At 42.2% G+C, this 43,603-nt stretch carries 35 protein-coding genes; 14 read left to right on the top strand and 21 right to left on the bottom strand.

The genetic code is table 11. The features are described 5' to 3' along the window. The 3 genes from V7K85_RS20440 to V7K85_RS20430 all read left to right on the top strand — a co-directional run. Positions 1 to 514: DedA family protein (locus V7K85_RS20440; RefSeq protein ID WP_334815980.1), on the top strand; the 514-nt coding region annotated here is incomplete at its 5' end. Positions 515 to 753: 239 nt separating this feature from the next. Further along, positions 754 to 1,905: a ParM/StbA family protein gene (locus V7K85_RS20435; RefSeq protein WP_334815978.1), complete on the top strand. Its 1,152-nt coding sequence runs from the start codon at positions 754 to 756 to the stop codon at positions 1,903 to 1,905. Positions 1,906 to 1,910: 5 nt separating this feature from the next. Then, on the top strand, positions 1,911 to 2,387 hold the full coding sequence (locus V7K85_RS20430) for a plasmid segregation centromere-binding protein ParR (RefSeq protein ID WP_334815976.1): 477 nt from the start codon (positions 1,911 to 1,913) through the stop codon (positions 2,385 to 2,387). Between the two features lie 200 nt (positions 2,388 to 2,587). Here the strand turns inward: V7K85_RS20430 and V7K85_RS20425 are convergent, their stop codons facing one another. Next, positions 2,588 to 3,970, bottom strand: a complete 1,383-nt coding sequence (locus V7K85_RS20425; RefSeq protein WP_334815974.1) for a caspase family protein — start codon at positions 3,968 to 3,970, stop codon at positions 2,588 to 2,590. A gap of 239 nt (positions 3,971 to 4,209) precedes the next feature. Further along, positions 4,210 to 4,515, bottom strand: a complete 306-nt coding sequence (locus V7K85_RS20420; protein WP_334815972.1) for a hypothetical protein — start codon at positions 4,513 to 4,515, stop codon at positions 4,210 to 4,212. Positions 4,516 to 4,876: 361 nt separating this feature from the next. On the opposite strand from V7K85_RS20420, the gene V7K85_RS20415 reads away from it, so the two are divergent. After that, the gene (locus V7K85_RS20415) at positions 4,877 to 6,313 is read left to right on the top strand and encodes a phosphoglucomutase/phosphomannomutase family protein (protein ID WP_334815970.1); all 1,437 of its coding nucleotides are present in this window, start codon (positions 4,877 to 4,879) and stop codon (positions 6,311 to 6,313) included. Between the two features lie 79 nt (positions 6,314 to 6,392). Next, positions 6,393 to 6,977 (top strand): RdgB/HAM1 family non-canonical purine NTP pyrophosphatase, encoded by a 585-nt coding sequence (rdgB, locus tag V7K85_RS20410; protein WP_334815968.1) that lies wholly within the window; start codon positions 6,393 to 6,395, stop codon positions 6,975 to 6,977. Between the two features lie 508 nt (positions 6,978 to 7,485). On the opposite strand, the gene V7K85_RS20405 is transcribed toward rdgB, so the two are convergent. The 4 genes from V7K85_RS20405 to V7K85_RS20390 form a co-directional block, all read right to left on the bottom strand. After that, positions 7,486 to 7,824, bottom strand: a complete 339-nt coding sequence (locus V7K85_RS20405; RefSeq protein ID WP_012410794.1) for a P-II family nitrogen regulator — start codon at positions 7,822 to 7,824, stop codon at positions 7,486 to 7,488. A gap of 342 nt (positions 7,825 to 8,166) precedes the next feature. After that, on the bottom strand, positions 8,167 to 8,775 hold the full coding sequence (locus tag V7K85_RS20400) for a hypothetical protein (RefSeq protein WP_334815966.1): 609 nt from the start codon (positions 8,773 to 8,775) through the stop codon (positions 8,167 to 8,169). A gap of 169 nt (positions 8,776 to 8,944) precedes the next feature. Further along, complete coding sequence (thiD, locus tag V7K85_RS20395) at positions 8,945 to 9,766, bottom strand: bifunctional hydroxymethylpyrimidine kinase/phosphomethylpyrimidine kinase (RefSeq protein ID WP_334815964.1); 822 nt, start codon at positions 9,764 to 9,766, stop codon at positions 8,945 to 8,947. A 58-nt stretch (positions 9,767 to 9,824) separates the two neighbouring features. Continuing rightward, positions 9,825 to 10,043 carry a hypothetical protein gene (locus V7K85_RS20390; protein WP_334815962.1) on the bottom strand — a complete coding sequence of 73 codons (219 nt, stop codon included), beginning with the start codon at positions 10,041 to 10,043 and terminating at the stop codon, positions 9,825 to 9,827. 551 nt (positions 10,044 to 10,594) lie between these two features. Between V7K85_RS20390 and V7K85_RS20385 the strand changes: the two genes are divergently transcribed. Beyond that, positions 10,595 to 13,018, top strand: a complete 2,424-nt coding sequence (locus V7K85_RS20385) for a choice-of-anchor D domain-containing protein (protein ID WP_334815960.1) — start codon at positions 10,595 to 10,597, stop codon at positions 13,016 to 13,018. Between the two features lie 789 nt (positions 13,019 to 13,807). Here V7K85_RS20385 and V7K85_RS20380 read toward each other — a convergent pair. Beyond that, positions 13,808 to 14,242: a hypothetical protein gene (locus tag V7K85_RS20380; RefSeq protein ID WP_334815958.1), complete on the bottom strand. Its 435-nt coding sequence runs from the start codon at positions 14,240 to 14,242 to the stop codon at positions 13,808 to 13,810. 120 nt (positions 14,243 to 14,362) lie between these two features. Here V7K85_RS20380 and V7K85_RS20375 point away from each other — a divergent pair, with 120 nt between their 5' ends. After that, positions 14,363 to 16,213: a S8 family peptidase gene (locus tag V7K85_RS20375; RefSeq protein WP_334815956.1), complete on the top strand. Its 1,851-nt coding sequence runs from the start codon at positions 14,363 to 14,365 to the stop codon at positions 16,211 to 16,213. A gap of 120 nt (positions 16,214 to 16,333) precedes the next feature. Next, positions 16,334 to 16,567 carry a hypothetical protein gene (locus tag V7K85_RS20370; RefSeq protein ID WP_334689528.1) on the top strand — a complete coding sequence of 78 codons (234 nt, stop codon included), beginning with the start codon at positions 16,334 to 16,336 and terminating at the stop codon, positions 16,565 to 16,567. Here the strand turns inward: V7K85_RS20370 and V7K85_RS20365 are convergent. Further along, positions 16,554 to 16,877 carry a thioredoxin family protein gene (locus V7K85_RS20365; RefSeq protein ID WP_190727634.1) on the bottom strand — a complete coding sequence of 108 codons (324 nt, stop codon included), beginning with the start codon at positions 16,875 to 16,877 and terminating at the stop codon, positions 16,554 to 16,556. The two genes, V7K85_RS20370 and V7K85_RS20365, sit on opposite strands and share 14 nt — an antisense overlap. Before the next feature lie 1,893 nt (positions 16,878 to 18,770). Here V7K85_RS20365 and hetF point away from each other — a divergent pair. Then, complete coding sequence (hetF, locus tag V7K85_RS20360; RefSeq protein ID WP_334815954.1) at positions 18,771 to 21,281, top strand: cell division protein HetF; 2,511 nt, start codon at positions 18,771 to 18,773, stop codon at positions 21,279 to 21,281. Positions 21,282 to 21,431: 150 nt separating this feature from the next. Here hetF and V7K85_RS20355 read toward each other — a convergent pair whose 3' ends face one another. The 6 genes from V7K85_RS20355 to V7K85_RS20330 form a co-directional block, all read right to left on the bottom strand. Next, positions 21,432 to 23,978, bottom strand: a complete 2,547-nt coding sequence (locus tag V7K85_RS20355) for a COR domain-containing protein (protein WP_334815952.1) — start codon at positions 23,976 to 23,978, stop codon at positions 21,432 to 21,434. Positions 23,979 to 24,320: 342 nt separating this feature from the next. Next, complete coding sequence (locus tag V7K85_RS20350) at positions 24,321 to 24,695, bottom strand: hypothetical protein (protein ID WP_334815950.1); 375 nt, start codon at positions 24,693 to 24,695, stop codon at positions 24,321 to 24,323. A 115-nt stretch (positions 24,696 to 24,810) separates the two neighbouring features. After that, on the bottom strand, positions 24,811 to 25,353 hold the full coding sequence (locus V7K85_RS20345; RefSeq protein WP_334815948.1) for a hypothetical protein: 543 nt from the start codon (positions 25,351 to 25,353) through the stop codon (positions 24,811 to 24,813). Between the two features lie 224 nt (positions 25,354 to 25,577). After that, positions 25,578 to 26,156, bottom strand: coding sequence for a Uma2 family endonuclease (locus V7K85_RS20340; protein WP_334815946.1), 579 nt, complete (start codon positions 26,154 to 26,156; stop codon positions 25,578 to 25,580). Positions 26,157 to 26,572: 416 nt separating this feature from the next. Then, positions 26,573 to 27,388, bottom strand: a complete 816-nt coding sequence (locus V7K85_RS20335; RefSeq protein ID WP_334815944.1) for a type 1 glutamine amidotransferase — start codon at positions 27,386 to 27,388, stop codon at positions 26,573 to 26,575. A 60-nt stretch (positions 27,389 to 27,448) separates the two neighbouring features. After that, on the bottom strand, positions 27,449 to 28,786 hold the full coding sequence (locus V7K85_RS20330) for a Mur ligase family protein (protein WP_334815942.1): 1,338 nt from the start codon (positions 28,784 to 28,786) through the stop codon (positions 27,449 to 27,451). Between the two features lie 549 nt (positions 28,787 to 29,335). On the opposite strand from V7K85_RS20330, the gene V7K85_RS20325 reads away from it, so the two are divergent. Continuing rightward, positions 29,336 to 29,923 carry a thylakoid membrane photosystem I accumulation factor gene (locus tag V7K85_RS20325; protein ID WP_334815940.1) on the top strand — a complete coding sequence of 196 codons (588 nt, stop codon included), beginning with the start codon at positions 29,336 to 29,338 and terminating at the stop codon, positions 29,921 to 29,923. Between the two features lie 192 nt (positions 29,924 to 30,115). After that, positions 30,116 to 30,724: a hypothetical protein gene (locus V7K85_RS20320; RefSeq protein WP_334815938.1), complete on the top strand. Its 609-nt coding sequence runs from the start codon at positions 30,116 to 30,118 to the stop codon at positions 30,722 to 30,724. A 297-nt stretch (positions 30,725 to 31,021) separates the two neighbouring features. Here the strand turns inward: V7K85_RS20320 and V7K85_RS20315 are convergent, their stop codons facing one another. The 4 genes from V7K85_RS20315 to V7K85_RS20300 all read right to left on the bottom strand — a co-directional run bounded on the left by V7K85_RS20315 (position 31,022) and on the right by V7K85_RS20300 (position 38,345). After that, complete coding sequence (locus V7K85_RS20315; protein WP_334815936.1) at positions 31,022 to 35,281, bottom strand: PAS domain S-box protein; 4,260 nt, start codon at positions 35,279 to 35,281, stop codon at positions 31,022 to 31,024. Positions 35,282 to 35,678: 397 nt separating this feature from the next. Then, entirely contained in the window at positions 35,679 to 36,845 is a 1,167-nt protein-coding gene (gene bioF / locus V7K85_RS20310; RefSeq protein ID WP_334815934.1) for an 8-amino-7-oxononanoate synthase, read from the bottom strand. Positions 36,846 to 36,954: 109 nt separating this feature from the next. Further along, positions 36,955 to 37,587 carry a Holliday junction branch migration protein RuvA gene (gene ruvA, locus V7K85_RS20305; protein WP_100899594.1) on the bottom strand — a complete coding sequence of 211 codons (633 nt, stop codon included), beginning with the start codon at positions 37,585 to 37,587 and terminating at the stop codon, positions 36,955 to 36,957. After that, positions 37,587 to 38,345, bottom strand: coding sequence for a sucrose-phosphate phosphatase (locus V7K85_RS20300; RefSeq protein WP_334815931.1), 759 nt, complete (start codon positions 38,343 to 38,345; stop codon positions 37,587 to 37,589). The genes ruvA and V7K85_RS20300 overlap by 1 nt, the downstream gene beginning before the upstream one ends. A gap of 840 nt (positions 38,346 to 39,185) precedes the next feature. On the opposite strand from V7K85_RS20300, the gene V7K85_RS20295 reads away from it, so the two are divergent. Next, positions 39,186 to 40,190, top strand: a complete 1,005-nt coding sequence (locus V7K85_RS20295) for a chemotaxis protein CheB (RefSeq protein WP_334815929.1) — start codon at positions 39,186 to 39,188, stop codon at positions 40,188 to 40,190. A gap of 194 nt (positions 40,191 to 40,384) precedes the next feature. Here V7K85_RS20295 and xseB read toward each other — a convergent pair whose 3' ends face one another. Both xseB and xseA read right to left on the bottom strand, forming a co-directional pair. Next, positions 40,385 to 40,618 (bottom strand): exodeoxyribonuclease VII small subunit, encoded by a 234-nt coding sequence (xseB, locus tag V7K85_RS20290; RefSeq protein ID WP_334815927.1) that lies wholly within the window; start codon positions 40,616 to 40,618, stop codon positions 40,385 to 40,387. After that, positions 40,619 to 41,878, bottom strand: coding sequence for an exodeoxyribonuclease VII large subunit (gene xseA, locus V7K85_RS20285; protein WP_334815925.1), 1,260 nt, complete (start codon positions 41,876 to 41,878; stop codon positions 40,619 to 40,621). Positions 41,879 to 42,178: 300 nt separating this feature from the next. On the opposite strand from xseA, the gene V7K85_RS20280 reads away from it, so the two are divergent. Further along, a complete protein-coding gene (locus V7K85_RS20280; protein WP_334689265.1) occupies positions 42,179 to 42,412 on the top strand; it encodes a hypothetical protein in 234 nt (77 codons plus the stop codon). Continuing rightward, complete coding sequence (locus tag V7K85_RS20275; RefSeq protein ID WP_334815922.1) at positions 42,405 to 42,833, top strand: type II toxin-antitoxin system VapC family toxin; 429 nt, start codon at positions 42,405 to 42,407, stop codon at positions 42,831 to 42,833. Before V7K85_RS20280 ends, V7K85_RS20275 begins: the two co-directional genes overlap by 8 nt. Before the next feature lie 26 nt (positions 42,834 to 42,859). Here the strand turns inward: V7K85_RS20275 and V7K85_RS20270 are convergent, their stop codons facing one another. After that, complete coding sequence (locus V7K85_RS20270) at positions 42,860 to 43,153, bottom strand: type II toxin-antitoxin system Phd/YefM family antitoxin (protein WP_334815920.1); 294 nt, start codon at positions 43,151 to 43,153, stop codon at positions 42,860 to 42,862. Positions 43,154 to 43,603: the final 450 nt, after the last annotated feature.

Raw genomic sequence — 43,603 nt, 5'->3', positions numbered from 1 at the left:
TTCAGCCTTTAGTGACAGTAATCTGCTGTCGGGCTGGATTAGCTATTTACGGACTGGTTACCGTGATTTACTAATCAACGAATCGCACGTATTGGGCGCACTTATTTGGTATTATCCGGGTAAGCTTTTGGGCGAAACCCGTTTGAAAGCTTGGGCTGATAAGTATGGTAAATGGTTGGCTATATCCAGTAAAGATATCACCAAGGCCAAAGAGTGGTTTGACGGACAAGGTAGAAAAGCAGTATTAATTGGCCGCCTTGTACCGGGAATCCGCACCTTGATTTCTGTTCCCGCAGGGATCAGCAATATGCCCTTACTACCATTTCTGTTTTACACAACCTTAGGTAGCGCTGCTTGGGTGGGTTTGCTAACATACTCAGGATACGCCTTGGGTAGTCAGTATGAACTTGTGGACAAGTACCTTGCTCCTGTATCCAAAATCGTACTTGGGGGTCTGGTTTTAGGATTTGTTTTCTGGATATTCAAGCGCCAGTTAAGACGTACTAGAAGATGAAACACGGACGCTTTTGGTTTGAAAGTAGTAAAAGCAGGGGTTACATCTGGCCAAAATTCGCCTACACTATGCCAAATAATACTAGATGTGCGTTGGCAAAGCCCATCGGAGGTATCGCCGGAATTAATTTTTGGCGTATTTCTAGCTACACTTGACGCAACCTAGAATTTCTGGTTGCTCGCATTTTTGTAAGATGAGCATGACAACTTTTTACAGTTAAGTTTGAACTAGGAGCTTTCATGACAGACCAACCTTCCGCTGCTAACCCCATCAATGCTGCTGCTATACCCATGAATAGAGCGGCAGTTCCCATCAATGCTGTTAATAATAATAATCCTCCCAAGCCAGGCGGTGTTCCAGGGAAAACCATTCTCAGTGTTGATTTAGGCAGAACTTCCACAAAAACTTGTGTGAGTCGTGAACCCGGTAATGTGGTGTTCGTACCTGCCAATGTGAAGCAGATGTCAATAGAACAAGTACGCGGCGGTGTTTTTGAAGCCAGAGCTACTGACCCCTTAATGGATTTGTGGCTGGAGTATCAAGGAAATGGATATGCTGTTGGTCAATTGGCAGCAGATTTTGGGGCGAATTTAGGAGTCGGACAATCTAAGGTAGAAGCTGCACTGGTAAAAGTGTTAGCAAGTGCTGGCTACTTCAAACTCAAAGAGGATATCTCAGTCGTACTAGGTCTGCCTTTTCTTTCCTTAGAGCAATTTGAAAAGGAAAAAGCCCAGTTGATTAGCCAAGTAGGTGGTCCTCATGTGTTGAACTTCCGAGGCGAATCTGTGTCGCTGAATGTCAGTAAGGTATGGGTAATGCCAGAGGGTTACGGTAGCCTGCTGTGGTCTGAAGCTCAACCGAAGAAAAGTCCTGGCAGTCCCGATTTTACAAAAATATCGGTGGCGATCGTTGATATTGGACATCAAACCGTCGATCTTTTGATGGTAGATAACTTCCGTTTTGCCAGAGGTGCTTCTAAGAGCGAAGACTTCGGCATGAATAAGTTTTATGAATTGGTGTCCGCCGAAATCGAGGGAGCAGATAGTCAATCTCTAGCGCTGATTTCCACTGTGAATAAACCCAGAGGTGAACGCTATTACCGTCCTAAAGGCGCTAGCAAGCCCACCAATCTAGACGATTTTCTTCCCAACCTCACAGAGATGTTTTCGCGCGAAATCTGTAGCCGTGTGCTAGCCTGGTTGCCAGAACGCGTCACCGATGTGATTCTCACTGGAGGAGGTGGTGAGTTCTTCTGGGACGACGTTCAACGTCTGCTCAAGGAAGCAAAGATTAATGCTCATTTAGCAGCACCTTCCCGACAGGCAAATGCTTTGGGGCAGTATATTTATGGAGAGGCACAATTATCCTCCAATCGCGCTGCTAGGGCATAAAGCTGATGTTCCAATGGTCAAAAAAGGTAGTTAAATCCGTCACGTTCAACCCAGAGCTTGCTGATGAAAGCTTGTTAGCGCAAGTAGAAAGTTATTTGGAAAAACAACCAGACAAGACTTTCAGCGACCTCTGTAAAGAAGCCTTGTGGCAATCTTTATGTGTACCGGCTGTACAACCTGCTCCACAAACAGCAGCAACAACACCGATTGAACAACAAATCGGTGAACTGCAACGTCAAGTGGCTGGACTTGAGGAACGTTTTTTTGCCAAGGGATCTAATCGTTTGGAGGCGATGGAACATCATCTCCTGCAACTTTCTCAACAAGTTGCACAATTGGCGCTCATAGCCAATGATCGCTCGTTCATTCCGTCTCCAAGTCAATTAGAAGTAGTAAATAATACTTCTTATACTGTTGCTACCCCTCCTCAAGAGGTTGACCCCGTAATCAGTCGCCTTAGTCAGTTTCTTGATGATTTTTAAGGAAAAATCAGGTTTGTGAGCAGTTTTTGCTCATGTTAACAATCCTTAATAGTTAATACTATTAAGGATTATTAATATTTATATATGTGATTATTGAGATTTGTGTAGATGGGGCGATCGCTGACAATGGCAAATCATTAGGAGAATATTCCTGTTATCCGATAGCAAAATTTAATTTGCAAACAGATTTTATGTAATTTTTAATTAGGTGATTGCTTCAGACCTCTTATCATTTTGCTAGGATGGCGACCTTTTAGTAAAGCAACAGGAAAGTTTTCAGATTCAATGCTGAAAAAAGAAGTCTGTTCTTTTTGACACAGAGTACGAGCGCTATTAGGTACTTTATCACTGAGATGTTTCATTAGATGAGAAATCTTGAGAAAATTTTCATGAGCCTGATTGGCTTCTCCCTTCATCGCTTCAATGAGATGGTAAGTGTAAATACTCATTTGTTTATCAGGTTTAATCCAAGAACTTTCTTCTCCTTGAGATGAAGTAAAAACCACCCGACCCTTACCTTGTTTTAAGTCATTAACGACGCTTTTTGGAATAGGAATTTCCTCAAAGTCAGAAGGAATTTTTTTAGCTGTCGCCATTCCTGCTGCATGACAGCTATCAATGATAACCAGGAGTCGTTCAGATTTAATCTGGCGCAAAGCATTAGTAAATTCTTCTGCACTTAAAGATGAGTTTTCAAGGTCGAAAGGGTTAATATCATGTGGTAACAAGTAGTAACGATTTTGACTTTTACTAAACCATCCATGACCTGAATAGTAAACAACTACCGTAGCTTTTGGGTTAGCTTCCGCTTGTTCTTTGAGCCAGTTCAATTCTTCCAAAATTTTAGTACGTGTAGCGTCTTGATCGTATAAAAGCCGAACATGCTCTGAGTCATTAAGATAAGCACAAAAATTGGGGTCAACTAAAACTTGATGAAGTGCTTGAACATCTTTGACAGTCACTGGTAAGGATAAAGGCTGATAAGCAGATTCTCCAACACCAATAAGTAAAGCATAGCCATGAGCAAATGTAGAAGTTTTTGGGTCAAGATTACTTGTTGATAGTGAATTTTTTCGTTTAACCCAATACATATAAACTATATAACCATTTAAGCCAGATAGTGTTAATAATCCTATAAATAAAATTATCAAATTAGTTCGAGATATATTAATAACAATTGGTTCATTTGGTTGAGAATTTTGTTTATAAGCTGGGAAATTTGAATCACTAATATGTTTGTGAATTAGTATCTGTATATCATTTTTCTTCCTGCTCAAAAAATTGTTGATAATGTTTACCCATTCATTATCATCACTTGGCAGTATTAATCTATAACTTTCGTACCCAATCATTAACTCTGAATCAATGTAAAATTCATTTGGTTTTTTTACTTCTAAGTCTTTTAAGAAGTCTTTTGTCAAAATTTCGTCAGTAGCTAATGCATCAAGTTTTTTTTCATCATTTAAAAGATCATCAATAGCACCTGCCCTACCACCCTTTAACCTTACGATATCTACTTCATGTGAAATCAGTTCATTAAAGAACGATTCAAGTCTACTAGCTGTTGTAGTATCATCAATCACTCCAATTCTCAGTTTGAAATTATTAGGAAAATTATTATATGGCGTATTATTAAATTTATCCTTTTGAGATTTACGTATAATAAATATAGTTTTATTTGTAAAAAATTTATCAGAAAACTTAATCTTTGGTTTGTCTTTCCTAATGGAATCAGAACCACATTCGCCAGCCAGATGAAGATTATTCTCGTAAGGATATCGAGTAAATTCAAACCTTTTTTCAATAGGAAGTGGGTATTTGACTATATTAACATCATTTGTTTTGTGACGAATTTATTTTCCTTTAAATATTTATCCAGTAAACTTACTAAATCTGTGCAAACACCTTGTAAGTGTTTATGTGTATCTTCAAAGCTAAAAGGAGGAGAAGCTGTTCTGATTCCCCAATTCATTTTCTTACTAACATTAGCTTCTTGCAAAATTCTAGAAGATGCTGAACTTTGAACTTGAGATATCTGCGCTACTACAGCGGAATTTAATAGCAGAGTTACTCCTGTTAAAGTCGTAAAAAACAAATTCTTTATCGTTATAATTTTTAGTAACAACACTACTTCTGCAATCCTAAAATTTTAGTTGATTTGCTTCAAATATTAATACAGTGTATATGACAAATCAACTACATTTAGTAAATCGAAGTGACTTCATTGATGCAAATAGATATAAAACAGTCTTGACAAAAACCTTGTTTAATGAATAGACAAAAGGATCAGATTTATCGTTTGATTTCTTTTAGAAGGATCAAAGCGATGTCTACAACAAGCTCGTCTACACATCTTTATATGCACAAATTCGCTCATTTTTGTGTTAAAACAGGCGAATATTATCAGTACATATTATTACTAGATTCTTTTTTTACTCTGCACACTGTATAAATGCTAGAATCCTCAAGTAGACAGTTAGGATACCTAGATGCCAGTTGTAGCTAACTCAATCAAGTTTGGTACAGACGGCTGGCGGGGCGTTATTGGTGACGAGTTCACCTTTGAACGTCTAGCCCTGGTCGCGCCAGTTGCCGCAAAAGTATTATATGATACATATTTTTCTCAGGTGGGTAGCCGGACAATAATTGTTGGTTACGATCGCCGATTCATGGCTGAAGATTTTGCTCGTGCTGTCGCCGATACTGTCACCGCTGTCGGATTTGATGTGCTACTGAGCGAGAGTTATGCTCCAACCCCAGCTTATAGTTGGGCAGCAAAACAACTTAATGCTTTAGGGGCACTGGTAATTACAGCCAGCCATAATCCGGGTGCATATTTAGGTTTAAAAGTCAAAGGTTATTTTGGTGGATCGGTGTCGCCAGAAGTCACAAAAGAAATAGAAGCGCAGTTGGCGGTTGGAGTACCACTAGCAGCTACCCCAGGCAAGCAAGAAAAATTCGATCCCTGGCCCAGTTATACACAAGCGTTAGAAGGTAAAGTTGATATCGCCAAACTTCGAGAAGCGATCGCCTCTGGTAAATTAACCTTATTTGCCGATGTGATGCATGGCGCTGCTGCTAGTGGATTGGCGAGACTACTAGGCGATGGGGTCAAAGAAATCAACAGTGAACGCGACCCCCTCTTTGGTGGCGGTGCGCCGGAACCCTTACCTAAATACCTTTCAAAGCTATTTGAAGTCATCAAAACTCACCGAGAAACTGATAAATCAGGTTTAACGGTGGGGTTGGTATTTGATGGGGACTGCGATCGCATTGCAGCGGTGGATGGAGAAGCCAACTTCTTAAGTTCTCAAGTATTAATCCCGATATTAATCGACCACTTAACCCTGCGGCGCGGCTTTACTGGTGAAATAGTCAAAACTGTTAGTGGTTCCGACTTGATGCCTCTTGTAGCAGCACAACATAACCTGTCAGTATTTGAGACAGCAGTTGGTTATAAATACATCGCTGACAGAATGTTAGTAGCAAAAGTGTTGCTGGGTGGCGAAGAGTCGGGAGGAATCGGCTATGGCAGCCATATTCCCGAACGCGATGCACTGTTGTCGGCATTGTACGTCCTAGAGGCGATCGTAGAATCTGGTTTGGATTTAGGTGAATATTATCGCCACTTGCAGAAACAAACAGGGTTTAGTTCAGCATACGATCGCATTGATTTACCCTTAGCAAGTATGGAAGTGCGATCGCGCCTTTTGCAACAACTACAAACTCAACCCTTAATAGAAATTGCAGGGTTAGCAGTGATTGATTGCCAAACAATTGACGGCTACAAATATCGCCTAGCTGATAAAAGCTGGTTAATGATTAGGTTTAGCGGTACTGAGCCAGTTTTACGCTTGTACTGCGAAGCCCCGACAATTGAGCAAGTGCATCAAACTCTTGCTTGGGCGAAACAGTGGGCGGAGTAAAATTAGTGAGGAGTTGAGAGTTAGGAGTTATTAATTCCTAACTCATAACTCATCACTCCTAATTAATAATTCGTAATTCATGACATTACTTGTAGTCGCCACAGGAAATCCCGGTAAATTGCGGGAAATGCAAGCTTACCTGACAAATTCTGGTTGGGAATTAACCCTCAAACCTGAAGAATTGGAAATTGAAGAGACGGGCGAAACCTTTGCCGCCAACGCTTGTTTGAAAGCCTCACAAATTGCTAAAGCCACAGAAAACTGGGCAATTGCTGATGATTCGGGCTTGCAAGTAGATGCCCTAAATGGCGCACCAGGGGTATATTCTGCACGTTACGCCAAAACCGACTCAGAACGCATTGCTAGGGTATTGAGGGAATTAGGTAACGAAGTCAATCGGCAAGCTCAATTTGTTTGTGCAGTAGCGATCGCTCGTCCTGATGGTGCGATCGTATTACAATCTGAAGGTATTTGTCGCGGCGAAATTCTCTACGCACCGCGTGGTAATACTGGTTTCGGCTACGATCCAATTTTTTATGTGCAAGAGTTGCAATTGACCTTTGCTGAGATGACGCCACAAATCAAGAGGTCAATCAGTCATCGAGGCAAAGCTTTTGCTGCTTTACTTCCGCAACTAGACACATTGTTTAGTCATGAGTCCTGAGTTAGGGAGAAGATAAGTCACTATTTGGCTTTACTCGTTTTAAATTGACTTCAAAATAATTATGTAGAAATTGAAAAAATTGGATGGACTAGAGAAATGGAAAGCAAAGACATAAGCTTAACCTCCTGTTAATATGGTTTTATCTTGCTTGATTATCCCTGTTTTGTCACTCTCCGAAAACAAAAATCAAAAGCAATGTTTAAACCTTAGACTAGGGTTAGGTTTGTGGCTTTATTTTCTACTATTATAAACATCATCATTGCTTTATGATGAAACTCTTGTGTAGCAAGGATTTCATCTTTTTCTGTGAGGAAAGTGACAGAAGAGGGATAAGTAAAAAACTTTCGTTGCTATTTCTTACTTTTATTTATGTCCATTTCAAACTCAATAAAAGGCATTGCTGATTTAAGAAATGAAAAACTATCTTAAAATTAAGATTTTTGATATATTTCATTCTACTATTCAGCAAAGCCCACTATACTGCCACTCAGTACTCAGTATTTAGTACTCAAACTGCTTCTGTGTTCTTTTCCCCGGTACGAATCCGAATCACTTGCTCAACAGGCGAGATGAAAATTTTACCATCGCCGATTTCACCAGTGCGGGCAGCGGCAATAATTTTGTCTACTACCATATCAACCTGATTGTCGTCAACTACGATTTCCACTTTCAGTTTTTGCAGAAACTCAACGGTATACTCAGAACCGCGATACCGTTCAGTTTGACCTTTCTGGCGTCCGAACCCCCGGACTTCAGAAACAGTCATGCCAACAATACCAGCGTTAACTAAAGCAATTTTTACCTCATCTAGCTTAAATGGGCGGATAATAGCTTCTACTTTTTTCATCTTCTTGACTCCTGACTTCTACTAGCTTCGTTTATATATCTAACCAGATCCGCTGTCTGAAGCTGTAACTAGCAGTGCTTTTCCTAAAACATATGTAATAATTACCACTTTTTTAAAGTTTAGATGCTTTGGGACATGAGAAGCGGTAAGGATTTATTAATTGGATAATCTTTGAGGTTCTAACATAAAGAAGTTGCGGTCAAGTTAGCCTTTTATGTAGCTTTTATAACTTAAAAATAGATAAATTCTGCTGTCTAGCAGATATGTTCAGATATTTAGAGAGTGATTGCAGACAAATTGCTCAGTAGGCCGAAAGCCTGCTGCTGACTGTGGAAGTGTCAACTAACGTTTCTGATGTTCAAACAAAGGACGCACAACGAAATATCCAGCACTAAAGGCAGTAAGCATGATTAACAAGATAGTGATAATTAACCACCAACCACTGACTTCCTTGGCATCTGGCTCAGTAGTGGAATAATAACTTACTTGTTGCTCTTCTATAAAAACTGGTTCTGGTATCGGGAAATTCATTTCCATTACAGGTGTAGAAAAGTCTTGGCGGCGGCTTTTTTCGGGTGGCGCTTTGGGCACAACGGGTGGACGCGAACGAGAAACCTGCTGAGGTGGACGCGCTTGGGTTACTGGCTGTTTGGCGGCACTTTTAACATCGCCAGAAGCTTGGGTAGCTTGGTGATAACTAGGTGTAACATGGGAATCCACAAACTTTTGCAAGTGAGAAAAAGACTCAACGACTTTGGTAATTTCTTGGCGTAGTAGTTGATTTTCTTGTGCTAATTGCTGATTTTGGGTGGTGAGTGCATTTAGCCTTGCCTGTGCTGCTTGCAACTCCGTTGACAATTCCCTGTATACAGATAGTGGTACAGAGGGAGGGTAGGCTTGAGTAGTCGGTGTTGGCAAATTCCTGTGAACAGAACCTATGGTTGTTCGCATCGGGGGCTTGGTATTAAAAATCAAGGTAATTAGATCGTACAGAGATGCTAACAAAGATAGTCAGCCCTGAAACTATGCCCAAGAATAATAGAAAAATGCCGAAAGGGCAAAGATTTCTTATTTACATTTTGGATATGGTCAGTGAACAGCTTGATAACTGCCAACAAGGTTAATTTCGTAACAATGGGAAGAAATGTCCTACAGGCCCTTGCCCTTCGCCAATATCTAGGGCATAAATGAGTGCAGTAGTCACATACTCCTTTGCCTGTTGCACTGCTTGCCACAAGTCTTTTCCCTTAGCCAGATTAGCAGCGATCGCAGCCGATAGTGTACAACCAGTACCGTGGGTATTTTTTGTCTCTACTTGCTGGCAAGTCAAAACTTCCAACTTCTCCCCATCAAACCAGATATCAACGCCACGCATATCTCCCTGCATACCTCCGCCCTTGACTAAAACAGCCTTTGTCCGTAAAGTCTTGTGAATAATTTCAGCAGCGGCTTGCATATCCTCCAAGGAATTGATTTGTAAACCGCTCAAAATCTGGGCTTCATAGCGATTGGGCGTGATGATAACCGCCTTGGGAATCAGGGCATGGCAAAGAGTCTTCACCGCATCATCATCAATCAATTGTGCCCCCGTACGTGACACCATTACTGGATCAACTACTAGATTATCGATTTGTAAAGCTTCCACCTGCTGGGCAACAGCAAAGATAATTTCCTGATTGAGCAACATTCCCGTTTTGGCAGCTTGTATGCCTATATCCTCAACTACTGCCTGAATTTGGGCCACAACAGCCTCTGTGGGCATGGCATCAACCCTCCTCACTCCTAGAGTGTTTTGTGCCGTGACGCAGGTTATAGCGCTAGTACCGTGGACACAGTGAAAAGCAAAGGTGCGTAAATCAGCTTGAATTCCTGCACCGCCACCGCTATCTGAACCAGCAATGGTTAAAGCAACGGGTATTCTGGAGTTTATTTCAGTTTTCATATTATGAAGATTAAGTAAGTTGGTGGCATCAAACCAAACTATCTCAAAGATTGATCAACTAGGCTAAAACCCTCTTCCTTCGTGCCTGATCGCAACAACAAAGATTTACGGCAACCTTGTTACTGGCGAGATGGTCGTTACTTGGCGACACCGAATAGCCCGCCGTACCTTTCCCTACGGATGCTTTGCGAACGGGAAGCAAGCTATGCGTAGCAAACGCACCAGAAAGCATGGCTTTTTTAAAAATTTTTAGATAAACTTCATCAAATCCTTGCACAAAGGGCTCTCCATTCCCATATCATTCTGGAAATTAATAGGACTCCACCACGATACTTGCATACATTTTGTATTTTGTTGTAAAAAAAATTACCATAACAGGGGTATTTACTGGTTTTAATTCCCTTTTTAAAGGTTAGTTTTAATACATGAGTTCCCAAGGCTCAGTTACACCGTTTAAAACAGGTTCGACTAAGTTGTTACATTAATTCCTCAAGTTAAAGGTCTAACAACAAGCCCAGAGAAGAGAGGAAACGTCTTCAACTTTGCGCTGCCTTATCTAGGCGCTAATCGTCCGATCACCCTCAATCAAAACACTGACGATTGATGGTATTGACATTCCTAGTTTAACCATCATCGGTTGACAGGAGAAAAAATTTTCAGTTTTACAACAGCGTTTTTACAACCGATGCGATTTCAAGTCGCGATCGGACAACTGTGACTGTCCTGAAAAGTCCAGATAGATGACGCATTTAAATAACTACTTAGCAACTGAAAAAAGTTGCTGAAATTGTACTACCAATTCCCCTTACACACATTCGGAGTAAACCTATGGCTGGCAAAACATACTACGTTTCTGGAACAGGCAATGATAAAAATAATGGCTTGAAAGAGGATCAAGCATTTCGCACCCTTCAACAAGCTGCCGACTTGGTAAAGGCAGGTGATACCGTCTACGTGATGAATGGTACTTACGAGCAGAGTAAATACCCTGGCAACCCAATCCTTGGTATCAATCAAAAACACGGCACAGAAGCTGCACCAATCACATTCGCTGCCTATCCTGGTCACAATCCTGTGCTCAAATCGGCCAATTCCAATGCGATCGCGATCACAGGCTCTTCCTACATCGTGATTCAAGGTCTGACACTTGTTGGAGCTAATGATCAGATTACTCTAGAGTATGCACAATCCCAGGAGAAAAACACAAACAATTCACTGACAAATGGAAACGGCATTTACGCATCACCCGACTCAACGGGAGTGCATTCCAATCACCTTGTTTTTCGAGATAATAATGTCTCCAAGTTTTCCGGCGGAGGAATCTCAACAAAAGAAGCAGATTATATCACCGTTGAGAACAACATCGTATCTGAATGTGGGTGGTATTCCTTGTATGGAACCCAAGGAATTTCATTACTTGGAAACTATAACTCAGATGACAATACAAGCGATTATAAAAACATTATTCGAGGAAACATTACGCACGATAATTACAATTACATTCCTTGGTTGACAGCTGGAGAAGTCACCGAAGGGAATGGCATTATGGTTGATAATGGAAATGTTCTAGGTTTAGATGGACAGGCTTATAAGGGGAAAACATTAATTACTAATAACACCTCTTATAATAATGGTGGAGCGGGTATCCAGGTATTTAACACTGCTAATGTAGATGTAGTCAACAACACAGCTTACCAAAATTCACAAGACCCTCACTTAGCAGGTTATGGTGAGATTCTTATCAATAAAGCAATTAATACACAAGTGTTGAATAATATCATCTATGCCAAAAAAGATGGTAATTCGTTAGTTGTGACTAATTCGTCAAAAGAAATCACAGCTGATCATAATTTGATTTACAACACTGATCAGTACAGCAAAACAGGAACTAATTTTATTTTGGGTAAAGATCCGTTGTTTGTTAATGCTGCCAATAATGACTTTAGGCTCAAACTTGGAAGTCCTGCGATCGATACTGGTTCAAATGCCTACAATAGCATCACTAAGAATATTCCCCAGGATGGCGATGGTAATGGGAGCGCAGTGATTGATATGGGTGCATACGAAGCGCCCCGCAGCTTCATCCCTACTCCAGAAATTCAAGTTCTCGATGGCACAGTTGACATTACAGATGACAGCACCACCCCGATTAACTTTGGCGACACCACTGTTGGTAATACCCTGACCAAAACTTTTAGTATTAAGAACACCGGTCTAGCCACACTCAACCTGAATAATCTCAAACTTCCCGACGGATTTAGTTTGGTCGGAACTCTTCCGACGAGCGTGGCTGTTAATGCTTCCACCACCATATCAGTGGCACTCTATACCACTACAGCCGGCACTTATAATGGTAGCTTTAGTTTAAACAACAACGATAGTAACGAAAGCCCCTTTAACTTTGCGATTAGTGGCACAGTTAAACCCGCTCCTGCTCCAGAAATTCAAGTTCTCAATGGCATATATAACATTGCAGATGGCAGCACCACCGCCATTAGCTTTGGCAACACCAGTGCTGGTAACACCCTGACTAAAGCCTTTACTATTAAGAACACCGGTACAGCCGCACTTAACTTGAATAATCTCAAGCTTCCCGACGGATTTAGTTTGGTCGGTACTCTTCCGAAGAGCGTGGCTGCTAATGATTCCACCACCATATCGGTGGCACTCGATACCATTACACCTGGTGACTATGGTGGTAGCCTCATTTTAGACAACAATGATAGTAACGAAAGCTCCTTTGACTTTGCTATTAAGGGCACAATTAGACCCGCTGCTGCTATCCTCGGTACTTCAGGAAATGACCGACTTTCCGGAGGCGACCCAGATGACCGGATTTACGGCGATAATGGCAATGACCTGCTTTACGGCAATAATGGCAATGACCAGCTATATGGTAATAACGATAACGATACCCTGTTCGGCGGTCTTGGCAATGACCAACTCATTGGGGGTGAAGGTAACGACTGGCTTTACGGTGGTAAAGGCAACGATGTGCTTACCGGAAACTATGGTGTTGACACCTTTGTATTGGCTTCTGGTGAGGGTACAGACTCCATTACTGACTTTGAAGTAGGTAGGGACAAGCTTGGGTTATCAGGTGGTCTTCGGTTTGGTCAATTGTCGATACAGAACCAAGGAAGTCAAGCTTTGATTCTGGATAGTTCTGATAATCAAGTGTTGGCGAAGTTGGATGGGGTTAGTGCGTCAACGCTCTTGGCTCAAGCTTCTACGACTTTTATAACTATTTGATTATGTTTTGGGATGACCAAGCCTCGTCAGAGTGGGTAAATGTGTGTACGGGAATAACTAGAGAGAAAAGATTTGGTATTGAGCAACTAAATTCATTTTATGGGGTTTCTCTACACTTTAATCCCTGTCAAGATGACCGCAACTTCTATTCATTCGATCAGAGAACTCGAAACTTCAAGCTTAAAACTCGAAACTTCCAAATAAAAACTTGGAATTCTGAGAATTCGCCAACCAGTCTTATCCCAACAATTACCGGGGAATTTCTTCCCCGGCTAATAGCAGAAAACTTCTAAAAAAGACTGATGGTATCGGATGTGAGTTAGAAACTAATGCCAGCAAAAAAATTTACGCAAGCAACTTGTTTTACCGGACTGATAGTAGCAAACTTGATCTGATCTGCTGTTGTCCAGCTTGGGGAGACAGATTTGCTTCTAGAGATCGCAGATATGACACAGGGACAGCCACTCAAACTGCCACCACCGATGAGCGCACACATGATATTCCAAACAATACAGGTTCGTCATCGACGATCGCTCTACTAGAAACGCTCATTTCCCTTGAAGTCACTTTTAGAGCGCTTTATAACTTATCAAGGCAATACATGCTTGAGGCAGAGTGTGGCTCAAATTAACTGATGAACCAAAAGTAAAGATTTTCTATGCAGTGCCCCTACACAACTGGTTAAAGGGACTTCCAAATAAAAAACATCCCATTGCAAAGGGACAAAGGGAATGAAGTCACGTTGAGTGGATAAAGAAAGATAATTTATTTTTTGGAGTTCCCAAATAACTACTGATTTTGTTGCGATCGCAAGTCTTGTAATCTAGAGAGCAAAAACTTCCCCCATTCTGCTGCCAAAGGGATTTCTGTAAACGGAACCCGCACTGAACTAGTAGATTCGGAAAATAGAAATTCTAACTCTATAGAACTACCTTTCTCTGGTATATTTTCTAAATCTACTTCTTTGTCATCTACCAAAAGATTTATTTGATAAACATCAAGCAAAGAGAACGTTTCTAGTTGAATTGGCCCTTCAGGTGTGGGTTTTCCCCAAGTTAGATTGTTGCCTTTTTGACCTAACACTGAATAAATATCGTACTTAGCCCGTTCAAATTGCTCTGCCCAAGCGCGATAGGCTTCGACTTTTTGATACTCCTTCGAGCCTTGCCAAGCCAACCAGAAAAACATTACTAATAGGGGCAACCACAAAAGACCACGTTCCATCGTTTAAAAAAGTCCTGAATCGGGAGTGAAACTTGTAACTAAAAGTGCAAAGTCTACCAATAAAGGATGCAGATAAGTTATGGTAGTGAGCAAACTGGCAAAAAGCGGTGATGAGTTAATATGAAAAAACTTATATTATTGTGCTTGTTTGTCATTGGGCTAGGATCTGCCATGTTTGGTTTCCTGAATTTCCAGGGATTGGCAGCTAAAGGAGAGTTTGAGACGATTTTGCTTGATTTTCGCGAAGATATTCCATCACTTGTGGTGCAACAGAATCTGCAAGCGATCGCCAAACAATACAACGTTACACCCCAATTAGACAATAAGTTTTCCGAAAAAGATAATGTGTATATTGTCAAAGGCGATCGCCAGCGACTCCAAGAACTGAAAAAATCTCAGTTTGCCCAAACTACAGAATTCATTGAACCAAATTACATCTACAGGAAGATCCCACAACCCGGTCAAGCAGCTTGGCTGGGAGAATTTTTGAGACCCCAAGAAAATGATGAAGCAAGTCCCTCATTAACTGGCCCCAATGACCAATATTACAGCAAGCAGTGGAACTTGCACAAAATCGGCATTGAAGGCGCATGGAGTCAAACCAAAGGCAGTGGCATCACAGTTGCGGTGATTGACACCGGAATTACCAAGGTGCGGGACTTGTATGAGACAAAATTCGTCAAAGGCTATGATTTTGTTAACGACCGAGAAGAAGCCAAAGACGATAATGGTCACGGTACCCATGTTGCCGGAACTATTGCCCAAGCCACAAATAACAAATATGGCGTAGCTGGAATTGCCTACGAAGCCAGTCTGATGCCGCTGAAGGTACTCAGTTCATATGGTGGCGGTACTGTTGCCGATATTGCCGAAGCGATTAAATTTGCTGCTGATAAAGGCGCAGATGTGATTAATATGAGCTTGGGCGGTGGCGGTGAAAGCAAGTTGATGAAAGAAGCGATTGAGTATGCCCATAGAAAAGGTGTAGTTATTATTGCCGCAGCCGGGAATGAAAACGCCAATGGGGCAAGCTATCCAGCCCGCTATCCCTACGTAATCGGCGTTTCGGCAATTGGCCCAGATGGCGAAAAAGCACCCTATTCTAACTTTGGTGCTGGGGTAGATATCTCTGCTCCTGGTGGTAGTGAAGCTGGTAAGATTCTCCAAGAAACTATTGACGAAAAGGGCGAAGGGGTATTTCTGGGCTTCCAGGGTACAAGCATGGCTTCTCCGCACGTTGCTGGTGTTGCGGCATTAATCAAAGCTGCTGGCATCAAAGAACCAGATGAAGTGTTAAAAGTCCTTAAGCAGTCGGCACGAGTTATCCAGGATGATGGTTTGAACTATTATGGCGCTGGACAACTCAATGCCGAAGCAGCAGTAAAACTAGCCTTTGCCGGACAAATCAGTTTTACAGATTTCTTCCGGTGGTTACGGGATAACGGTTATCTTAACCCCGGCTTTTGGATTGATGGTGGTGCGATCGCACTGTTACCCAAGATTTTAATGGTAGTTGGTTCCTATCTGCTGGCTTGGTTTTTACGGGTTTACTTCCCCTTCACTTGGAGTTGGTCTTTATCTAGTGGCTTAATTGCCGGCAGTTCGGGGTTATTTTTCCTCAAGGGAATCTATATTTTTGATCTTCCCCAATGGCCTTTCCGGGTTTTGGGCAGTTCAATTCCCGAACTAGGCAATACCCTCCAGGGAACTGATGCTTTTAATCCCCTGTTTGCTAGCGTACTGATTCCCATTCTGTTAATGGCATTGCTGCTGGGACATCCTAGTTGGAAATGGTTTGCCATTGGTTCAACTTTAGGTGTAGCAGCGTGCTTGACGATAAGTGCATTTTTCGATCCCGCAGTTTGGGGATTGGGAAGTGGTCACTTAGCACGCCTCTTCCTGATCGCCAATGCCCTAATCTGTTATGGACTGGCTCGTTTAGCATTGAAAAACGAAGATAAAACAGCATAAATTGGGAATTGCGCATTGGGCATGGGGCATGGAGGAAGAATTCTTAATAACTCCTAACTCCCTACTCCCCCACTCAGCACTCAGCACTCAGCACTCAGCACTCACAACTCAGCATTGTTTATGAGCATTACACTTAAAGGTACAATCGAACGCCGTGATATTGGCACAGGCGCATGGGCGTTAGTCACAGAAGAGGGCGTTACTTACGAAATCCTCAGAGGGGCTGACAAAGACTTACTCAAAGCCGGACAAAAAGCAAAAGTTAAAGGACAGGTGCGTGAAGATATCATGACAACTGCCATGATTGGCCCTGTCCTAGAGGTCAAATCTTTTGAGGTAATTAGTTCTGATTAGCTGTGGAATTCAGAACCTCTTGAAGACGGCTTCTAAACTCCCCTTTGGGATGACCTCCTTTTACCTCACCCACAATTTGAAATTCTCCTTCTGGAGAATTGCAGATGATGTAAGTAGGCCATCCCATTTCTGATTTATCAGGATACTGAGTTAATAGAATCTTGCGATACTTGCGGTAAGCAGCCGTATCCTGCATTTTTACATCGATAAATTCTAAACCCAGTTCTTCAGCCACCTTTTTGTCATAAAAAGACATTTTGTGGCAGATGCCGCACTCTTCTGAAGAGAACTTAATTACAGCTAAACTCATGGGTTGGCGACTCTTTGATTCTAGGCAAAGTTTTTTAGCATAATGCCATGAAATATTACCATATAGCTGGTCATTAGTGTCAACTTCAGGCTGAAACCCTGAACCAGTATTTTTTCCTTCTTTCCTACTAATAGTTTGTCAAGCTAGTGCAAGAGGGTTTGTAGTAAGCACTAAAGTGCTTACTATGAACTTGCTTACTCATCAATTTCAACTTGACAAACTACTAGAAGTAGGCAGGGCAATTTTTTGGGAGGCAGAGCCTTCAGTACTGCATTCCCAGGCTGAACCTGGGAACGAGAAATTATAATCTAGTCGGCGAGGAAGCTGTGATCTGAATTTGACACCATGATTGCTGGCAGACAAAGAGTTAAGGGTCAAAATGTAGAAAAAAAATTAAGAATATGATTAAATATCATAGCAATCATTTTGGTGTGGCATCTCTAGCTCATAATAAAAAGAAAGCGATTCAGAGATTGAGTGATCAGGTTATGCTCTATCCTGGTAACAGGAGGATACTCAAGGTCTACCAGCAGTAGCAACAAAAGTAGTGGTGCACTCTAGTTATAATATGGGCAGCAAATGTTAGAACGAGCGCCAAAAAAAACCCCCAGCGGGTGTTAGCCAACCAGGGGAGTTAGTTATCAGGGTGCATCTACCAATTAAATGTTCTCAGGTTGAACACCATACTCCGGATAAATTTGTACAAAGGTCAGTTATTTTTTTAAATAAAAAAACCCCAGTTGGTGTTAACCTACTAGGGGAGTGAGTTATCAGGGTGCATCTACCAGTAATCTTTTCTAGAGGCAGCCAGTATCTTCCGGAGAAAATGGTCAAAATTAGGGTTGATAGCGATGTCTACGACGGGCGTAGCTGCAGCAACTAGAAAAAATCCCCAGTCGGTCTTAGCCAACCAGGGGAGTGAGTTATCAGGGTGCATCTACCAATAATCATTTCTCAAGTAAATGGGTAGCTACCGGATAAATTAGCAGAGGTTGAAGTTGTTACTGTTTATTTATCAGAGAAAAAGCTCAGAGGGGTTAGTTATCAGGACAGACCTGCCAATTAAATGACCAATGCGCTGCCTTAAAAGATGGGTGTGTCAGGGATTATTGCTGTTTTAGAACTTATGCACAAGATGATCCCCAAACCCCTGAAAAAGTTGGCTCTTAGAGTTCCCCTTTTCCAGGGGAGGCAGTGCCTTGCTGTTAGCGTAGCGATCGCAACGTAGGAACGCGCAGGGTAGGAACTACTCAAAGGGTTTCCAGACTCTTAAAGCTTGCTAGCAAGAGCGTCTTTGAACCAAAGAACCAACTGGCTAAGGCTTATTAAGATATAGGTTTGGTGGTTTTTAGTGCTTAAATTTTGTACTTACTGAGTAATAAAAAAACCCCCAGTGGGTTTTAGCCAACCAGGGGAGCTAGTTATCAGGGTGCATCTACCACTTAAATGTTCTAGGTTTAACCACCATGCTCCGGATAAATTCATTAGAAAATTAATTGTTATCGTGTGTCAAAAAAAACAAGAGTGGATATTAACTGAATTAGGGGAGTTAAAGATCAAGGGACATCCATCTACTAATCAAGTATTCTAGGGTTAAGCACTATTTTCTGGTAGAGAATATCTGCGTCAGAAGTTGCTGTTGTTTGCCAAAATAAAAAAACCCCCAGTGGGTGTTAGCCAACTAGGGGAGTTGAAGATCAAGGTGCATCTACCAATTAAGTGTTCTAGTCCCAAGTAATCCGATCCGGATAAAGTTGTAAAGGCAGAAAAAGCAAAACAACTAGAATCAGAAACATTCAGGGGTGGGATGCATCTAAGTTATCAGAGGGAGCGAAAAATCGACTTGAAACTCTCGCGTTTCAAACCAGATTTAGGAGGCGGACAGGAGAAACTGTGACCCAGGAATTCCACATTTCGGTAACTCCTGTAGGGCAAAATGACTACTTGGTGCGGACGGAACAAGTCGCGCCTGGGGTGCCATTGGCAGAAGAACTGGTGACTTGGCCTATAGCTGATTGGTTGAGCGCTGCTGGACATTTGATGAATGACCCGTTGAAGTCGGTGTTGCAGGGAGATCCATTCGCTTCTGGCGGGCATGAAAGCGATATCGCCAGAAACTCTGTAAACTTGGTGGCGTTGGGTCAACAATTTTATAACGCCCTATTTCAAGGCACTCTCAGAGATAGTTGGATTACTGCCCAAGGTATTGCCCAGAACCATCAACAAGTACTACGCTTACGCTTGGGGTTAAAAGACACCAGGTTAGCTCGTCTGCCTTGGGAAGTGATGCACGCAGGCGATCGCCCTCTGGCTACTGGGCCTTATGTCGCTTTTTCTCGGTTCCAAAGTGGAATTTTGGGGGCTTCCCCTTTGCGATCCCTGCGGGGGGCTACGCCTACGCGAAATATGCCCACACCACTAGAACAAGGTGGTGTAAAAGTATTGATGGTAATTGCTTCCCCCTCAGATCAAGTCAGTCTTGACTTACTCAAACAAGAAGCTGTCAAACTGCAAGCTGAACTTCACCGTCAAACATCACGACTTGCTGAAGGTAGCAATCGTTTGCCAGAAATTGACCTGACTGTGCTAGATCAACCAGGACGGGAAGAACTGACGCAAGCCCTAGAACAAGGCAGATACCACGTTCTCCACTACTCTGGTCATAGTAACTTAGGCTCTAATGGCGGAGAAATTTATCTTGCTAGTCGCAAAACTGGCTTAACAGAAATCTTAACTGGGGACGATCTGGCAGGTTTGCTCGTCAACAATAACATCCAAATGGCAGTGTTTAACTCCTGCTTGGGGGCGTACACAGCTGCATCCAATCCTTCTGGAGATACTGGCGAACGAAACCTGGCAGAAAGTCTGGTGAAGCGCGGAATTAGAAGCGTTTTGGCTATGTCAGAACGGATTCCTGATGAAGTGGCGTTGACGCTCACACAATTGTTTTACCGCAACTTGAGTCAGGGATATCCAGTAGATTTGTGCGTAAGTCGGGTGCGCCAAGGATTAATTTCAGCCTATGGTTCTCACCAGATGTACTGGGCATTACCGATTTTATATCTCCAGCCAGAATTTGACGGTTTCTTGAGGCAGGAAACTGAGTTATCCGAAAGTGCGGAGTCCCCCAACCAGTATAGTTCGCCTTTAGGGGCAACTTCTACGATGTATTCTGTGATCGCAGATGATACCGAGATGCCTTTAGGAATGGAGGAAATGCTCCCTTCTGATTTGGCGCGTGATTCTGGGTTGGACTGGCTGGGTGAAGATACTTGGGGCGATCTCGTTGATGAAATTGAGTATGATGACCCAAACTATGCAGAAGATTCGGCGATAGTTTCGGATTTATTTCGTCAGCTAGATAACCAAAAAGCTCCAACTGAAATAGATCAACAAATTCAGGAAAATAGTCTTCAGCAAAGGCAGGTTTCAGAGGAAATAACTTCTTTGCAAAAGGAAGCAAATTTGTGGGGAGAAGCCCCAGCACCGCCACCTCAAACTGCTGGGAACTTTCAAAGAAATTGGGAAAATTCTGATTTTTCGCGCTCGCAACCAGCCCCACCAAGACCTCCGATGCGACGTCGCAGGCTTTGGCCGATTGTGGGTATTGTGGGAATCAGTGCGTTAGCAGCTGCGATCGGTTTAAATTGGTGGTGGCAAAATCGACCCCAAGCAATGCCTAAAATACCAGAAATTTCTACCCAGTCTCTACCCATTCAAAAGCAGCAAAATATCGACTTAGAAACAGCAGCGACTGGAATTGTCACCGCCACCGCTACGGAAAAATTGAGCCAGGGCGACTTGCAAGGTGGGTTATTGGCTGTAGAAGAACTACTCAATCGTGGCGCACTGGCTGCGGCTGATACTGCCCTTAAATTAGTTCCAAATAAACAAGCTGATGATCCATCTGTCAACTTTTACAAGGGACGATTAGCGTGGCAGTCTATCCAAACTGGAGACAATAACTATAGCGTCGATGATGCCCGCCGTTATTGGGAAACTGCTACAAAAGCTAAACCAGAATCGCTTTTGTATAATAACGCTTTGGGATTTGCCTACTACACAGAAGGTAATCTAAATCGAGCGAATGACTCTTGGTTCAAAGCTTTGAATTTAGCTCTCAAAGAGCAGAACAAACGCTCAACATCCACAAAGACGGTAGTGCCTCAGGATGCTTTAACTTCCTATGCTGGTTTAGCTCTTGGACTGTATAAATCTGCACTTAGTCAATCTAATGGTAAGCAGGCACAGTATCTGAATGAAGCGATCAAGTTGCGGCAAATGGTAGTTAAGTCTGATCCAGTAAATTTCCAGGTAGATAAATTAGCTAAAAATTGGTTGTGGACGGAGAAGGCGATTGAAGATTGGCGATCGCTCCTTCAGGAAAAAGGTGAAGAACAGTAATATGTTGTAGTGGTGCGTAGGCGTAGCCCGTCGTAGACATCGCTTGTGACTCTTAATGAAAACAGAAATTTACCATTCAAGTTTCTAGTAAAATAAGCTAGTATTTGGGCGGTGAATTTCATTTTCCAGTCTGATTAAATCACCATATCTTCAACCATCGATGAAACCCTTGGTGGCTGCTATGACAATGCTGACAGCAGGATGATCAACTGCTTTTTCCAGAGCTTCTGATCCTGCTTCTTTCAGGGCATTGATAATTCGAGCTTTAAGTTTTGGCTTTTGTTCTATTTCTTCTACTGCTTTGACGCCAACAATCGCAGTATTGGAATATTCCTGTGACAGTTGATTTAAAAGTTCTTTAATATCTTTTGCAGCTTGTGCCAAGTTTTGCGAGTTGTTAATTTGAGTGCCGATTTTATCACGCATGACTTTATCGCCAGCAACGTTATCCCCAGAGCCGTATTGATTTACTGTTGACATCGAATTATTTTCCTTTTGACGAATTTGATTTTGTTGTTCTTGAACTTGATTTATGTTGAAATATATATTAGATGGTATTTGTGGAGATTGAGGTGGATTCGCTTCAACCTCTAACTGCTCTAAAAATAACTTCTCTTTACCCTTATCTATCACATCATCAATTAAGCTCAAAACATTCGCTTTTTCATAGCTAATATCACATTCAATATCATATTTTTGTTTAGCAAGGCGATTTCTTAGATTTTCAAGCTTATAAAAATGTGGCTCTTGGCTATGTTTGCAGGTATCGCAATTACAGGGAATTAACTTGTTGTACTTCAGGCGCTTCTTGTATAAGTCATGAATTTTATCGAGTTCATGTGTAACTATGGTCATCAAATCTCTTTTGTGATGACCTGAGACTCGAATCTTAATCTCCCGCTTGCCGTAATATTCAATCACCTCTGCCTTCGTCTGGTCTTCGCTGAGAACAACGCCACTTTTCCAGACACATTTTTGTTCATTTATCAACTCATGGATGGCGACGATGAATTGGGCGATGATCCCCTTAGGCATGAACTCGTAAGTGTAACGCAGAATCAAGTTGTTGGTTTGATTCCAATCATAGGAGGGTTGATTTTCAGATAGCAGTTGTGGGGCAATATACTTTCCTTGGCTTCTAGGAATTTCGTAGCATAGCTTGAAGTTGATCATCAGGCGCAATAGTTCATCATGCATCGTGGCGTATTCGTCTTCACACCAGATGTTTGCCAAGTCAGACCGTGTGAAACTACCCAGGTTGCGAATCACCTTTTCATTATCCAGCACTTTGTAGACTGCATCAGTACCCCACTTGGGTTTAAGGATGACAGTCTTATTCAAAAGTGGGTCTTCTTGGAAGTGCAAGCATACTCCCAAATCGTGCAGATAGCTACTCAGCTGCAACTTGTCATTTCTTTGAGTAAACCCATTTTGTTGGCAGATATTCAGGTATTCATCCAAGCTGATGTAATTGCGTGCATCCCTCTCCAAAGCTTCCCGAACTCTAACCCAGGTTTTGGGGAGGAGATTGCCAATGTGGGGTAGATTTTTAACGTGATGCTTGATTTGTTCTAAAACTTGTTCTAAACCTCTATTATCAAAAAGGTTTGTTGGTAAAGTCTCCCTCAAATTAGTAAACTGTCCCCGTAACTGGAGTTCATTAATCTCCCGGTGGCGGTCTTGCTTCTCATTTTTGATGATTAGCAGCGGACTGTTATCGCTCAACAGTTCCACTACATTCAGCCAGTAATAAAAATCTGTGTCTTGCTTGCGGGTATCTGCCACTAAAACGTAGAGGGAACGCTTGGTGAGGAAAAACTGGTGAGTAGCATGGTAAATCTCTTGCCCTCCAAAGTCCCAGATGTTGACTCGAAATTTTCGCCCATTTTGCATTGAGAAACGCCACTGGATAACCTCAATTCCCTTGGTAGAATCTTCCTCTCGGAGTTGATAATTTTGGTCTTCAATCTTTTTTGCAAGTGTTGTCTTCCCTACTCCGCCTTCGCCGACAATTAGTAACTTTGCTTCATACAGATAATCTGTGCCTTCTGTTTCCAGTTGCCGGAAATAATCCTTAATCGCCTCAATACCTTGTTTAATAACTTCTGGTGGTGGCTTTTCAATGGGGTTGCCGCTTAAAATTAGCACACTGAGGTTCTGTAGGTGGGCGAGTGCTTCTGGCAGTGCCGTGATTTGGTTATCGCCTAAACCCAGCACAGTGAGGTTTTGTAGGTGGGCGAGTGCTTCTGGCAGCGTTGTAATTTGGTTATCGCGTAAATACAACTCAGTGAGGTTTTGTAGATGGATAAATGTTTCTGGCAGTGTTGTGATTTGGTTGCTGCTTAAATACAGTTGTGTGAGGTTTTGTAGGTGGGTGAGTACTTCTGGCAGCGTTGTAATTTGGTTATTGCTTAAATACACCGTGCAGAGATTTTGCAGTCGGGCAAATACTTCTGGCAGCCTCGTTAATTGGTTGCGGCTTAAATTCAGGGAGGTAAGTTGTTGCAAGCGGGCGATCGCTTCTGGCAGCGTAGTTAATTGGTTGTAGCTTAAATTCAAAATCTCCAACCATTCCAGTTCAAACACCTCAGTAGGAATTTCTGTTAAACCCCAACCATTGCTTAAATCTAATTCTTTAAGCCGTTTCTTTTTCGCTTCGCGGATTTTTTCAAGAAAATGTTGAGGCGTGTATCTCATACGGAGGTTCACCTGTCAAGGAAAATTAAATGTAATGCCCCTGATTCGGTGGGCGATCTTGCAACCACTAGTATCTTGCACTAATCCTAATAACTGCCATAGGTTTCTAACTTATGGCTGATAGCAAAAGTCCTTTTAAGATGACTAAATTCTTTCTAGACTTAGGTTTTAGTCTACTTGAGTGACTTTTGCTATTGGTTCCTAGAACTTCGAGTTTCAGGCGATCGCGGCTACTAATTAAGAATGCTGCAAGATATCAAAGCAATCTACTATGCTGTGTAACACTACACGAGCGCTAATAATTTTTACGGGATTTTAAACAGAATTTATCATTACCAATGTTTAGGTTGACTCGTGGATGAGTCTTTGATACTCATTAATCGAGCTATGAACTCCGTTAATGAGTCTTTGATCCTCGTGAACGAGGATATTTTGCCAGTTCACGAGGATATTTTGCTGGTTCACGAGTCTTTGATACTCGTGGACGAGTGTTTGATACTCGTCGGTGAGTATCTGAGACTGATTAATGGAGTTACGAACTCCGTTAATCAATCTTTGATATTCGTGGATGGGGCTACGAACTTTGTTAAAGAGTCTTTGAGACTCGTCAATGAAGTCTTTTTTCCTAGTGGATAAGTGAAGCGAATAGAATTCGGGGAGTTTACTGGGACACAAACGCAGGTGTACCCCTACTTTGAAGCGAACTACGTTTAGCATTCCGTAAAAGTCTATAGCAATCCTAAATCATTCGCGAACAACAAGATCCCCGACTTCTTTAAGAATTCGGGGATCTGAGGCTGACGATTTTTACAAATCAAATAAGATTGCTATACTATCTACCTGCTGCTATCAAACGCTGATGCACTAAATACTCAAATTGATAAAGATAGGCAGCAATAACGACTCGAATTATAGTTTGGACTATCAGCAGAGGCTGCGCTTGAATCTTAAATAAACTGAACAAATTCAATAAATCAGGAGATGGCAAGAAAAGCATTATAATACTAAATGCTATGATTAGCGAGAGAATATTCACCAACCAGCCATACAATCCTTCCCACCAACTGATCAAACTAGGAAAAACTCCTACTGTTGGCTCTGTTTGTGGTAGTTGGCTCTCAGGAAAGAAGCTATCTAAAAATCGATGCAGCCAATGGTGAAGCAATGCGACTACCACGATGGGCAAAAGTTGGGCTAGTAAAGTTAATAAGTACAAGAACTTGACAGAAATAGACTGGGGTAGGAAGTTAATCAGGATGGAAATAATATTCCAAAAATAGGCGATCGCATACTGTAAACCAATCATTAACAAGATGAGGGCGATCGCATTTACCCAAAACCGGGGAGTAGGAATCCAAGATGGCCAATTTCGCATAAATTTGTTCCTAGTAGATGAAAGACTTTTATCGTAACTAGATTGAAATATTTTGGTGATTTTTTGCCAGTATAATCTATGCCAGAAAGTTAGTGGGAATAAGTAGCGATGCCTGCGGCGGGCTACGCCTACGCAGAAGATTGGCGGTGTATGGTAAGTTAAGAAAATTCTCCAGCCCGAAAAATCTGTTCAGCAGTTAAATTCAACTCTGGGAACGCTAGTGACTAAATGCGGTCATTTCCCCTAAATTGCCTAACTTGATACTCACCTTCAATTAGTTGGTAAATCGAGATAGTTGGTTGTTTAGGATTGCCAATAAATCGTCTACCACCTAAGCCAAGGTAGTCTACAATCCAGTATTCAGGTATTCCGATCTCTTCTCTTCGAGACGCTGCGCGAACATATTTACCTGCTTTGGTAAAATAGTCGTCGCGCCAGTTGGAACTTACCACTTCAATTACTAAAGGGATTGATGCCGCTTGGCTTACAGTAGATTCTTTTTTCCACAGAGGTTCATTTACTAAATTAGAGTTATTCAACAACAGTACATCTGGTGAGTAAGCTGCTTCGCTCTGGGTCGGTTTAATGAATGCCGTTTTGGGGATGAAATAAGATAGTTTTAAACGTTTGTATTCTGTAACTATTTCCCCAACTAAAAATCCAATAATCTGTTCATGATCACCTGTGGGAGGAGCCATTTCAACAATTACCCCATCATGTAGTTCATAATGCCTGTCTGAAGATTCGGGATACCAGGCGATAAATTCATCAAATGTTACTAGTTTGCGTAAGACTTGAGTCATATTTTGCCCCCTTGCTTTATATCAAATTTGACCCCTCTCCAAACCTCTCCCCGTGTCGGGAGAGGTTTTTTCTATCGTTCTCAAGTTTTACGGGTAAATGCAGTACTTTAGGACTTCTGTCTTTTGTTAATTTAAAATGAGAAGCAGAGTCTCCTGAATTGCGTTCCCTGTCAAGTAATTTTGGATTTTAGATTTTAGATTTTAGATTGACCCCATGCCTAAATTCGCTTGCTCTCAAACCTCCCTTACAAAGTTCAAAGACGCTCACAGACCCGCTACCGCTGCGCTAACGGCCGGAGCCGCCGCTCTGACTTTGCGCTTTTTAAATAATGGAACGCAAGAATCTTCTTTTCCATTATCCAAAATTTAAAATCTAAAATTCGGTGAAAGTCAGGGAACGAGAAAAACACGAAAATTTAAACCCTAGCCGCAGTATTTGGTAAACTCACTTTCAACCGCTTAAACATCGCTTCTCGTGCTTGTACAGCGAGACTATCGTCAAAAGGTTCTAAGGTAATTTCCTGCTGATACTTTAGTCGCAGCGCTGTTTGAATTAACCAATCGGCGACAAAGGGGTTTTTGGGTAACAAAGGTCCGTGGGAATAAGTAGCGATCGCATTCTGATAAAATGCTCCTTCTGTCCCATCTTCACCATTATTTCCCAAACCATACACCACGCGCCCCAATGCTTCTACTTTTCCCAACTTGGTACGTCCGCCGTGATTTTCAAAACCTACTAAATATGGTGTGCTACCCGTCATCTCTTTTAAATCTCGCGCCAGACGTGAGGCTGTCACTTCAATTACCAAGTTGCCAATACAGCGTTTAGTATTTTCACCAGGATGCACGGAAACTAAATCGAGTATTCCCAAACCTTCAATCCGCTGTCCCAAGCCTGGTTCATAATAATGTCCCAGTAACTGGGGTGAACCACAAGTAAATACTCCCGGTGTTCCATTTTCGATTTTATTGCGCATAGCGTCAGCTTTTGCACCTTGCAAATCACGCATGACAATTTCTTGCTGACGGTCTTGTGCGCCACCACCAACGATTACATCTACAGTTTTAATATCTGCGGCTGTGGCATTTTGATCTAGGGGTAACACTTTAACATCGTATCCCCGCCACTGAGCGCGACGTTCTATAGTAATTACATTACCGCGATCGCCATAGGTACTCATCAGTGTCGGATAAAGCCAACCTATTGTTAATTCCAACTCTGGAAAACTCATAACTCCTAACTCCTAACTCCTAACTCCTAACTCCTAACTCCCCACTCCCCACTTCCCAATTTAAAGAATTTTCCGACCAGTCAAAACTTCTCGCACTTCTAACATGGCTGAGTAGGTGGGCAGAATGTGCAAAGTTTCATTGTCTGGTGTATGCTCTAATGCGGTAGCGATCGCCTGTCGCAAATCTTCTTCGACTATTAAATTTAAGTTACTTTCAGGGGACTTTTGGCTGTAACGTAAACGTAGTGCCATATCATAGACGCGATCGCCACTCACTACTAAAGTCCCTCCGCGTTCGACTAATTTCTCAGTATCCACGTCCCAAATCCAGGATACATCAGTGCCATCTGGCGTGCGATCGTTCAATACCAGCAGTGTGGTTTTATCTGTGCTTTGAGTAACTACGCGAATGGTTTCATTCGTTCCTACAGGATTTTTTGATAACAATATCCGCACTCGTTTACCGTTAATTACTAAATCTTCAGCCCGACCAAACGCAGCTTGGAAGTTGTTAATGGTATCTCTAATTGTTGCTTCATCAACTCCCAACTCAATAGCCGCAGTAGCAGCAGCCAAAGTATTATATTTGTTGTACAAACCAACCAGAATTTGCGACCATTCACTACTTTCGAGAGTCGGTTTACTTTTACTAAAACCACATTTGGGACAAGTAAAATCTCCCAAATGAGACAAATAAACACCTTTATAATCTAAAGAATGTCCACATCTGGGACAATAAATAGAATCAACAGCGTGAGGAATAGCTTCTAGATAATGTTCTGGTTCATTCAAACCAAAGAACAACACCCTTTGAGGTAACTGTTGACCGAGGTTAGATAAAGTTGGGTCATCAGCATTGGGAATTACCAGCGTTTCTGCTGGTAGGGTAGAAATAACTTTTGTCCAACGTTTACTAATTGTGTCTACTTCCCCGTATCTATCGAGTTGGTCGCGGAACAAGTTTAAACAGAGAATAATTCGCGGCTGGAGTGGCGTTAATACTCTTGGTACAATATTTTCATCAACTTCCAAAATGGCGTAATCAACATCTAGTATGCCTAGTAAGTTGGTGGTTTCCAATAGCGCCGTCATCAAGCCATTTTCCAGATTTGCACCTGTAGAATTATGAGCAATGCGGTAACCCTTGCGTTCTAGTATCGTGCATAAAAGCAGTGCTGTAGTGGTTTTGCCGTTAGTACCAGCAATTAAAATTACCCCGTTTTTAACTTGCTGACTCAATAATTGTAAAAGTCTCGGTTCAATGCGATGAGCAATCGAGCCTGGTAACACACTAGCAGCTCCCAGACGGAGCGATCGCACAATAAACGTCACACTTTTTGCCACTGACACCGCGAAACCCAGTCGCAGCCTATCTATGAATTGTATTTTGTTTCCCACATCCGTACCTTAGTCTTCTGGTAGTTGCTAATTAAAAGTATTTAATTGCAAATTTAATCTTGTGAGTTTAGCGAATCCTAGCTTAAAAAGCCACCCTCAAAATTAACAAGACTTACGCAAAATTATGAAAAAACGAACCGCGTTCGCGCAGCGTCTCGTAGAGAAGGACGCAAAGGACACCAAGGAATAAGAGTTTCAGAGAGTTATTCCCTAAGTTCTAATTAAGATGCAGGGAATCAGGGGGCTGGGGGGTTAGGTTTCGCTTCTTCTTTTTCGCATGACGTGAAAAGTCAGATGAGGGGGGAGTCGGGAAAATGGGAGATTGAGGCTTTGAGGCTGACACTTGAGCCTTTGAGGTCGAAACTTGAGCCTTTGAGGCTGACACTTTAAGTTCTAACTTTTTCCTCATCCCCCATTCCCCACTTACGAGAGATAATCTCAGTAAGCGTTATCTTAAAAAATAGTGCGTGGGCGTAATTACATATCCAGCCCAGTTTGCTGAATTCAGTACAAAATCACGACAAGTAGTAGCTTGCAAGGTTCCTTTTGATGAATAGCATTAAATTTCTTTTTTTACATAAACAAATTACTGGCTGGCGAAGGTGGTTGTCCAAATGCCTGTTGTTGCTTGCAAGTCTTTTCATTATAAGTATGCAACCTGCATATGCTGGTCTGAATAATGATTTATATGATGGCAACATCTTCGTCGTTTATGCTGGCAATGGTTCATTGGTTCCTCCCAGACAGACACTGGCACAGACTTTAGCGGAACATAAACCCGTATTTTTGGCATTTTATGTAGATGACAGCAGCGATTCCAAAAGATATGCCATTTCCATTTCACGGGTACAGGAATTCTATGGTCGGGTAGTAGAGATTATGCCTATTAATGTAGATAATATCCCGCGTAAACAGACCTACGACCCTAAAGAACCAGGATATTACTATTCTGGGGGTGTTCCTCAAGTGGTGGTGTTGAATAAATCAGGTGAGGTAGTTTTGAATAAGAAGGGTCAAGTACCTTTTGAAGAGATAGACGATGAATTTCGCAAAATATTTGATTTATTACCACGCACGGAAACAGCACAGCTAAAGCGGCGAGCCTTCAATGAGTTCAGTAGTGAGTTAGCTAAGTAACTTATGGGGTAGACCTAATTGGTCTGCCCTAATTTTTAGTGCTTGTTACTACATTTACTGCCGATGCCAAAGCATAATATTTAAATATCTGTGTTAACAGATTAAAAAGTTATATAGTCTATAGTCCGTCACAAATGACTAATGACTAATGACTAATGACCAGTGACCAATGACTAACTAAAGTGTATTCTGATGTCAAAAGTTTACACCACCCACGAGCTAATTCAAATTTTGGCAGATGAACGTCAAGCCTGCCTTAAGGGAAAACGCCTAAAATTAGAAATAACAGTCTCTGGCAATCCTGTAATTGACCAGTTTCTCAAAAATGATGGGCTGCAACAGTTCACTGCCTATCAAGATTTCAAAACTGCAATTCACGACTATCAAAGGGAAAATCAAGTTTCAGGTATTATCTGGCGGGAGGTAACAGTCAAAGGTAAAAACTTGAACTATCCTGAAGTAGACACCGAGTTAATAGCCCTCAACAGTGACTTAGAGATATTAAAAGCCGCTAAAAATTCTATCGTAGAATTTTGGTATAAAGTCTCTATGGGGATGGATTTATACTTGAGTTTCAATAATAGTAAACAATACCAACAAATTGTCACATCTGATGTAGAGAGAATTGTTCAAAGAACAGAATGGGCAAGTTTGTGCAAGTGGGAAAATTCTAGCTTTTTGGAAATGATTTTGCAGTTAGGATGGGGTAAACCAGAAGAAGCTTATTATAAACGCGGAAGACCGCGATCGGGTAGTGAATATATTCATGCAGTCAATCCTGGTAATCGCCCCATTGGTTGACCGTGCGAATTTTAGATTTTAGATTTTAGATTTTAGATTAAAGAATTAAAAATTATTTAGGTTCATGCCCCGCCCAAGCGTAGGTGGAACAATTCTATTATCCAAAATTTCAAATCATCTTGCCCCGTACCCTTATGGTCGGGGTCAATCTAAAATCGGCTTTTCCATTATCCAAAATTGGTTGATCACAACAGGACAAGGTGAGTGTGAGAATTGGAAACAAGGGGACTGTTGAAGAGGATGGGGGGACTTGGGGAGAAATTACAGTAAACCTTTCCCCGTGTCTCCTTGTCTCCTTCAAGGTTGATTGTGCCCGACGAGATTGATGATCGCTGTAGCTAAATCCACTGGATCGACGGGTTTAGGTAGGTGTTTTTGAAATCCTGCGGCCATTGCTTGGTTGTAGTTAATTTCTCCAGCATAAGCAGTCAAAGCGATCGCTGGAATTTGTCCGCCTTGCTCTGGCGGTAATTTTCTCACCTCGCGCAGCAACATATAGCCATCCATCAAGGGCATTCCAATATCGCTTAACAGGATATCTGGTTTTGATTGGGCTAGTGTTTCCAATGCTTCAGCTGCTGATTCAACTGCCGTTACAGTTGCGCCATATTGTTCTAGCGCAAAGCTAAAAAACTCTCGCACATCAGCTTGATCGTCCACAAGCAGGATTTGCACTCCAGCAAGTAATGTGTCCTCAGTACTGAGTTCTGGTTGAGAAGCTTCAGCACTCTCAACTCGTAACTCAGAATTTTTCAGCAAAGGTAGCCTGACTGTAAAGGTAGCCCCTTGTCCTTCTCCCAAACTCTCTGCCTGAATTGTACCACCGTGAAGTTCTACTAGATGACGCACAATTGCCAGTCCCAATCCCAGTCCCCCAAATATCCTGGTTGTCTTGGCATCTGCTTGTCGGAAGTAGTCAAATACGTAAGGCAAAAATTCCAGGATGATTCCCTTACCTGTATCAATCACCTGGATTTGGGCATCTAACCCAACTTTCTCTAAACGCACTTCTACTCGTCCTTCTGTGGGTGTGAATTTAACGGCATTGGAGAGGAGATTCCACATCACTTGTTGCAAGCGATCGCCATCGCCTAGAACCTTGCCGATATCATCACTCAGCACCGTTTGGATTTGAATTGACTTAGCTTCTGCTGCTAAACGCACCGTTTCTAGTGCAGCTGCGATCGGCACTCTCAAATCCACTGTGTAAAGATTTAGGTTGACTTTACCTTGTAAAATCCGCGAAACATCAAGTAAATCTCCAATAAGTTGGGTTTGTAACTGGGCATTGCGTTCAATTATTTCCAGAGCACGGATTCTAGCAGCTTCGTCGAACTTGCGGGTTCTGAGTAACTTTGCCCACCCTAAAATCGGATTCAGGGGAGTTCTCAGTTCATGGGAAAGGACAGCGAGGAATTCATCCTTAATGCGGTTGGCTGTCTCGGCTTGTGCCCTTGCATTCTTTTCGGCTTCGTAAAGTTGAGCGCGAGCGATCGCTTGAGCACATTGCTGTCCCACTGTCAATAAAAATCCCCGGTCTTCTTCGTTAAATATTTGTACAGTCGCAAAGCTTAATCCCAGTGCCCCAATTACTTTGCCCTCTGCTATCAAGGGAATGGCAGCCCAGGCATTATTCCCTGTAAGAGCCACAGCATTTGCTAAATTCGGATATTTAGCAATCATGGCTGCTGAATTTTCTAAAAAAATCGGCTGCCTAGTTCTGACTGCTTCCGCTATTTGGTTAGGTGCAGCGATCGGAAAATTTGTCCAGGCATCTATGAGTGATTGCGGATAGCCATTTGCTTGTACAACTTTCAGGGTAGTATCTCCCTGCGTAAGTAAGACAACAGAACCAGCAGTGGCTTCCAAAGCGGCAATCCCTTGGTTTACCACTACATCAGCCACCTGTTGGGGAGTTAGCGCTTCCGAGAGGGCAGCAGTTATTCTTTGTAAAAGTACCGTACGATTGACAGACCGTTCAGCTGCCTGTTTTGCCTGTTGAGTTTCCTGGTAGAGTCTGGCGTTGTCGATGGCTGTCGCTGCCCGACGGGCAATATCTTCTGCTAAAGCTAAGTCTGTTTGTTTGTAGCGCCGACCTGACTCGGCTGTAAAAAAAGAGATTGCTCCGAATAATTGCCCACGGGAACGAACTGGAATCACCATTAGAGAACGAATACCCAAGTTTCGCAGCAATTGCAGATGTTGCTCGTCTTGAGCCATCTGTATCAGATGAGAGTCGGAAAATTCCGGATAAAAGACAGATATTCCTAGCCGTAGCTGCCACACAAGCCGTTTTGCTCCGCTTTTCGCTGGATAATGTCGTTGTAATTCTTCTAAAGTATTTCGTTTCGCGGCGTCGGCAATTGCGATCGCAATTTGTATACTTGACCAATCTTCCTGGAAAACATCTACAATACACCAGTCAGCTAGCGTCGGTACTGCTAGATTAGCCACACTTTTCAAGGTGATTTCATAATCCAATGAGGCAGCCAGTAAGATGCTGGCTTCGACTAAAAAGTTTTGTGTGGCTTCAACTTGTTTGCGTTCACTAATATCTTTAATAATGCCTAATGCATACTTTGGTTGTCCGTTAGTATCCCAAACTGCTGATGAAGTTAGGTTTATCCAAACTATAGAACCATCTTTGCGGATGTAGCGCTTCTCTAAGGAATAACCACTAATTTCTTTTGCCAAAACTCGCCGAGCATTCTCGTAATCAACTTCTAAGTCGTCAGGGTGGGTAATTTCCTGAAAGTTCATTTGAATTAACTCTTCATGGCTATACCCAGTAATTTCGCACACAGCAGGATTAATTTGCAGAAATCGTCCATCCAATGCTATGAGACTAATGCCCACAGCTGCCTGGTTGAACATTGCCCGGAACCTTTCTTCGCTTTCCCGCAAGGCAACTTCTGTTTGCTTTGCTGCTGTTACATCTGCCAGGATAATTCCAATTCCTACCGTTTCACCGATTGTGTTGTTTACCGGGTAATAATTGCCCAGCCAGTAGCCGTACCTTCTAGGTTGCCCCCTTGTCTCACCGCTAATTTCTACATTCAGCAGAGGTTCTCCACTATCCAACACGTGCTGTAACAGTGGCTCCAACTCAGCCGCCATGTTTGGCAACACTTCCCCAAATTTGCGTCCTAGATGTTCTTCTATGGTCAAACCGTTAATCTCAGCGAAAACTTGATTAATTCGGAGATATCGTAGTTCCCGATCCAAAAAGCATACTGCAACGGGAGCAGCTCCTAAGAGCGCATCTAGAAGAGATAGAGATTCGGCATAATGAACTAAAGCCTGGTGGATGTCTCGATAAAGTCGGGCATTTTCCACTGCTAAGGCTGCACGATGGGTAATATCTGTTGCTAAAGTTAGGTCAGAGCGATCGTAGCGATGGTCTGATTGAGCAATGACAAACTTAATGCAGCCGAGGACTCGCCCTCGTGCTACTAACGGCAGAATGATCACAGACTTAATCCCTAATTGCCGAACAATGTTTAAGTGTTCTTCATTATCAGTAGTCGCCACTAAAAAGGAGTCAGATACCTCCGGGATTAATTCTGGTTGCCCAGTTTGCAGTACTTTAGCGATGGCATTCGCACCCTTGGGATCTGGTATATACTGCTGAAGTTTACGCGCCCACTCCGCTTTCGATGGGTCTGCATGAGCAATGGGTAGGCGGCGAATCAAACCATCTTCATTCAAAATCTCAACGCTACACCAATCAGCTAGCTGGGGAACTGAGATTTTGGCGATTTGTTCTAAAGTTTCTTCATAATCTAGAGAAGTAGAGAGTACACTACTAATTTGGGCAATATAGCGAAGTCTTTCCTCAGCCTGCTTACGCTCTGTAATATTCACAGCTGCACAGGTAATACCCTGAATGCTATTGTCTACATCCCTTAGCGGTTTAACCAGCAAATCGTAGTAGCTGTCTTCTCCACAAATTCTCAGATCAACCTCTTGACGGGTTGAAACACCAGTCTCTAATACCTTCAGCTTAATTGCCCTCAATTGCTCTGCTACTAAAGCTGGAAATAATTCATCATCCGACTTACCTAACATTTCCTCAGCAGTATCTAGACCTTGAGGATTATGAATCCACTGATATCGCAAATCGCGATCTTGCTGAAAGACCAGGATATCTAAACTACTTAACGCTAATTGAAATCGCTCCTCACTAACTCTTAGCTTTTGGAGATTTCCATCAGCCCGTCTTTTAGCAGTCTTTAATGCCTCACATAAGATACTAAAAAGCAATCCTTGTAATCCAAACAACCCAATTGGCACGAAATTGGATAAGTCAAAACTCAGATCATAAGCTGGGGGGAGAAAGAAGTAATCACTTAGTAACGCAGACAAGAAAGTTGCTAACAGCCCTGACTTCAAACCACCATACCAACCACTCAAAATTACAGCGCTAAAAAACAGCAGGAAAGGAGTTCCACTCATGCTTAACCAAGGGTCTAGCATCAACATCAGCACTAAAGTAAGTGCAACAATTAATACAGTGATGCCATAACGCAGTAACTGGGAAGAATGAATATGGGGCATGAAAATGTTTTGGAACAACCAATACTTATTGCAAAGGCTGTACATACCCTATGCTAGTTCGCAAATTTTAGTAACTTATCCACAGATAGATTTTTATATAGTTTTAAAAACCTCTTTTGTTAGAAGCCAATTTCTCAAAAATATAGTATATAAGTAGAAAATTATCGTTAATTTTATATGTAGCAATCCTGTTTGATTTGTCAAAATTGAAAGCCACAGATTCCGGACTTATCAAATAAGTTAGAGATGTTGTTTAGGATTGCTATAAGTAAATGGGCATGAATAATTAAAGGTTTATAGTAAGGGCTGAAGCCTTTACTAAGAGCCAATTTAATTAATTTTACATCAGGTAATATAGTTTGATTTATTCTTGCCTACTTCCTTAGAACCTCACGAGTTAACAGATATCCTTCAGCACTGCTACCAATTTTTCAATATGTGCTGCTTGATGAGTTGCCATTAAAGATATTCTGATCCGACTTGTGGGCACTGTGGGGGGACGAATTGCTGGGGCAAAAATCCCAGCATCTCTTAGCTGTTTTCCAGCTTTGAGGGCATCTGTAGCACTAGGCAATTGAAAACAGAATATAGGTGATTCCGAAGGCAGTAATTTTAAATTAGGTAACTGTTGTTGCAGTAAATTTTTCAAGTAATGTACATTTTGCCACAATTGGGCACGGCGTTGCGGTTCTTGTTGGACTATCTTGATTGCTGCTAAGGCCGCGGCTGTATCAGCAGGTGAAAGCCCAGTGGTGTAAATCCAAGTGGGTGCGCGGTTCCGCAAAAAGTCAATTAAGGCGCTACTTCCTGCCACATACCCGCCTAAACTACCCAAAGCTTTACTCAAAGTACCAACTTGAATTAATTGCTTTCCTGTACACCCAAAATGTTCGACACAGCCAGCGCCAGTTTTTCCTAGTACCCCAGTGGCATGAGCTTCATCAACTAGCAGCATACAGTTAAATTCATTAGCGAGATCCAACAGTGCGGGCAACGGACATAAATCACCATCCATACTGAAGACAGTATCAGTAAGAATCAAACAGCGTCGGTAGTTTTGTCGCTGTTGACTCAACTGAGTTTTTAGTACTGCAACATCACAGTGCGGATATTCCACAACTGTTGCACCGCTGAGAATCGCCCCATTTTTCAGACTGGAATGATTGTATTGGTCAGAAAAAATTAAATCACGCTTGCCAACGAGGGCAGTAATTGCACCCAAATTGGCTAGATACCCGGAACTAAATACCAAGGCATCTTCTGTTTGTTTGGTAAATGCGATCGCCTCCTCTAAATCCCTGTGTAATTCTCGATGCCCGCTGAGTAATCTCGAACCAGTACTACCAGTCCCCAATTCAGCGATCGCAGCAATTGCCGCTGCCTTCAACCGCTGATCTTCCGCAAGCCCCAAATAGTCATTACTGGCAAAATTAATTACCTCTTGCCCAGCTAAAATCACCGTTGCACCCGGACGACCGTGGATTGTTTGTACTGAGCGATACCAGTCTGCCCGATGAATTGTTGCTAAGGACTGTTCTAGCCAAGCATAAGGGTCAGTGGGCATGTGGGGAGTGGGGAGTTAGGAGTTAGGAGTTAGGAGTTAGGAGTTAGGAGTGGAGTATGTCAGTTGTTTTTCTAATGACTAATGACTAATGACTAATGACTAATGACTATTAAACTTGTTCGCTGCTGAGATGAGCGATCGCTTGTTTAATCCAATCTTCGACATAGGCATCTTTGGGTAGTCCGATATCTTCACTGACTACATGCAGAGCGTGACTGACCTCATGGGCAGTATATCCCAAGGCGAAGAGGGTCATTTGCACCTCTTCGAGAATTCCCGGTGCTGGCCCACCTGTGGCGACGAAGAATCCGGCTGATTTGCGCCATTCGACTAATTTGCTTTTCAGTTCCAAACAGATACGTTCGGCGATTTTCTTACCGACACCTGGGGCCTGAATTAAGATTTGTGTATTACCAGCGATAATTGCTTGGACTAAATCTGGTAGTTCTAGAGTGTCCAAGAGTGCGATCGCTAAGGCTGCACCAATACCGGTGACAGTCAGCAAGTGGCGAAATAAATCGCGTTCGGATGGCGAAGCAAAGCCATATAAAAAGGGCACTTCTTCACGAATTTGGAAATGGGTAAAAATTTGCGTCACTCCTCCCGACTCTGGTAACTGGTTTGCTAGGCGTTGAGGAACTTGCAAATCATACCCCAAGCCATTCACTTCCAGAGTCAGAATTACACGATTAGCGCCAATTGTTTGGATACCAGCGACTATACCTTTTAGATAACTAATCATTACAAAAAACCAAAATATTTTAATCCTTCGATAATTCCACCTGCACAAAAACCTTTTGCCAGGTAGCGGTAGTCAGCGGGATACTCATTGTGCCATTGGAGTAACTCTTTTCGGGCATTCCCCACAATGATTCCCCGTTCGTTGCCTACAGCAAATAAAGCAATATCATTACCTGAATCACCACAGACAACTGTTTGTTCTGCTGCAAATTTCCACTTTTTGCGTAAAAACTGCATTGCCTGACCTTTATCGCTGCTATGGGGTACAATGTCAAGGTCTATTCCGCTACTGTAGATTAACTTTACATTTAATTTATTTTTCTGCAACTCCGCCTCAAGTTGTGGTATGACTCTGACAGATGGTTCTTGTTGTAAGAAAAAACTCACTTTGAAGGGACGCTGTTCTGAATCTGGTTGCTGAACTAACTCAGGATATTTTTTAGTAATAGATAATACAGTTTCCAGTTCCCATCCCGGAGAAAGGGTTTCTGACCAACCTGAGTCTGGAGTATCAGTACCATCAAGGTAAATTTCTGTACCCACAGAAAGGACGAGGGCATCCGGTTGCAAAAGATTTTTTTGAGCTTGGAGTTCTTTGTAAAGTACAGGCGATCGCCCAGTAGCATAAACGATTTTCGTACCGTATTCTTGGCGATGTTTCTTCAGCAGTTGGTTCAGTTCTGCTAAGGCGCTGTCATCGCCCACAGTGCGATACACAAGGGTATCATCCAAGTCTGTTACAAAAAGAAATTTAACCATAACCACCTCTTTTGTCAGCTTTACCATCAAAAAGTTTATGTCCTTTTTGCACTTATCTCATTTAAAGAAAATAGGTGTTGCATAATCGCGGGATGAAAATAATTTTGCGTGATTTTAAAATCCTTGTAGAGATGCGAAATTGCACTTCTTGCCGCTTCTCTTGAAGACCAAGGCTGTAGCTTGCTTAAGAGGATGTTTGAAAAGTCTTTTTGTCGGTAGCAAAACGTTTTAGATCCTCCTAAATCCCCCGATAAATTGGGGGACTTTGATTCCGCTTCCCCCCTTTTTAAGGGGAGCCAGCGCGGGAACAGGGGTCTCCCCAAGTGGAGCGACTGGCGTGGGTTAGGGGGGATCAATAAGTGCTTAAAATCACAGCAAAATACTTTTCAAACATACTCTAAGGCAGGGTACAAAAATATAGTACAGTTTTGCGTAAAAGCGTAGCGTTTTTAATGCAGGGGAACGCATTAACATTGCATTGGGATGCATTAGTATTGTAAGGGAACGCATTAACAATGCGGCCGACGCATTAACATTGTATTGGGATGCATTGGCATTGCATATTGACGCATTAATAATGCAGCCAACGCATTAGCATTGTATTGGGATGCATTAACAATGCGGCTAACGCATTGGCATTGTAAGGTATTGCCTTTCTTTAATTCGCTACGAATTTAGGAAATGCTGTATTTAGTGCTATTTGTCTAAAGTCCTATTCCTCAAGGAAGAATAAATCCTCTCAAAGCTAGGTGAGCAAATTTTTAGGCTGCGTTAGTCTCAATACTAGAATAAATCTGCTTTTGTTACCCAGACTGCTATGTTGGTGAAATTATTACATTAATGCTTGAACAGAATATTATCGTTGTTGGAACATCAGCAGGTGGAGTTGAGGCGCTGACTTATCTAGTCAAGCATTTGCCGCCTGATCTGAATGCTGCTGTGATTATAGTTATTCATGTATCCAGTCACGGCACGAGTGTTCTGCCAAAGATATTGAGTTGCGCTGGCAACTTGCCAGTGTCTCACGCCCAGGAGGGGGAAGCTATTGTTCATGGTCGGATTTATGTCGCTTTGCCTGACTACCACTTACTGGTACAACCTGGATATTTGCATTTGACGCGGGCAGCAAAAGAAAACCGTTGTCGTCCTGCTATCGATCCATTGTTTCGCAGTGCAGCGCGAACTTATGGGCAGCGAGTAATTGCTGTGCTACTAACAGGTCTGCTTGACGACGGCACGGCGGGACTAATGGCTGTAAAAATACGGGGCGGTGTGGCAATTGTCCAAAATCCCGACAATGCTTTGTATCCTGATATGCCACGTAATGCGATCAAGAACGTAGAGGATATTGATCATATCCTGCCACTTTCAGATATTCCTTCTATTTTAGTAGCTTTAGTTAACACGCCAATGGAAATAGAACCAGAAAAACCGGTATCTAGCAAGATTGAGTTTGAAACTGAAATAGCGCAATTTAATTTGGAAGCAGTAGAAAACGAAGGCGACCGACCCGGTAAACCATCAACCTTTGGCTGTCCTGACTGCGGTGGTATCCTCTGGGAACTCCAAGAGGGAAATTTGTTACGCTTTCGGTGCCGCACGGGTCATGCTTATTCAGCAGAAACTTTGCTGGCAACGCAGTCCGATAAGCTGGAGGATGCATTATGGATCGCTTTTAGGGCATTGGAAGAGAAAGCTTCTTTATCACATCGCATGGCTTTAAGGATGGAGGATCGCAACCAACCATTGGCAGCACAAAGATTGAAACACGAGGCGCACGCTGCCAAGCAGCACTCTGCCATTATTCGAGAAGTACTTTTGAAGGATGATGCTAAACACAAGTAGACATCTCCAGAAAAGAATGTAGAGACGCGAAATTTCGCGTCTCTACAAGGGTTTGAGTGAACGCATAATTAATTTTCACCAGATGTATAGTGTTGATTGACCAAACTAGGGGCTAAGGGTGTAAAAGACGCGATGTCTACGACGGGCGCAGGTGCGGCTCCATTTTATAGACTTACATCAGCAGGTTCTAACTTCTACTCATCGCTCAAAGTTTCAATCAATAAATCTACCTGTTGCTGTCGCTGCTGCAAAAAACTTTCGCACTGACGCAAATACTCCACAGCACTTGCAAATTGCTCAAACACCGCCTCCAATTCCAACTCACCCGCTTCAATCCGAGCGATGATTCCCTCTATTTCAATAACCTTTGCCTCATAATTCCAACCTTCCATAGAGTCAGAACTAGAAGCACTCTTACGTTTAACCATTCAACTCTTGGCGTCCTTGGCGTCTTGGCGGTTCGTTAATTCCATAACTTTCACTTTAACCCCACCTTGCCCCAACTGAATCAACAAATCATCTCCCACAGCCAACTCAGTTGTAGAACGCGCGATCGCCCCATCTTCCCGCCTCACCACCGCATAACCACGCTGCAACACCGCTTTCGGGTCAAGACTAACCAACTTTTGCCGCAACAACTCTAGATGCTGCGTTGCTTGCTGCGATCGCACCGTCGTAATTTGCACCAAATGCTGACGCTTCCAAGCTAGCTTTTCCACTTCTTGTTGCACTTGTCGATCTAAGCGCAAACGTCGTAAACGATTCCGTAATACTTGCAGTTTATTAAGAGCATTTTCTCTAAAGTCATCCACCGCCTCATGCAAAGTTACAACTCGCTGCCGATGCTCAGTATACAACTCTGAAAGTGCTGGCACAACCATTTCCGCCGCCGCAGTTGGTGTATGCACACAGACATCTGCGATTAAATCTGCCAAAGATTCATCGCGTTGATGACCGATGCCAGTAATTACAGGAATGGAACAACTAGCAAGCGATCGCACCACACGTTCATCATTAAAACAAGCCAACTCCTCAACCGCGCCACCACCCCGCGATAAAATTAGCACTTCGGCACGACCATCTCTTTCCACCCGAGCAATTGCTTTGACGATAGATTCCGGCGCTTGCTCTCCTTGTACTGTAGCCGGAGAAAATAAAACGTGTAAACCTGGATACCTTTGCTTGAGAGTTTTTTGAATATCACCCCAAGCAGCAGCAGTGGGTGAAGTGACGACAGCGATCGTTTGGGGGTGGGTTGGAAGCGATCGCTTTCTTTGCGCGTCGAACAACCCCTCAGCCAGCAAGCGATTTTTTAGTTGTTGATAGCGCAGCGCTTGTAAACCCACACCAGCGGGTAGAGTCTGCCAAACTGATAACTGATACTCTCCCCGTTGCGGATAAAGGCGAATACTACCCAAAATAATTATTTGCTCACCGGGAACTGGTATCTGGGCGAGTTTTGCCAATTGGCTATTCCATACTACACACTTAATTCCGGCGGTGCGATCGGTATCTTGCAGCGTAAAAAATAAACCACTGCGATGGTGGTTAGCGCTGGAAACTTCGCCAGTTACCCAAACTTGCCGTAATTGTTCATCTTGCTCTAATAGCAAGCGGATATAGTCAGTTAATCCAGATACTGAAAGCGCTGTATCGAGAATGAGAGAGTCGGGAAGGTCGAAAGTCATCAAAGATACGTGACAGCAAAAGCCTAATCAAATCTTAGCAAATAACGTTAATTGATAGCTATTATGTTGATTTGTTCAAACTAAAAGCATCCAAAAATTACATTAGACTTAAATTAATCAGTAAATAATCCAAGAAATTGTTTAACCTTTATATGTGGATATGAAAGTTATTTACGAATATATCAATTGTCAGCAAATAACTCTGCATTTATAATAAATATGCCCGACTGCACCGCTATTAATGCTGCGTTACACTAGGTTAACGAACCCTAATGATTTATATGGGAGTTTAAAACAATCATGGAAAAGATAGAACTTGAACTAGATAGACTCACCTTTGAACGAGCTAAAACTCTGGCAATAGTCAATCAATCAACTTTATCAGAATTGATTAGTCATGTTATTGAACGTTTAGCAGAAATTCAGGAGGAAAAAGATCCATTAATGGGATTATATGCTGATGTGCCAGAAATTGTTGATGAAATTGTTGCGGAGGCGATGGAAAAAAGAGGATATATTGGATCAGATGAATAAAGTAGAAAAATCCCTACTTGATACAGATATTATTTCAGAAATTATTAAACGAGCAAATCCTCGTATTATTGTCAAAGCCAATAGTTACTTAAACCAATTTGACAAATACACACTTTCCGTAATTACAGTAATGGAAATTGTAGAAGGTTGGCACAAACGTAAGCAAGAACAACGTCTTCAGCAATTTTTAACTATCCTGACTTCACAGGAAATATTATCCTTTGATTTTACAGAAGCAGTATTAGCAGGAAAAATCTACGCTGATTTAGAGACAACTGGGAAAAGAATTGGTTATCCTGATTGTATGATTGCTGCTATTGCTATCCATCATAATTTAACTTTAGTTACAGGTAATTTATCTCATTATCAAAGGATTCAGGATTTAGATTACTCACTAAGATTAGATAATTGGCGTTTATAGTAACAATGGTGATGGATGAAGTGGCATCAATTTTCGCCATTATCTAAATGCTCCAATGCAGATGTAAAAGCCTCTGCACCAATCATTTGAGACTGACTCAGAGCAACTTCAGCTGCTTGACCGAAAACCATATCCTCTAATTCTTCCAGCCGATTAATTAATTTTTGGTAGCTCTCTGCTGAGATAATCACATGACTAGGCCGTGATTGCTTAGTTAGTAAAACTGGCTCAGTAGCAGCCTTATCAAAAACCTCACCGTGTTTGTTACGAACATCTGTAAGAGTGTAGGTCTGCATAGCAACTTTGACTACTTTAGACATTTTGACTATATTTTAGCAGATAACTCTTCTCATCTCAATTCTGGCTTCACAGAACTTGTTGCTCGTTTATGTAAATAGAATACTTATGTAGAGAATAATTCAGCAATGAGCAAGCCAAATAGATTTAGTTTTTTATTCTGTGTTAGCTGTTTGTTGGGGGATGTCGTCTAACCAGTGTAATACGCTTTTAATCCTTACTGTGTGCCTGTTTAAGCCCAATGTCGGGAAAGATTTATTTCCCGACATTCTCCCCCAACTGGTGACAGCATCGACAACGCCGCCGCCGCTCCCAACACCTGATCGTCAAATCGTTTTCAAATCGTTGTCAGACTGTAGAACCTTTAACCCATAGCCAATAACAATTTGAACTCGATTAGCTGATAATACAATTAAACTGTCTTCAGTGATAACTGACCACAAACAACCTATTGCCTTTAATATCACCACAAA

The organism is Nostoc sp., assembly GCF_036917615.1.
Classification (GTDB): Bacteria; Cyanobacteriota; Cyanobacteriia; order Cyanobacteriales; family Nostocaceae; genus Nostoc.
The sequence above is the reverse complement of the archived record's forward strand: the minus strand, read 5'-3'. Positions and strand labels throughout refer to the sequence as shown.

Bases quoted from the DNA above. Each gene is read 5' to 3' on its own strand.
- V7K85_RS20435 (WP_334815978.1), top strand. From the start codon at position 754: ATGACAGACCAACCTTCCGCTGCTAACCCCATCAATGCTGCTGCTATA.
- V7K85_RS20325 (WP_334815940.1), top strand. From the start codon at position 29,336: ATGAATAGCATTAAATTTCTTTTTTTACATAAACAAATTACTGGCTGG.
- rdgB (WP_334815968.1), top strand. From the start codon at position 6,393: ATGACATTACTTGTAGTCGCCACAGGAAATCCCGGTAAATTGCGGGAA.
- V7K85_RS20370 (WP_334689528.1), top strand. From the start codon at position 16,334: ATGAGCATTACACTTAAAGGTACAATCGAACGCCGTGATATTGGCACA.
- V7K85_RS20375 (WP_334815956.1), top strand. From the start codon at position 14,363: ATGAAAAAACTTATATTATTGTGCTTGTTTGTCATTGGGCTAGGATCT.
- V7K85_RS20345 (WP_334815948.1), bottom strand. From the start codon at position 25,353: ATGCGAAATTGGCCATCTTGGATTCCTACTCCCCGGTTTTGGGTAAAT.
- V7K85_RS20355 (WP_334815952.1), bottom strand. From the start codon at position 23,978: ATGAGATACACGCCTCAACATTTTCTTGAAAAAATCCGCGAAGCGAAA.
- V7K85_RS20365 (WP_190727634.1), bottom strand. From the start codon at position 16,877: ATGAGTTTAGCTGTAATTAAGTTCTCTTCAGAAGAGTGCGGCATCTGC.
- V7K85_RS20300 (WP_334815931.1), bottom strand. From the start codon at position 38,345: ATGGTTAAATTTCTTTTTGTAACAGACTTGGATGATACCCTTGTGTAT.
- V7K85_RS20295 (WP_334815929.1), top strand. From the start codon at position 39,186: ATGCTTGAACAGAATATTATCGTTGTTGGAACATCAGCAGGTGGAGTT.
- V7K85_RS20415 (WP_334815970.1), top strand. From the start codon at position 4,877: ATGCCAGTTGTAGCTAACTCAATCAAGTTTGGTACAGACGGCTGGCGG.
- V7K85_RS20275 (WP_334815922.1), top strand. From the start codon at position 42,405: ATGAATAAAGTAGAAAAATCCCTACTTGATACAGATATTATTTCAGAA.
- V7K85_RS20350 (WP_334815950.1), bottom strand. From the start codon at position 24,695: ATGCTAAACGTAGTTCGCTTCAAAGTAGGGGTACACCTGCGTTTGTGT.
- thiD (WP_334815964.1), bottom strand. From the start codon at position 9,766: ATGAAAACTGAAATAAACTCCAGAATACCCGTTGCTTTAACCATTGCT.
- ruvA (WP_100899594.1), bottom strand. From the start codon at position 37,587: ATGATTAGTTATCTAAAAGGTATAGTCGCTGGTATCCAAACAATTGGC.
- V7K85_RS20335 (WP_334815944.1), bottom strand. From the start codon at position 27,388: ATGAGTTTTCCAGAGTTGGAATTAACAATAGGTTGGCTTTATCCGACA.
- xseB (WP_334815927.1), bottom strand. From the start codon at position 40,618: ATGGTTAAACGTAAGAGTGCTTCTAGTTCTGACTCTATGGAAGGTTGG.
- V7K85_RS20400 (WP_334815966.1), bottom strand. From the start codon at position 8,775: ATGCGAACAACCATAGGTTCTGTTCACAGGAATTTGCCAACACCGACT.
- V7K85_RS20430 (WP_334815976.1), top strand. From the start codon at position 1,911: ATGTTCCAATGGTCAAAAAAGGTAGTTAAATCCGTCACGTTCAACCCA.
- V7K85_RS20405 (WP_012410794.1), bottom strand. From the start codon at position 7,824: ATGAAAAAAGTAGAAGCTATTATCCGCCCATTTAAGCTAGATGAGGTA.
- V7K85_RS20385 (WP_334815960.1), top strand. From the start codon at position 10,595: ATGGCTGGCAAAACATACTACGTTTCTGGAACAGGCAATGATAAAAAT.
- V7K85_RS20315 (WP_334815936.1), bottom strand. From the start codon at position 35,281: ATGCCCCATATTCATTCTTCCCAGTTACTGCGTTATGGCATCACTGTA.
- V7K85_RS20340 (WP_334815946.1), bottom strand. From the start codon at position 26,156: ATGACTCAAGTCTTACGCAAACTAGTAACATTTGATGAATTTATCGCC.
- V7K85_RS20280 (WP_334689265.1), top strand. From the start codon at position 42,179: ATGGAAAAGATAGAACTTGAACTAGATAGACTCACCTTTGAACGAGCT.
- xseA (WP_334815925.1), bottom strand. From the start codon at position 41,878: ATGACTTTCGACCTTCCCGACTCTCTCATTCTCGATACAGCGCTTTCA.
- V7K85_RS20270 (WP_334815920.1), bottom strand. From the start codon at position 43,153: ATGTCTAAAGTAGTCAAAGTTGCTATGCAGACCTACACTCTTACAGAT.
- V7K85_RS20380 (WP_334815958.1), bottom strand. From the start codon at position 14,242: ATGGAACGTGGTCTTTTGTGGTTGCCCCTATTAGTAATGTTTTTCTGG.
- V7K85_RS20320 (WP_334815938.1), top strand. From the start codon at position 30,116: ATGTCAAAAGTTTACACCACCCACGAGCTAATTCAAATTTTGGCAGAT.
- bioF (WP_334815934.1), bottom strand. From the start codon at position 36,845: ATGCCCACTGACCCTTATGCTTGGCTAGAACAGTCCTTAGCAACAATT.